This window comes from Pseudomonas sp. DF11, assembly GCF_058148565.1.
In genome coordinates, this window is sequence record NZ_JBYVYN010000008.1 from 168473 (window position 1) to 225042 (window position 56570).

At 60.3% G+C, this 56570-nt stretch carries 59 protein-coding genes and 1 tRNA gene (1 of these 60 cut by a window edge); 50 read left to right on the forward strand and 10 right to left on the reverse strand.

The genetic code is table 11. The features are described from left to right. Both AC30D9_RS22495 and AC30D9_RS22500 read left to right on the forward strand, forming a co-directional pair. Positions 1–343: the 3' portion of an HAD-IIIA family hydrolase gene (locus AC30D9_RS22495; RefSeq protein ID WP_307573946.1), read on the forward strand. Its footprint begins 320 nt before the window's first position; only the last 343 of its 663 coding nucleotides appear in the window; its start codon lies off the left edge, out of view; the stop codon is at positions 341–343. Between the two features lie 20 nt (positions 344–363). Continuing rightward, complete coding sequence (locus tag AC30D9_RS22500) at positions 364–1353, forward strand: S49 family peptidase (RefSeq protein ID WP_134925254.1); 990 nt, start codon at positions 364–366, stop codon at positions 1351–1353. A 182-nt stretch (positions 1354–1535) separates the two neighbouring features. Here AC30D9_RS22500 and AC30D9_RS22505 read toward each other — a convergent pair whose 3' ends face one another. After that, positions 1536–2114: a Maf family protein gene (locus AC30D9_RS22505; RefSeq protein WP_307573944.1), complete on the reverse strand. Its 579-nt coding sequence runs from the start codon at positions 2112–2114 to the stop codon at positions 1536–1538. Positions 2115–2219: 105 nt separating this feature from the next. Between AC30D9_RS22505 and AC30D9_RS22510 the strand changes: the two genes are divergently transcribed. The 23 genes from AC30D9_RS22510 (at position 2220) to araH (ending at position 22688) form a co-directional block, all read left to right on the forward strand. Further along, positions 2220–2747, forward strand: coding sequence for a YceD family protein (locus AC30D9_RS22510; RefSeq protein ID WP_003204262.1), 528 nt, complete (start codon positions 2220–2222; stop codon positions 2745–2747). A 13-nt stretch (positions 2748–2760) separates the two neighbouring features. Then, positions 2761–2943: a 50S ribosomal protein L32 gene (gene rpmF, locus AC30D9_RS22515; RefSeq protein ID WP_003179396.1), complete on the forward strand. Its 183-nt coding sequence runs from the start codon at positions 2761–2763 to the stop codon at positions 2941–2943. 4 nt (positions 2944–2947) lie between these two features. After that, a complete protein-coding gene (gene plsX / locus AC30D9_RS22520; protein ID WP_134925252.1) occupies positions 2948–3958 on the forward strand; it encodes a phosphate acyltransferase PlsX in 1011 nt (336 codons plus the stop codon). A 123-nt stretch (positions 3959–4081) separates the two neighbouring features. Then, complete coding sequence (fabD, locus tag AC30D9_RS22525) at positions 4082–5020, forward strand: ACP S-malonyltransferase (RefSeq protein ID WP_307573940.1); 939 nt, start codon at positions 4082–4084, stop codon at positions 5018–5020. Between the two features lie 15 nt (positions 5021–5035). Further along, positions 5036–5779 carry a 3-oxoacyl-ACP reductase FabG gene (gene fabG / locus AC30D9_RS22530; protein ID WP_025214858.1) on the forward strand — a complete coding sequence of 248 codons (744 nt, stop codon included), beginning with the start codon at positions 5036–5038 and terminating at the stop codon, positions 5777–5779. 191 nt (positions 5780–5970) lie between these two features. Beyond that, positions 5971–6207 carry an acyl carrier protein gene (gene acpP, locus AC30D9_RS22535; RefSeq protein ID WP_007987170.1) on the forward strand — a complete coding sequence of 79 codons (237 nt, stop codon included), beginning with the start codon at positions 5971–5973 and terminating at the stop codon, positions 6205–6207. 108 nt (positions 6208–6315) lie between these two features. Then, positions 6316–7560 carry a beta-ketoacyl-ACP synthase II gene (gene fabF / locus AC30D9_RS22540; protein WP_134925250.1) on the forward strand — a complete coding sequence of 415 codons (1245 nt, stop codon included), beginning with the start codon at positions 6316–6318 and terminating at the stop codon, positions 7558–7560. Continuing rightward, on the forward strand, positions 7560–8375 hold the full coding sequence (pabC, locus tag AC30D9_RS22545) for an aminodeoxychorismate lyase (protein ID WP_490144868.1): 816 nt from the start codon (positions 7560–7562) through the stop codon (positions 8373–8375). The genes fabF and pabC overlap by 1 nt, the downstream gene beginning before the upstream one ends. 3 nt (positions 8376–8378) lie before the next feature. Further along, a complete protein-coding gene (mltG, locus tag AC30D9_RS22550; protein WP_490144869.1) occupies positions 8379–9539 on the forward strand; it encodes an endolytic transglycosylase MltG in 1161 nt (386 codons plus the stop codon). A 20-nt stretch (positions 9540–9559) separates the two neighbouring features. Beyond that, positions 9560–10192: a dTMP kinase gene (gene tmk, locus AC30D9_RS22555; RefSeq protein ID WP_307573933.1), complete on the forward strand. Its 633-nt coding sequence runs from the start codon at positions 9560–9562 to the stop codon at positions 10190–10192. Further along, entirely contained in the window at positions 10185–11174 is a 990-nt protein-coding gene (locus AC30D9_RS22560) for a DNA polymerase III subunit delta' (protein WP_109754380.1), read from the forward strand. The genes tmk and AC30D9_RS22560 overlap by 8 nt, the downstream gene beginning before the upstream one ends. Positions 11175–11216: 42 nt before the next feature. Further along, on the forward strand, positions 11217–11573 hold the full coding sequence (locus tag AC30D9_RS22565; protein ID WP_109754379.1) for a PilZ domain-containing protein: 357 nt from the start codon (positions 11217–11219) through the stop codon (positions 11571–11573). Between the two features lie 10 nt (positions 11574–11583). Then, the gene (locus AC30D9_RS22570; RefSeq protein WP_307573930.1) at positions 11584–12378 is read left to right on the forward strand and encodes a TatD family hydrolase; all 795 of its coding nucleotides are present in this window, start codon (positions 11584–11586) and stop codon (positions 12376–12378) included. 384 nt (positions 12379–12762) lie between these two features. Then, positions 12763–13401, forward strand: coding sequence for a TetR/AcrR family transcriptional regulator (locus AC30D9_RS22575; protein ID WP_109754377.1), 639 nt, complete (start codon positions 12763–12765; stop codon positions 13399–13401). Between the two features lie 155 nt (positions 13402–13556). Next, positions 13557–14525, forward strand: a complete 969-nt coding sequence (locus AC30D9_RS22580; RefSeq protein WP_307573927.1) for a GTP 3',8-cyclase MoaA — start codon at positions 13557–13559, stop codon at positions 14523–14525. 221 nt (positions 14526–14746) lie between these two features. Next, positions 14747–15352: a DUF4823 domain-containing protein gene (locus AC30D9_RS22585; protein WP_134925245.1), complete on the forward strand. Its 606-nt coding sequence runs from the start codon at positions 14747–14749 to the stop codon at positions 15350–15352. Between the two features lie 13 nt (positions 15353–15365). Continuing rightward, on the forward strand, positions 15366–15926 hold the full coding sequence (locus AC30D9_RS22590; RefSeq protein WP_307573925.1) for a DUF1285 domain-containing protein: 561 nt from the start codon (positions 15366–15368) through the stop codon (positions 15924–15926). A gap of 310 nt (positions 15927–16236) precedes the next feature. Then, on the forward strand, positions 16237–16983 hold the full coding sequence (locus AC30D9_RS22595; protein ID WP_134925243.1) for a FadR/GntR family transcriptional regulator: 747 nt from the start codon (positions 16237–16239) through the stop codon (positions 16981–16983). Next, positions 16980–17855, forward strand: coding sequence for an SMP-30/gluconolactonase/LRE family protein (locus AC30D9_RS22600; protein WP_490144870.1), 876 nt, complete (start codon positions 16980–16982; stop codon positions 17853–17855). The genes AC30D9_RS22595 and AC30D9_RS22600 overlap by 4 nt, the downstream gene beginning before the upstream one ends. A gap of 236 nt (positions 17856–18091) precedes the next feature. Then, the gene (locus AC30D9_RS22605) at positions 18092–18910 is read left to right on the forward strand and encodes an SDR family oxidoreductase (RefSeq protein ID WP_307573921.1); all 819 of its coding nucleotides are present in this window, start codon (positions 18092–18094) and stop codon (positions 18908–18910) included. A 174-nt stretch (positions 18911–19084) separates the two neighbouring features. After that, on the forward strand, positions 19085–20089 hold the full coding sequence (locus AC30D9_RS22610) for a substrate-binding domain-containing protein (RefSeq protein ID WP_134925240.1): 1005 nt from the start codon (positions 19085–19087) through the stop codon (positions 20087–20089). Between the two features lie 75 nt (positions 20090–20164). Continuing rightward, a complete protein-coding gene (araG, locus tag AC30D9_RS22615) occupies positions 20165–21709 on the forward strand; it encodes an L-arabinose ABC transporter ATP-binding protein AraG (protein WP_490144871.1) in 1545 nt (514 codons plus the stop codon). 10 nt (positions 21710–21719) lie between these two features. Beyond that, positions 21720–22688: an L-arabinose ABC transporter permease AraH gene (gene araH / locus AC30D9_RS22620; RefSeq protein ID WP_003204223.1), complete on the forward strand. Its 969-nt coding sequence runs from the start codon at positions 21720–21722 to the stop codon at positions 22686–22688. Positions 22689–23229: 541 nt separating this feature from the next. Here araH and AC30D9_RS22625 read toward each other — a convergent pair. Together AC30D9_RS22625 and AC30D9_RS22630 are read right to left on the reverse strand one after the other, a co-directional pair. Next, the gene (locus tag AC30D9_RS22625) at positions 23230–23610 is read right to left on the reverse strand and encodes a Rho termination factor N-terminal domain-containing protein (protein WP_490144872.1); all 381 of its coding nucleotides are present in this window, start codon (positions 23608–23610) and stop codon (positions 23230–23232) included. A gap of 32 nt (positions 23611–23642) precedes the next feature. Then, a complete protein-coding gene (locus AC30D9_RS22630; RefSeq protein WP_134925238.1) occupies positions 23643–23990 on the reverse strand; it encodes a hypothetical protein in 348 nt (115 codons plus the stop codon). Positions 23991–24179: 189 nt separating this feature from the next. Here AC30D9_RS22630 and AC30D9_RS22635 point away from each other — a divergent pair, with 189 nt between their 5' ends. Then, positions 24180–24662, forward strand: coding sequence for a GNAT family N-acetyltransferase (locus AC30D9_RS22635; RefSeq protein ID WP_014339485.1), 483 nt, complete (start codon positions 24180–24182; stop codon positions 24660–24662). A 3-nt stretch (positions 24663–24665) separates the two neighbouring features. On the opposite strand, the gene AC30D9_RS22640 is transcribed toward AC30D9_RS22635, so the two are convergent. Continuing rightward, on the reverse strand, positions 24666–25298 hold the full coding sequence (locus tag AC30D9_RS22640) for a glutathione S-transferase family protein (protein ID WP_134925237.1): 633 nt from the start codon (positions 25296–25298) through the stop codon (positions 24666–24668). Between the two features lie 188 nt (positions 25299–25486). On the opposite strand from AC30D9_RS22640, the gene AC30D9_RS22645 reads away from it, so the two are divergent. The 5 genes from AC30D9_RS22645 to AC30D9_RS22665 all read left to right on the forward strand — a co-directional run bounded on the left by AC30D9_RS22645 (position 25487) and on the right by AC30D9_RS22665 (position 30669). Next, on the forward strand, positions 25487–26470 hold the full coding sequence (locus tag AC30D9_RS22645; RefSeq protein ID WP_490144873.1) for a 2-dehydro-3-deoxygalactonokinase: 984 nt from the start codon (positions 25487–25489) through the stop codon (positions 26468–26470). Positions 26471–26489: 19 nt separating this feature from the next. Next, positions 26490–27110, forward strand: a complete 621-nt coding sequence (locus AC30D9_RS22650; RefSeq protein ID WP_134925235.1) for a 2-dehydro-3-deoxy-6-phosphogalactonate aldolase — start codon at positions 26490–26492, stop codon at positions 27108–27110. A gap of 49 nt (positions 27111–27159) precedes the next feature. Further along, positions 27160–28308, forward strand: a complete 1149-nt coding sequence (dgoD, locus tag AC30D9_RS22655) for a galactonate dehydratase (protein WP_186707213.1) — start codon at positions 27160–27162, stop codon at positions 28306–28308. A gap of 187 nt (positions 28309–28495) precedes the next feature. Further along, the gene (locus AC30D9_RS22660; protein WP_134925234.1) at positions 28496–29806 is read left to right on the forward strand and encodes an MFS transporter; all 1311 of its coding nucleotides are present in this window, start codon (positions 28496–28498) and stop codon (positions 29804–29806) included. 59 nt (positions 29807–29865) lie between these two features. Then, on the forward strand, positions 29866–30669 hold the full coding sequence (locus AC30D9_RS22665) for an IclR family transcriptional regulator (RefSeq protein WP_058544290.1): 804 nt from the start codon (positions 29866–29868) through the stop codon (positions 30667–30669). Positions 30670–30675: 6 nt separating this feature from the next. Here the strand turns inward: AC30D9_RS22665 and AC30D9_RS22670 are convergent, their stop codons facing one another. Continuing rightward, on the reverse strand, positions 30676–31728 hold the full coding sequence (locus AC30D9_RS22670) for an NAD(P)-dependent alcohol dehydrogenase (RefSeq protein ID WP_134925233.1): 1053 nt from the start codon (positions 31726–31728) through the stop codon (positions 30676–30678). A gap of 179 nt (positions 31729–31907) precedes the next feature. Here AC30D9_RS22670 and AC30D9_RS22675 point away from each other — a divergent pair, with 179 nt between their 5' ends. Continuing rightward, the gene (locus AC30D9_RS22675) at positions 31908–32798 is read left to right on the forward strand and encodes an AraC family transcriptional regulator (protein ID WP_134926676.1); all 891 of its coding nucleotides are present in this window, start codon (positions 31908–31910) and stop codon (positions 32796–32798) included. A 185-nt stretch (positions 32799–32983) separates the two neighbouring features. Here the strand turns inward: AC30D9_RS22675 and AC30D9_RS22680 are convergent, their stop codons facing one another. Beyond that, a complete protein-coding gene (locus AC30D9_RS22680) occupies positions 32984–34648 on the reverse strand; it encodes an electron transfer flavoprotein-ubiquinone oxidoreductase (protein WP_134925232.1) in 1665 nt (554 codons plus the stop codon). Positions 34649–35194: 546 nt separating this feature from the next. Here AC30D9_RS22680 and AC30D9_RS22685 point away from each other — a divergent pair. From AC30D9_RS22685 to AC30D9_RS22750, 14 genes are all read left to right on the forward strand, one after another. Continuing rightward, positions 35195–35944, forward strand: a complete 750-nt coding sequence (locus AC30D9_RS22685; protein WP_003179445.1) for an electron transfer flavoprotein subunit beta/FixA family protein — start codon at positions 35195–35197, stop codon at positions 35942–35944. Between the two features lie 2 nt (positions 35945–35946). After that, a complete protein-coding gene (locus AC30D9_RS22690) occupies positions 35947–36876 on the forward strand; it encodes an electron transfer flavoprotein subunit alpha/FixB family protein (protein ID WP_490144874.1) in 930 nt (309 codons plus the stop codon). 76 nt (positions 36877–36952) lie between these two features. After that, positions 36953–37777 carry a substrate-binding periplasmic protein gene (locus AC30D9_RS22695; protein ID WP_490144875.1) on the forward strand — a complete coding sequence of 275 codons (825 nt, stop codon included), beginning with the start codon at positions 36953–36955 and terminating at the stop codon, positions 37775–37777. A gap of 9 nt (positions 37778–37786) precedes the next feature. Further along, positions 37787–38146 carry a DUF4398 domain-containing protein gene (locus AC30D9_RS22700; protein ID WP_042732091.1) on the forward strand — a complete coding sequence of 120 codons (360 nt, stop codon included), beginning with the start codon at positions 37787–37789 and terminating at the stop codon, positions 38144–38146. Beyond that, positions 38143–38952 (forward strand): OmpA family protein, encoded by an 810-nt coding sequence (locus AC30D9_RS22705; RefSeq protein WP_134925229.1) that lies wholly within the window; start codon positions 38143–38145, stop codon positions 38950–38952. Before AC30D9_RS22700 ends, AC30D9_RS22705 begins: the two co-directional genes overlap by 4 nt. 198 nt (positions 38953–39150) lie before the next feature. Further along, positions 39151–40593 carry an aminotransferase-like domain-containing protein gene (locus AC30D9_RS22710; RefSeq protein WP_307573906.1) on the forward strand — a complete coding sequence of 481 codons (1443 nt, stop codon included), beginning with the start codon at positions 39151–39153 and terminating at the stop codon, positions 40591–40593. Between the two features lie 85 nt (positions 40594–40678). Next, a complete protein-coding gene (locus AC30D9_RS22715) occupies positions 40679–41155 on the forward strand; it encodes a translation initiation factor 2 (RefSeq protein ID WP_490144876.1) in 477 nt (158 codons plus the stop codon). Positions 41156–41302: 147 nt separating this feature from the next. Then, positions 41303–41557, forward strand: a complete 255-nt coding sequence (locus AC30D9_RS22720; RefSeq protein WP_109754356.1) for a YkgJ family cysteine cluster protein — start codon at positions 41303–41305, stop codon at positions 41555–41557. A 53-nt stretch (positions 41558–41610) separates the two neighbouring features. Further along, a complete protein-coding gene (locus AC30D9_RS22725; RefSeq protein WP_490144877.1) occupies positions 41611–42219 on the forward strand; it encodes an START domain-containing protein in 609 nt (202 codons plus the stop codon). A 140-nt stretch (positions 42220–42359) separates the two neighbouring features. Beyond that, on the forward strand, positions 42360–42596 hold the full coding sequence (locus AC30D9_RS22730) for a hypothetical protein (protein WP_307573901.1): 237 nt from the start codon (positions 42360–42362) through the stop codon (positions 42594–42596). A gap of 201 nt (positions 42597–42797) precedes the next feature. After that, entirely contained in the window at positions 42798–43139 is a 342-nt protein-coding gene (locus AC30D9_RS22735; protein WP_003179463.1) for a ribonuclease E inhibitor RraB, read from the forward strand. Between the two features lie 333 nt (positions 43140–43472). Further along, positions 43473–44882 (forward strand): circularly permuted type 2 ATP-grasp protein, encoded by a 1410-nt coding sequence (locus AC30D9_RS22740; protein WP_134925225.1) that lies wholly within the window; start codon positions 43473–43475, stop codon positions 44880–44882. A 9-nt stretch (positions 44883–44891) separates the two neighbouring features. Further along, a complete protein-coding gene (locus tag AC30D9_RS22745) occupies positions 44892–45842 on the forward strand; it encodes an alpha-E domain-containing protein (protein ID WP_134925224.1) in 951 nt (316 codons plus the stop codon). Further along, positions 45839–46642 carry a transglutaminase family protein gene (locus AC30D9_RS22750; RefSeq protein ID WP_134925223.1) on the forward strand — a complete coding sequence of 268 codons (804 nt, stop codon included), beginning with the start codon at positions 45839–45841 and terminating at the stop codon, positions 46640–46642. Before AC30D9_RS22745 ends, AC30D9_RS22750 begins: the two co-directional genes overlap by 4 nt. A 162-nt stretch (positions 46643–46804) precedes the next feature. Here AC30D9_RS22750 and AC30D9_RS22755 read toward each other — a convergent pair whose 3' ends face one another. Beyond that, positions 46805–47617, reverse strand: coding sequence for a c-type cytochrome (locus tag AC30D9_RS22755; RefSeq protein WP_490144878.1), 813 nt, complete (start codon positions 47615–47617; stop codon positions 46805–46807). A gap of 610 nt (positions 47618–48227) precedes the next feature. Between AC30D9_RS22755 and AC30D9_RS22760 the strand changes: the two genes are divergently transcribed. The 3 genes from AC30D9_RS22760 (at position 48228) to AC30D9_RS22770 (ending at position 52428) form a co-directional block, all read left to right on the forward strand. Beyond that, a complete protein-coding gene (locus AC30D9_RS22760) occupies positions 48228–49433 on the forward strand; it encodes an acetyl-CoA C-acetyltransferase (RefSeq protein WP_134925221.1) in 1206 nt (401 codons plus the stop codon). 26 nt (positions 49434–49459) lie between these two features. Continuing rightward, positions 49460–51604, forward strand: a complete 2145-nt coding sequence (locus tag AC30D9_RS22765) for a 3-hydroxyacyl-CoA dehydrogenase NAD-binding domain-containing protein (RefSeq protein ID WP_490144879.1) — start codon at positions 49460–49462, stop codon at positions 51602–51604. An 89-nt stretch (positions 51605–51693) separates the two neighbouring features. Beyond that, on the forward strand, positions 51694–52428 hold the full coding sequence (locus tag AC30D9_RS22770) for an amidotransferase (protein WP_307573892.1): 735 nt from the start codon (positions 51694–51696) through the stop codon (positions 52426–52428). Positions 52429–52611: 183 nt separating this feature from the next. On the opposite strand, the gene AC30D9_RS22775 is transcribed toward AC30D9_RS22770, so the two are convergent. The 3 genes from AC30D9_RS22775 to AC30D9_RS22785 all read right to left on the reverse strand — a co-directional run bounded on the left by AC30D9_RS22775 (position 52612) and on the right by AC30D9_RS22785 (position 55713). Next, positions 52612–53583, reverse strand: coding sequence for a magnesium and cobalt transport protein CorA (locus AC30D9_RS22775; RefSeq protein WP_092204682.1), 972 nt, complete (start codon positions 53581–53583; stop codon positions 52612–52614). 342 nt (positions 53584–53925) lie between these two features. Then, on the reverse strand, positions 53926–54648 hold the full coding sequence (locus tag AC30D9_RS22780) for a 1-acylglycerol-3-phosphate O-acyltransferase (RefSeq protein ID WP_490144880.1): 723 nt from the start codon (positions 54646–54648) through the stop codon (positions 53926–53928). Between the two features lie 375 nt (positions 54649–55023). Then, on the reverse strand, positions 55024–55713 hold the full coding sequence (locus AC30D9_RS22785) for a crotonase/enoyl-CoA hydratase family protein (protein WP_109754346.1): 690 nt from the start codon (positions 55711–55713) through the stop codon (positions 55024–55026). A gap of 307 nt (positions 55714–56020) precedes the next feature. Here AC30D9_RS22785 and AC30D9_RS22790 point away from each other — a divergent pair. Beyond that, positions 56021–56110: transfer RNA gene (locus tag AC30D9_RS22790), tRNA-Ser, on the forward strand. Positions 56111–56570: the final 460 nt, after the last annotated feature.

Below are 56570 nucleotides of genomic sequence, written 5' to 3' on the forward strand. Positions count from 1 at the left end.
GGCGGTTGCGACCGGGAAAGCTCGTCGGGGCTTGGATCGGGTATTGAAGTCCCATGGCTGGGAGGAATATTTCGATATCACCCGGGCCGCGGATGAAACCGCCAGCAAGCCGCATCCGTTGATGCTCGAGCAGATCCTGGCGCATTGCAACATGCGGCCGGAGCAGGCGTTGATGGTGGGGGATTCGTCGTTCGACCTGCAGATGGCGCGCAATGCCGGCATGGACTCGGTGGCGGTCAGCTACGGGGCTCAGACCATCGAGGCGCTACGGGTATTCGAGCCGCGACTGGCCATTGATCATTTTTCTGAGTTGCACGCCTGGCTGAGCCGGCGGGCCCTTTAAGTTTTGCTGGGGATTCACCCATGACCGATGAATGGAAAGCACCCGTCAAGGCGAGCGCCGAGAATGGTGATGACAAAAGCTGGAAGCTGCTGGAGAAAACCTTGCTCGCTGGCGTGCAGGAACAGCGTCGCGCCCGTCGTTGGGGGATCTTCTTCAAGTCGCTGACCTTTATTTACCTCTTTCTTGCGCTGGCGTTGTTCACGCCGCTGATGGACATGGAAAAAAGCGCCGTCGCTGGCTCTGCGTACACCGCCTTGATCAATATCGAGGGCATGATCGCCGACAAGGAGCCTGCCAGCGCCGACAACATTGTCGGCAGCCTGCGGGCCGCCTTCGAGGATCCTAAGGTCAAGGGCGTGGTGCTGCGCATCAACAGTCCGGGTGGCAGTCCGGTGCAGTCGGGGTACGTCTATGACGAGATCGTTCGGTTGCGTGCATTGCACCCGGATATCAAGGTGTATGCGGTGATTTCCGATCTCGGTGCTTCCGGTGCCTATTACATTGCCAGTGCGGCGGACCAGATCTATGCCGACAAGGCCAGCCTGGTGGGCTCCATTGGCGTGACGGCGGCCGGCTATGGTTTTGTCGGGACCATGGAGAAACTGGGTGTGGAGCGTCGGGTGTATACCTCCGGCGAGCATAAATCCTTCCTTGATCCGTTCCAGCCGCAAAAGCCCGAAGAAACCGCTTTTTGGCAAGGTGTGCTCGACACGACCCACAAGCAATTCATTGCCAGCGTCAAGAAAGGCCGGGGCGAGCGCTTGAAGGATAAGGAACATCCGGAGCTGTTCTCCGGGCTGGTCTGGTCGGGGGAGCAGGCATTGCCGCTGGGCCTGATCGATGGCTTGGGCAGTGCCAGTTCGGTGGCGCGGGACGTGATCGGCCAGAAGGATCTGGTGGACTTCACCATCGAAGAATCGCCGTTCGACCGCTTCTCGAAAAAACTGGGGGCGAGCATTGCCGAGCATCTGGCGATGTGGATGGGCTTCCAGGGGCCCGCACTGCGCTAGCTCGGTGCCGCGCATGGTCTCTCTGTGGCGAGGGGATTTATCCCCGCTGGGCTGCAAAGCAGCCCCCTCAATCGGCCTGATACACCGAGGTGTCAGTCTTCAGGGTCGCTCCGCGCCCCAGCGGGGATAAAACCCCTCGCCATAAGTTGGTGCCTGGTCCAGTTGCGCCTGGGTGTGGGTTTTCAGGGGATCTGCACGCCCTCGACCAGCAACATATCCACAAGACGAATCAGCGGCAGGCCGATCAGGCTGGTGGCGTCCGGCCCTTCGGTGCTCTGGAACAGGCTCACGCCCAGCCCCTCGGCCTTGAAACTGCCGGCGCAGTCGTAGGGTTGCTCGGCCCGCAGGTAGCGTTCGACGCGCGCCGTGTCCAGCAAGCGCATGTTCACGGTAAACGGGACACAATCGACCTGGCAGGTGCCGGTCTGGCTGTTGAGCAGTGCCAGGCCGGTCAGGAACGTGACCTTGGCACCGCTGGCGGCCAGCAGTTGTTCGCGAGCATTCTCGAAGGTATGAGGCTTGCCCAGGATGCGTTCGCCGAGCACGGCGACCTGGTCTGAGCCGATGATCAGGTGCGCCGGATGGCTGCCAGCCAGTGCCAGGGCTTTTTCCCGGGCCAGACGCTTGACCAGTTCGGGGGCGCTCTCGCCGGGGCGATGGCTTTCGTCGATGTCGGGTGAGCTGCAGACGAACGGCAGTCCCAGGCGGGCAAGCAATTCCCGGCGATAGACCGAGCTTGAGGCAAGTAATAAAGGCAACATGGGCAGCTCCAAGAGGCAGGGGCGAATTCTAGCGAGGTGCGCAAGTGACGGACAGGGCTGAATTTCCTTTGACATGGCCGGGGGCATCCCTATAATGCTGCGCCTATGTTGAATGACCCGATTCCACCTCACGTTGACCCGCGCAAATTGGCTGACCGTGGCACCACCCTTCAAGGTGAACTGCTGCTGGCCGATTTGAAGAGACTCTGCGACCCGCTTTCCGACGATGTCGGTACGGTCCAGGCCAAATTCGTTTTTGAACGAGATGAACGTAAATCTGTGGTTATCCACAGCTTTATCGACACTGAAGTCAAAATGGTTTGCCAGCGTTGTCTTGAGCTGGTCACCCTGCCGATCCACAGCGAATGCAGTTACGCCGTGGTGAAGGAGGGTGCGAATACCCAGTCGTTGCCGAAAGGTTATGACGTGCTGGAACTGGGCGAAGATCCATTGGATCTGCAGTCACTGATCGAGGAGGAGCTTCTGCTCGCCTTGCCCATTGTGCCTGCTCATCATCCGGAAGAATGCCAGCAGCCGGCGGGAGCAGATGAGCCCGAACCGAGCGAGGACGAGGTAACGCGGTCCAACCCGTTCAGTGTATTGGCGCAGTTAAAGCGTGACCCAAACGTTTAGGAGTTAATCAATTATGGCTGTTCAGCAGAACAAAAAATCCCGCTCTGCCCGTGACATGCGCCGTTCGCACGACGCTCTCGAGGCTAGCACCCTGTCTGTAGAAAAAACCACTGGTGAAGTTCACCTGCGTCACCACGTATCGCCAGAAGGCGTATACCGTGGCCGTAAAGTGATCGACAAGGGCGCCGACGAGTAATCACTTGTCCGCTCAAGTCATCGCGATTGACGCAATGGGCGGGGACTTCGGTCCCCGCAGCATTGTTCAGGCCAGCCTTGCTTGCCTGAATGCTACACCCTCGTTGCACCTGACCCTCGTCGGTCAATCCTCCCTTCTAGAAGAAATGCTCAGCGGCCAATCGGCTGTGGATCGCGCGCGCCTGACCATTGTCCCGGCGTCCGAAATCATCACCATGGACGAAAAACCGGCCCAGGCCCTGCGCGGCAAGCCTGACGCCTCTATGCGGGTAGCGCTTGAGCTTCTGCGCGATGGCAAGGTCCAGGCATGTGTCAGTGCCGGCAATACCGGTGCGCTGATGGCGCTGTCGCGCTACGTCCTCAAGACCTTGCCGGGTATCGATCGGCCTGCGATGGTGGCGGCGATCCCGACCCAGCGTGGGATCTGCCAGTTGCTCGACCTGGGGGCCAACGTCGATTGCAGTGCCGAACATTTGCTGCAATTTGCGGTGATGGGCTCGGTAGCGGCTGAAACCCTGGGCGTCGTGCGTCCTCGTGTGGCATTGCTGAACATCGGCACCGAAGACATCAAGGGCAACCAGCAAGTCAAGCTGGCGGCCACGCTATTGCAGGGCGCGCGGGGAATCAACTACATCGGCTTCGTCGAAGGCGATGGCTTGTACCGTGGCGAGGCCGATGTGGTGGTATGCGATGGCTTCGTTGGCAATATCCTGCTCAAGTCCAGCGAGGGGCTGGCCACCATGATTGGCCAGCGTATCGAGACCTTGTTCAAGCAAAGTCTGGTCTCGCGGGCAGTCGGCGCCCTGGCGCTGCCGTTGATGCGTCGGTTGCAGGCGGACCTGGCGCCGGCGCGGCACAACGGTGCGAGTTTCCTCGGGTTGCAGGGTATCGTGATCAAGAGCCACGGTTCGGCGGGCGTGCAGGGTTTCCAGAGTGCGATCAACCGAGCGGTGATCGAAATCCAGGAGAACCTGCCGGAGCGCCTGCATGGTCGCCTCGAGGATTTGTTAACTTAGGCGTTTTCGTCCGACAATGCTTAAATGTGACCGGTCGGTTTGAGCCGCCATCCAACTCTCAGTTTCCTAGCGCCCCCAGGGGCGTCAATTTTTGACGACAAGATCATTAGGGGCTTTGTTTTCATGTCTGCTTCCCTCGCATTCGTCTTTCCAGGACAGGGCTCGCAGTCCCTCGGCATGCTGGCCGAGCTGGGCGCGCAATACCCGTTGATCCTCGAAACATTCAAAGAAGCTTCCGATGCGCTCGGCTATGACCTCTGGGCACTGACCCAGCAAGGGCCGGAAGAGCGCCTCAATCAAACCGACAAAACCCAGCCGGCCATCCTGACTGCCTCGATCGCTCTGTGGCGCCTGTGGCTGGCTGAGGGTGGTGCGCGCCCGGCGTTCGTCGCCGGTCACAGCCTGGGCGAATACAGCGCCCTCGTCGCCGCTGGCAGCCTGAGCCTGGGCGAGGCGGTGAAACTGGTGGAGCGTCGTGGCCAGTTGATGCAGGAAGCTGTTCCGGCCGGGCAGGGCGGCATGGCCGCGATCCTCGGCCTGGAAGACGCCGATGTGCTGGCCGCCTGTGCCGAAGCGGCGCAAGGCGATGTGGTCAGTGCGGTGAACTTCAACTCCCCGGGCCAGGTGGTGATAGCCGGTGCCAAGGCGGCTGTCGAGCGCGCCATCGAAGGTTGCAAGGCACGTGGTGCCAAGCGCGCCATGCCACTGCCGGTCAGCGTGCCGTCGCACTGCGAGCTGATGCGTCCGGCTGCCGAGCGCTTTGCCGAATCCATTGCCGCCATCGACTGGCAGGCCCCGCAGATTCCCGTGGTGCAGAACGTCAGCGCCAACGTGGCGGCGGATCTCGAGACCCTCAAGCGTGATCTGCTGGAGCAACTCTACAAGCCGGTTCGCTGGGTCGAATCGGTACAGACCCTGGCGGCCAAGGGCGCGACCGAACTGGTCGAATGCGGTCCTGGTAAAGTGCTGGCAGGCCTGAACAAACGCTGCGCCGAAGGCGTGTCGACTTCCAATCTCAACACCCCAGACGCCTTCGCTGCCGCTCGTGCAGCGCAGGCCTGAACAGGAGAAGCTTGCATGAGTCTGCAAGGTAAAGTTGCACTGGTGACCGGTGCAAGCCGTGGCATCGGCCAGGCCATTGCCCTGGAACTGGGTCGTCAAGGCGCCATCGTTGTTGGTACCGCGACTTCCGCTTCGGGCGCCGAGCGTATCGCTGCGACCCTGAAGGAAAATGACATCCAAGGCACCGGTCTTGAGCTGAATGTCACCAGCGACGAATCCGTTGCGGCGGTGCTGGCAAGCATTCAGGAGCAGTTCGGGGCGCCGGCGATCCTGGTCAATAATGCCGGTATCACCCGCGATAACCTGATGATGCGCATGAAAGATGACGAATGGTTCGATGTGATCGATACCAACCTGAACAGTCTGTACCGGCTGTCCAAGGGCGTTTTGCGTGGCATGACCAAGGCGCGCTGGGGACGAATTATCAGTATTGGCTCGGTTGTGGGTGCCATGGGCAACGCAGGCCAAGTAAACTATGCTGCGGCGAAGGCCGGTCTGGAAGGTTTCAGCCGTGCGTTGGCGCGTGAAGTGGGTTCGCGCTCGATTACGGTAAACTCGGTCGCACCGGGTTTCATCGATACCGACATGACCCGCGAACTGCCAGAAGCACAGCGTGAAGCCTTGTTGACGCAGATTCCGCTGGGTCGTCTGGGGCAAGCTCAAGAAATCGCGTCCGTGGTCGCTTTTCTTGCGTCGGACGGTGCGGCATACGTGACCGGGGCTACAATCCCGGTAAACGGCGGGATGTACATGAGTTAAATGTGACGGATTGCTTCAAAAAAATGTCATACGAGCTGTCTAAAATCCGTTATAAAGCTGCAATCAATTTATAGACGGCGGGCCGCGGGGTCTGAGGAGTGAAGCTTTCGGTTGAAAAACCGAAAAGTTCTTCTATACACTTACCCACCGGCCAGCTGCCTGAATTTGTCCATTAGGAGTGAAAACAAGGTATGAGCACCATCGAAGAGCGCGTCAAGAAAATCGTTGCCGAGCAACTGGGCGTTAAAGAAGAAGAAGTTGTGAACACCGCTTCCTTCGTTGAAGACCTGGGTGCCGACTCCCTTGACACCGTTGAGCTGGTGATGGCTCTGGAAGAGGAATTCGAGACCGAGATTCCTGACGAAGAAGCTGAGAAGATCACTACTGTACAAGCTGCTATCGACTACGTTACTGCCCACCAGGCGTAATCGTTTTTAGTCGTCGCTAGCTGTCATGGAAAAACCGCACTGCCATCACGGCGTGCGGTTTTTTCTTTAGGCCTGATGCAAAGTCGTCATTAGAAAAAGGAGAGTGCTGTGTCGCGTAGACGCGTCGTAGTCACCGGTATGGGTATGTTGTCGCCACTGGGCACGGATGTGCCGAGCAGTTGGCAGGGCATTCTGGCTGGCCGCAGTGGCATTGGTCTGATCGAACACACCGACCTTTCTGCCTATTCCACCCGTTTTGGCGGCTCGGTAAAGGGCTTCAATGTCGAGGAATACCTGTCGGTCAAGGAAGCCCGCAAACTTGACCTGTTCATTCAATACGGCCTGGCAGCCGGTTTCCAGGCAGTGCGTAATGCTGGCCTGGAGGTCACCGACGCCAACCGTGAACGCATCGGCGTGGCCATGGGCTCGGGTATTGGCGGCTTGACCAATATCGAAGAAACCAGCCGCACGCTGCACGATTCGGGACCGCGACGGATTTCTCCGTTTTTCGTGCCGGGCTCGATCATCAACATGATTTCCGGTTTCCTGTCCATCCACCTGGGTGCCCAGGGACCCAACTACGCCATTTCCACGGCGTGCACCACCGGTACCCACTGTATCGGCATGGCCGCGCGCAACATCATGTACGACGAAGCCGACGTGATGATTGCCGGTGGCGCCGAGATGGCGGCGTGTGGCTTGGGTATGGGGGGCTTCGGTGCCTCCCGTGCGTTGTCCACCCGCAACGACGAACCGGCCCGGGCGAGCCGCCCGTGGGACAAGGGGCGCGATGGTTTCGTGCTGTCCGACGGTGCCGGTGCGTTGGTGCTCGAAGAGCTGGAACACGCCAAGGCACGTGGCGCGACCATCTATGCCGAACTGATCGGCTTTGGTACCAGTGGCGACGCCTACCACATGACCTCGCCACCGGCCGATGGCGCCGGTGCCGCCCGTTGTATCGCCAACGCCTTGCGTGACGCGAAAATCAACGGCGAGCAGGTGCAATACATCAACGCCCACGGCACTTCGACCCCGGCCGGCGACTTGGCCGAAGCCCAGGCGATCAAGACCGTGTTCGGCGAGCACGCGTACAAGCTGGCGGTCAGTTCGACCAAGTCCATGACCGGTCACCTGCTGGGTGCGGCAGGGGCGGTGGAAGCGATCTTCAGCGTCCTGGCGATCAACAGCCAGACCGCGCCGCCGACCATCAACCTCGATGAGCCGGACGAAGGCTGCGACCTGGACTTCGTGCCGCACACCGCCCGCAGCATGGACATCGATGTGGTGCTGTCCAACTCCTTCGGCTTTGGCGGGACCAACGGTTCGCTGGTGTTTCGCCGGTTCGCCGGTTGATGGAGAGCTGGGTCGACGGTCAGCCGGCCGACCTCCTGTCGCTGAAAGATCGCGGCCTGGCTTACGGCGATGGGTTGTTCGAGACCATCGCCGTGCACGATGGCGGGCCCGTGCTGCTGGACCGTCACCTGCAACGCCTGGAGGCAGGTTGCCGGCGGTTGGCGCTCAATGTCGACATGAACGCGTTGAGCGCTGAACTGATTGCCTATGCCCGGGGCCTGGGTGACGGCGTGCTGAAGCTGATCGTGACCCGTGGCGACAGTCTGCGCGGTTATGCCGCTGATCCCTCGGCCATGGCCCGGCGCATCCTGCAAGGGAGCCCGCCGGCCACTTATCCCGCGGCCCATGCCGAACAAGGCATTCGCCTGTTTCCTTGTAGCGTGCGCTTGTCCGAGCAGCCCTTGCTCGCCGGCCTCAAGCATCTCAATCGCCTTGAACAAGTGCTGGCCCGTTCCGAATGGGCCGACTCGGAACATGCCGAAGGCTTGATGCTGGATACGTCCGCACGGGTGATCGAGGGTGTGTTCAGCAACCTGTTCCTGGTGCGCGATGGCGTATTGTTCACGGCGGACTTGAGCCGTTGCGGCGTGGCTGGTGTGATGCGCGCGGAATTATTGTTTCAAGCCAAGTCCCAAGGCATCGCCACGCAAATCACGGACATCAGCCTCGAACAGTTGCACCAGGCCGACGAAGTCTTCGTCTGCAACAGCGTATATGGCGTGTGGCCGGTACGTGGATGCGGTTCGGCGCGCTGGTCGGTTGGCCCGCTCACCCGTAAACTGCAGACCCTTGCCCGTGCGCTATTGGATGCTTGATTCGTGAGACGTAAATTCTTGCTGCTGCTGGAGACCGGGCTGGTCCTGGCAGGGCTGTTGTTGGGGGCTTCGGCCTGGAAGATCCATTCGGCGCTGCAACAGCCGCTGAACATCACCCAGGAAGAATTGCTGGACGTGCCCAACGGAACCACCCCGACCGGAACCCTCAAGCGCCTCGAAGCCGACGGCCTGATCAGGGACGCCTTCTGGCTGCGGATCTATTGGCGTTTCAATCTCGCTGACCAGCCGTTGCACTCCGGTGAATATCGGATGGTGCCAGGCATGACGATGGAAGGCCTGATCGGTGTCTGGAAGCGCGGTGAAGTGGTGCAGTACAGCGTGACGCTGGTGGAAGGCTGGAATTTCCGCCAGGTGCGCGCAGCGTTGGCCAAGGATGAAAAGCTCCAGCAGACCCTCACCGACCTGAGCGACAGCCAGGTCATGGAGCGTATCGGCCACCCCGGGATATTTCCCGAAGGCCGGTTCTTTCCGGACACCTATCGCTTCGTGCGTGGCACCTCGGATGTCGATTTGCTGAAAAAAGCCTACGACCGCCTGGAAGACGTGCTCGCCAAGGAATGGGCACAGCGTTCCGCCGATGTGCCTTACACCCAGCCGTATCAAGCGCTGATCATGGCGTCCCTGGTGGAGAAGGAAACCGGTGTGCCCCAGGAACGCGGGCAGATTGCCGGCGTCTTTGTACGGCGCATGCGCCTGGGTATGCTGCTGCAAACCGACCCCACGGTGATCTACGGCCTGGGCGAGCGCTACACTGGCAAGCTCACCCGTGCCCATCTCAAGGAAGAAAATCCGTACAACACCTACTTGGTTCCGGGCCTGCCACCAACGCCGATTGCGATGGTGGGACGCGAGGCGATTCATGCGGCATTGAACCCGACGTCGGGCAATAGCCTTTACTTCGTCGCGCGCGGTGATGGCAGCCATGTGTTTTCCGATGACCTGGAGTCGCACAACAACGCGGTGCGCGAATTCCAGCTCAAGCGCCGTGCCGACTACCGCTCCAGCCCGGCCCCGGCAACCCCGGACGAGCAGGCGCCGATCCCGGCGGCATCTCCCGACACGGCGCCTGAAGACGTGCCCCAGGTACCGCCCCAGCAACCTGCCCCCGAACCGGATGCCAGCGAGCCGCCGAGCTCGCAATGAATATTGATAAAGGATCGCCTGTGACTGGCTTGTTTATAACGCTGGAAGGCCCGGAAGGCGCCGGCAAGAGCACCAATCGCGAATACCTGGCCGAACGCCTGCGGGCCGCCGGCATCGAGGTGGTGTTGACCCGCGAGCCGGGCGGTACACCGTTGGCCGAGCGAATTCGCGAGGTGCTGCTGGCGCCCATTGAAGAAGTCATGAACCCCGACACCGAGCTGTTGCTGGTGTTCGCGGCCAGGGCACAGCATCTGGCCGAGGTGATTCGCCCGGCGCTGGCCCGTGGCGCCGTGGTGCTCTGCGATCGTTTTACCGATTCGACCTATGCCTACCAGGGCGGCGGTCGCGGTTTGTCGGTGGAGCGCATCGCCGCGTTGGAAGCCTTCGTCCAGGGTGACCTGCGGCCAGACCTGACCCTGGTGTTCGACTTGCCGGTGGAAATTGGCCTGGCCCGCGCCAGCGCCCGTGGCCGGCTGGATCGTTTCGAGCTTGAGGGCCAGGCTTTTTTCAACGCCGTGCGCAATGCCTTCCTGAGTCGCGCCAAGGCCGATCCGGCGCGTTACCTGTTGATCGATGCCGCGCAACCGCTGGCCCAGGTGCAACAGTCCCTGGACGGCTTGCTGCCGCGTTTGCTGGAGCGTGTCCGTGGCTGAAGCCTATCCGTGGCAAGACGGTCTCTGGCAACAACTGGCCGGTCGTGCCCAGCACGCCCATGCCTATCTGTTGCACGGCCCGGTCGGCATCGGCAAGCGGGCATTGGCCGAGCGCCTGATGGCCAGCCTGCTTTGCCTGCGCCCGGGTGTCTCGAACGACGCTTGTGGCGAGTGCAAGTCGTGCCTGCTGCTCAAGGCCGGCAGCCATCCCGACAATTACGTGCTGGAACCGGAAGAGGCAGACAAGGCGATCAAGGTCGACCAGGTCCGGGATCTGGTCAGCTTCGTGGTCCAGACCTCGCAGATGGGCGGGCGCAAGGTGGTACTGATCGAGCCGGTCGAGTCGATGAACATCAACGCCGCCAACGCCTTGCTCAAAAGTCTCGAAGAACCTTCCGGCGATACCGTGCTGTTGCTGGTCAGTCACCAGCCGAGCCGCTTGCTGCCGACCATCAAGAGTCGTTGCGTGCAGCAGGCCTGCCCGCTGCCGAGCGAGGCGATGAGTTTGCAGTGGCTGGCCCAGGCCTTGCCCGATAGCAGCGACGAAGAGCGTGTCGAGCTGCTGACCCTGGCGGCCGGCTCGCCCCTGGCGGCTGTCAGTCTTCAGGCCCAGGGTGTGCGTGAACAGCGGGCCCTGGTGGTGGATGGGGTCAAGAAACTGCTCAAGCAGCAGCAATCCCCCACGCAACTGGCCGAGGGTTGGAACGCCATCCCGTTGCTCCTGTTGTTTGACTGGTTCTGCGACTGGTCCAGCCTGATCCTGCGTTACCAACTGACCGAGGACGAAGCCGGCCTGGGGTTGGCGGACATGCGCAAGGTCATCCAGTACCTGGCGCAAAAAAGCAGCCAGGATAAAATCTTGAACATTCAAGACTGGATTCTTGCCCAACGTCAGAAGGTGCTAGGCAAGGCGAACCTCAATCGGGTGCTATTGCTCGAGGCGCTGTTGGTGCAGTGGGCGAGTTTGCCTGGTCGAAACTGACAGGTACTGCCTAAACTCAGCTCAATCGCAGCGGAGATCAGCATGAACGAACCTGTCAGTCCCGGGCCGCGCAACGGCATCCTGTCTTTGACCATCAAGGACAAGTCGGTGCTTTACGCCGCCTATATGCCCTTTATCAAGAACGGTGGGCTGTTCATTCCCACCAACAAGAATTATCGCTTGGGCGATGAAGTGTTCATGCTCTTGAGCCTGATGGATGAAGCGGAAAAGATCCCGGTCGCCGGCAAGGTGATCTGGATGACGCCCAAAGGCGCCCAGGGCAACCGGGCCGCTGGTGTTGGCGTGCAGTTCAACGATGGCGACAATTCGGCCCGCAATCAGATCGAAACCCACTTGGCCGGCTCCCTGAAGTCCGACCGTCCCACCCATACGATGTAGCCCAGCCCCTATGCTTGTAGATTCCCATTGCCACCTTGACCGTCTCGATCTCGCTGCCCACGGCGGTTCCCTGGATGCTGCGCTGGACGCGGCCCGCCAACGGGGTGTCGGTCACTTCCTGTGCATCGGCGTCAGCGCCGACAACGCCGCCGACGTCAAGGCACTGGCCGAACGTTATGCCGATGTCGATTGCTCGGTCGGTGTCCATCCGCTGGATGTCCAGCCCGACGCCGCGCCGGCGCTCGATTGGCTGTTGCGTGAACTCGACCATCCACGGGTCGTCGCCATTGGCGAAACCGGGCTTGACTATCACTACGAGCCGGAAGCCGCTGACGTGCAGCAAGCGTCGTTCCGGCTGCACCTGGAGGCCGCCCGGCAGACCGGTAAGCCGGTGATCATCCATACCCGTGGTGCCCGGGCCGACACCCTGGCCTTGCTGCGTGACGCCGCGCTGCCCCAGGCCGGTGTGCTGCATTGCTTCACTGAAGACTGGGACATGGCCAAGGCTGCCCTGGACATGGGCTATTACATTTCCTTGTCCGGGATTGTCACGTTCCGCAATGCCGATGCACTGCGCGACGTCGCCAGCAAGGTACCGGCTGACCGATTGTTGGTGGAAACCGATTCGCCTTACCTGGCGCCCATACCCTATCGCGGCAAGCCGAACCTTCCGCAATACGTACGGGAAGTGGCGGAGTTCCTGGCGATGTTGCGCGGCGAGGCCTACGAGCGGTTTGCCGAGCAGACGACAGAAAATTTTAAGAAATTGTTTCCGCTGGCTCACGTCCGGTCGGTGCAAGCCTGAATTCCATGCAAAAAAAACCCGGGTTCTGGGGGGTGAATCCGGGTTAAGACCATTAGGAGTAAAACAAAGGCACGCGGTCCGTTGGTACCTTTATCAGCGCGTCACTTGGGGGAGATGTCGCGCCGACAGTTGAAGTATTGATCAGTATGCCAACGCGTCCAGTCGGGCCGGGGTGGTTTTTAAACAAATTTGGAATACGCTCGCTTCGGATAAGTTCTCACTGTCGTCAAAGCTCGCAGGCGCGGTGCATTGGCGCGGGAAACGGCGGGCCGGGTGTGTACGGTTTTGTGAAGAACAGTGGCCGAGAACGGATGATCCGTGCATTTTTGCGTAAGTTAGGCATAATACCCGGCTTCGAATTTTGACCCTTCAGACCTTTTTCTTATGCACAAAGAACCCCGTAAGGTCCGTGAGTTTCGCCGCCGCGAGCAGGAAATTCTCGACACCGCGCTCAAGTTGTTCCTCGACCAGGGTGAAGACAGTGTCACCGTCGAGATGATTGCGGATGCCGTGGGTATCGGCAAAGGCACGATTTATAAACATTTCAAATCCAAGGCGGAGATCTACCTGCGCCTGATGCTCGATTACGAGCGCGATTTGAACGAGTTGCTGCATTCGGCGGATGTGGACAAGGACAAGGAAGCCCTGTCGCGGGCCTACTTCGAGTTCCGCATGCGTGACCCGCAGCGCTACCGCTTGTTCGACCGCCTGGAAGAAAAAGTGGTCAAGGGCAACCAGGTACCGGAGATGGTCGAGGAGTTGCACAAGATCCGCGCCTCGAACTTCGAACGCCTGACCCAGCTGATCAAAGGCCGGATCAGCGAAGGCAAGCTCGAAGACGTGCCGCCGTATTTCCATTACTGCGCAGCCTGGGCGTTGGTGCACGGCGCGGTGGCGCTGTATCACTCACCGTTCTGGAGCAATGTGCTGGAAGACCAGGAAGGCTTCTTCCAGTTCCTGATGGACATTGGCGTGCGCATGGGCAACAAGCGCAAGCGCGACACCGACGTCCCGAGCAGCTGATTGGCCGCACAGGCCAAGACATTCAGCTGTCTTATTGCGCCATGTCCGCTTACATGGCGCAGTGCCCCAGTAATATACTCAGGCTTGGGTCTTGCGAAATCTTGATTTAGAGGTCAAGTTTCACAGGTCCGATTCTTCTTTCGCCGGAGTGATCCATGATCGTTGACCGTCAAGGCAGGCGTTTCCGCAATTTGCGGATCAGCCTGACTTCTGCCTGCAATTACGCCTGTACCTACTGCGTGCCTGATGGCAAGCGGTTGGTGGCTGCGCAGGATGAACTGTCAGCCGAAGCCATGGCGCGCGGCGTGGCCTATTTGATCGAGGCCGCTGGTATCGAGCGGTTGCGCATCACTGGCGGCGAGCCGCTGGTCAGTCCCAAGCTCGAACGTTTCATGACGGCGGTGGGGCAGATGGGCCTGGAAGACATCAGCCTGACCACCAACGGTCAGTTGCTGGCGAAAAAACTGCCCTTGCTGGTAGACGCTGGCATTCGCCGGATCAACGTTTCCCTCGACACCCTGGACCCCGTTGCGTTTCGCAGTATCGCCCGTGGCGGCGACCTGGCGACCGTGCTCGACGGCATGGAACAGGCCCGGGCCACCGGGATGAAGATCAAGGTCAACATGGTGCCGTTGCGCGGGCAGAACCTGGATCAGGTGATGCCGTTGCTCGAATACTGCCTGGAACGTGGCTATGAGTTGCGTTTCATCGAGTTGATGCGCATGGGCCACCTGGCCAGCGACTCCAACGCATTCCTGCAGCAGTTCGTCAGCCTCCAGCAACTGCTCAGCCTGATCGGCGATCAGTACGAATACCTGCAAGCTGACGCACCGGTGGATGCCACGGCGGTGCGTTATGAGATACCGGGGCTGGGGCACTTTGGTGTGATCGCCAACGAAAGCGTGCCTTTTTGCCGTACCTGCTCACGGTTGCGGCTGTCCTCGACGGGGTGGCTGCATGGCTGCCTGTCGTCGAGTAATCGTCATTTCGTCGGCGACCTTTTGGATAAACCTCGCCATCAGGCATTGCCGGCGCTGCAGCGCTTGCTGGTCAAGGCGTTGGGGGATAAGCAGGAAGTGGCGTTCTCCGGTGGCGCGACCATCATGAAAATCATCGGCGGCTGAACAAGGCTTTTGTGGCGAGGGGATTTATCCCCGCTGGGTTTGCGCAGCAACCCCAAGAACTGTCGCCTCGGGGAATCAGGTCGAAATATTTCCATCCTTTGGGGCGCTTCGCACCCAGCGGGGATAAGTCCCCTCGCCACAGCCGTTCCCATCAAGCTGGCGCAAAAGCTGCATCCCACGACCATTCGCCGGTTTTCCGACACCGGTTTTTGGAGGGTAGGATGCGTAGCCTGGTTTTGCTGCTGGCCATTTTGGCGCTTGGTGGCTGCATGAATGTCAGCGACATGGGAGAGGGCGTTCGTTATCACATGAGCGACGCCGGCCTGCTGGACCACAGTGACAGCCGTCGTATAAACAACCTGCGTATCCAGCCAGACTCGTTCATCTACATCGCCCAGGGGGCTTTCGCGCCACCAGGCGGCGCCTATCCGCGTCCCAACGTTGTGGCCGAAGAGGCCTTTAACGGTTTCATCGAATATTTCCCCATGGTCCGCCGCGCCCGTGTTCCGGAGGGTCTTGACCAGGCCATGGGCGAGGCGCGCGCCGCCGGTGCCCATTATCTGCTGTACACCCGCTTCGCCAAGGCGGACAACCGCATTGGCAACACTGACGAATGGCAGGATGAAGAAGCCGTGGATCGCCTGGGTGTCGATACCAGTGTGATTCAAATCATGTTGATCGAGACCAGCACCCAGTATTTGATTGATACTGCACGTATCAAGAGTCGTGGCGGTTTACTGACGTTGCACGACAAGCAGCCACAAGACCTCATCGCCACGCCTTTGCGTGAATATGCCCGCAGCCTGCTGGGGATGAGCGACGAGTAAACAAGGAGTCACCATGAGCGGACCGCAAAAAGCCAATGACTTGCTGGGGCAGATCCCCAAGACCAAAGGCCTGCCGCCGGTCCACTTGTGGAATCCCGACTTCTGCGGCGACATCGACATGCGCATCGCCCGGGATGGTACCTGGTACTACCTGGGCACGCCCATTGGGCGAAAGCCGATGGTCAAGCTGTTCTCCACCATCATCCGCCGCGATGGCGATGATTACTTCCTGATTACCCCTGTGGAAAAAGTCGGCATCAAGGTCGATGACGCACCGTTCGTGGCCGTGACCCTTGAGGTCGAAGGCCAGGGAGAAGGGCAGTTGTTGCGCTTCACCACCAATGTCGAGGAAACCACCGAGGCCGGTGCCGAGCATCCGCTGCGGGTGATGATCGATCCCCAGACCCAGGAGCCTGCGCCCTATGTGCATGTGCGCAGCAACCTCGAAGCGCTGATTCATCGCAATGTGTTCTACCAACTGGTGGAACTGGCGGTCAGTCGCGATATCGATGGGCAGCGTTGGTTGGGGGTGTGGAGTGGTGGGGTGTTCTTCCCCATTGGCTTGGAACCCTGATCCCTTGTGGGAGCGGGCTTGCTCGCGAAGGCGCCAGTACATCCAACATTTTCTCAGCTGACCCACCGCTATCGCGAGCAGGCTCGCTCCCACATGAGATGTGTTGTGAACACAAATAGTGTGAACATCCCCAATCAACTGTGGGAGCGAGCCTGCTCGCGATGAGGGCAGAACAGTCAACTTTGCCTTAACTGACCCACCGCTATCGCGAGCAGGCTCGCTCCCACAGTGTTGTGCGTAAATTCAAATTGACACCCAATCATATGATGATTAGCGTGGACCTCCAATAAGAGTGGCCCGCGGGGTTTTCATGTCCAGCAGTTTTCATGCGTCGACCGTCGATTGGCTGGGCGGTTGGATAGCCGCCGGCCAGGTCAAGCCTGGGCAAACCATCAAGGTCGAGGCGGACTTGGGCGAGCAACTGGGCGTCAGTCGCACGGTGATTCGCGAGGCGATCAAGACCCTGGTCGCCAAGGGCATGCTGGAAGTCGGGCCGAAAGTCGGCACGCGGGTGTTGCCGGTGCGACGCTGGAACCTGTTCGACCCTCAAGTGGTGGGCTGGCTGTCACGTAGCGGCCTGCCGGAAAACTTTGTCGATGACTTGCTGGACCTGCGCCGTACCATCGAGCCGATGGCGGTGCGCTGGGCCTGCGAGCGGGCCACCGCCGACCAGGTGCAGGCGATCCGCCTGGCCTACCATGCGCTGGAGCGGGCGGTGGACAGCGGCGCCGATTACAACCGCGCCGACCAGTTTTTCCATGAGTGCATCCTCGCCGCCAGCCATAATCAATTCATCGAACAAATGGTCCCGGCCCTGGGTGCGCTGCTGGCGGTGTCATTCGAAGTGTCGGCGGCTGACCCGGATGAGCTGCGCCGCACCTTGCCGATCCACAAGGACATCGCCGATGCCATCGCCGCCCGCGACGCGGCGCGGGGTGTCTGGGCCTGCATGACTCTGATCGATAACGCCGACCTGGCGATCAAACGCTTTTACCCCGATGTCATGGCCGGTCGAACAGACGCTGCCGGGCAAGCCGGGAACAGGAGGTTTCAATGAAGTGGACGGCTGTGACGGAGCACCGAGCGAAATTGGGCGAGGGGCCCTTCTGGGACGAGCCGACCCAGGCATTGTACTGGGTTGATATCGCCGGCAAGCAGGCACTGCGGCTGATCGGCGCCAACGTCGATATCTGGCAGATGCCCGAACATGTGTCCGCCTTCATACCGACCCAAAGTGGCGACGCCTTGGTGACCCTGAGCAGCGGTGTCTACCGCCTCGATCTTGAATCGCCAGGCCTGGAACCGGGCTTGAAGCTGTTGTGCATGGCCGACCCCCAGCCAGGCAATCGCCCCAACGAGGCCCGTTGCGATGCCCTGGGCCAGCTCTGGCTCGGTACGATGCAGAACAACATCGGTGCCGAAGGCGAGGACTTGCCGATCGAGCAGCGGTCCGGTGGCCTGTTTCGCGTCGGGAGTGATGGCCGGGTCCTGCCCTTGTTGCGCGGGCTGGGCATTCCGAACACTTTGCTCTGGAGCCCGGATGGCACCACGGTGTATTTCGGCGACAGCCTGGATGGCACGGTGTATCGGCATTTCATCTACCCGGAAGGCAACCTGGCGCCGGCCGAGGTCTGGTTCGGCCCGCACCCGCGTGGCGGTCCGGATGGCTCGGCGATGGATGCCCGGGGATACATCTGGAACGCCCGCTGGGACGGCAGTTGCCTGTTGCGGCTGAACCCGGATGGCCAGGTCGATCGGGTGATCGAATTGCCCGTCAGCCGCCCGACCAGTTGTGTGTTCGGCGGTGAAGACCTGAAGACGTTGTACATCACCAGCGCCGCGAGCCCTTTGGGTCATCCGCTGGACGGTGCGGTGCTGTCGATGCGTGTCGATGTGCCCGGCATAGCGTGTACAAGGTTTGCAGGCTGAATCCCAAAATATGGGATGTAAATATATATATTGAGATTGTTTGGCGGCCGGGTTTATAGTCGGCTCCATCAGCAATACGCACTCACACTAAAAAAACAAAACAGGTGAAGTGATGCAACGATCTATCCCCGTACGCCCCGGCGGCGTACGCCGGCCACTGTTCTTTCAAGCGCCTTTGCGCCGGTCATCCGTGGATGCCCGGTTTTTGTCGTGCCCGCGTGCAGGAGTCTTGAACCATGGTTGAGCCCTTGGTCCTGCCACCCGTGCCGGAGCCGCCGAAGGGTGAGCGCCTGAAAGACAAGGTCGTACTGTTGACTGGCGCAGCCCAAGGCATCGGCGAGGCCATCGTCGCCGCGTTCGCTTCGCAACAGGCTCGACTGGTGATCAGTGATATCCAGGCGCAGAAGGTCGAGGCAGTGGCGGCCCATTGGCGGGAGCGCGGGGCCGATGTGCAAGCGCTGCAGGCCGATGTGTCGAAGCCGCAGGACTTGCAGGCCATGGCTCGTCGTGCCGTCGAGCTGCACGGGCGCATCGATGTGTTGGTCAACTGCGCTGGCGTCAATGTCTTCCGTGATCCGCTGGAAATGACCGAAGAAGACTGGCGCCGCTGCTTCGCCATCGACCTGGATGGCGCCTGGTACGGCTGCAAGGCGGTGTTGCCACAGATGATCGAGCAGGGCGTAGGTAGCATCATCAACATTGCCTCCGTCCATTCGTCCCACATCATTCCCGGCTGTTTCCCTTACCCGGTGGCCAAGCACGGCCTGCTGGGCCTGACCCGCGCCCTGGGCATCGAATACGCGCCCAAGGGGGTACGGGTCAACGCCATCGCCCCGGGGTATATCGAGACCCAATTGAACATCGACTACTGGAACGGCTTTGCCGATCCCCATGCCGAACGCCAGCGAGCACTGGACTTGCACCCGCCACGGCGCGTCGGGCAGCCGATCGAAGTGGCAATGACGGCCGTATTCCTGGCCAGCGACGAAGCACCGTTTATCAATGCCTCATGCATCACCATCGATGGGGGACGTTCGGTCATGTACCACGACTGAATATTTCCGGATTGCGGTCGGAAACTTCGCCTGTAATCCAATCATCATACGATATGACTATTTAGGCCTATGCTGTGTAGCAACCTGATTTGACCGTCCAACCTGCGCATTCCACCGACGGTGGAGCAGAACCCTGGGCGTTTGGCTTTCAATAAAAAAAACAAGGAGTCAGCTATGAATCATCGTCGTGGGATCCGTTCCCTGTGCCGTGCCGCCCTGGCGGTTACCGCGGTCAGCCTCAGCAGCAGTTTGCTGGCGGCCGATCCTGTAAAAATCGGTTTCCTGGTCAAGCAGGCCGAGGAGCCCTGGTTCCAGACCGAATGGGCGTTCGCCGAGAAGGCGAGCAAGGACAAGGGCTTCGAATTGATCAAGATCGCCGTGCCTGACGGCGAGAAAACCCTCTCGGCCATCGACAGCCTGGCCGCCAACGGGGCCAAGGGCTTCGTGATCTGCCCGCCGGACGTGTCCCTCGGCCCGGCCATCATGGCCAAGGCCAAGCTCAACGATCTCAAGGTGATTGCCGTGGACGACCGGTTCGTCGACGCCAGCGGCAAGTTCATGGAAGACGTGCCGTACCTGGGCATGGCCGCGTTCGAAGTGGGTCAGAAGCAAGGTCAGGCCATGGCCGCTGAAGCGGAAAAGCGCAACTGGGACTGGAAAAACACCTACGCCGTGATCAGCACCTTCAACGAGCTGGACACCGGCAAGAAACGCACCGACGGTTCGGTCGATGCCCTGAAGAAAGCCGGGATGCCGGCAGACCATATCCTTTATTCGCCGCTCAAGACCCTCGACGTACCCGGCAGCATGGACTCCGTCAACTCGGCGTTGGTGAAGCTGCCAGAAGGCGCAACCAACCTGATCATCGGCGGCATGAACGACAACACCGTGCTGGGCGGCGTACGCGCCACCGAAGCGGCCGGCTTCAAGGCCGACAACGTGATCGGCATTGGTATCAACGGTACCGACGCCATCGGTGAGCTGAAGAAACCGAAAAGCGGCTTCTTCGGTTCGATGCTGCCAAGCCCGCACATCGAAGGCTACAAGACCGCCGAAATGATGTACGAGTGGATCACCACCGGCAAGGAACCGCCGAAGTACACCGCCATGGACGAGGTGACGCTGATCACCCGGGAGAACTTCAAGCAGGAGCTGGAAAAGATCGGCCTGTGGAATTGACGGTCGGTTGATTCAAAAGCGGCCCGGTCACTTGAGTGACCGGGATCGCTTGATCTCTGTGAGTTCGAGGTGGTTATGCAAGTGCAAACAGCGACACGGCAACACAACATCGGCGGCAGCTTGCGATTCAACGGGATCGGCAAGTCCTTTCCCGGCGTGCAGGCGCTGGCCAATATCAGTTTCGTTGCCCATCCGGGGCAGGTCCATGCCTTGATGGGCGAAAACGGCGCCGGCAAGTCCACGCTGCTCAAGATCCTGGGTGGCGCCTACATCCCGAGCAGCGGCGACTTGCAGATCGGCGAGCAGACCATGGCGTTCAAAGGCACCGCCGACAGCATCGCCAGCGGTGTGGCGGTGATTCACCAGGAGCTGCACCTGGTGCCGGAAATGACCGTCGCGGAAAACCTGTTCCTTGGCCATTTGCCGGCGCGTTTCGGCCTGGTCAATCGTGGCGTGCTGCGCCAGCAGGCGCTGACACTGCTCAAAGGCCTGGCCGACGAAATCGACCCGCAGGAAAAAGTCGGTCGCCTGTCCCTCGGTCAGCGCCAATTGGTGGAAATCGCCAAGGCCTTGTCCCGCGGTGCCCACGTCATTGCTTTCGACGAACCCACCAGTAGCCTGTCGGCCCGGGAAATCGACCGTTTGATGGCGATCATCGCCCGCTTGCGAGACGAGGGCAAAGTGGTGCTGTACGTCAGCCACCGCATGGAAGAAGTGTTCCGTATCTGTGACGCGGTGACGGTATTCAAGGACGGTCGTTATGTCCGCACCTTCGAGAACATGAGCGAGCTGACCCATGATCAGCTCGTCACCTGCATGGTCGGTCGCGATATCCAGGACATCTATGATTACCGTCCTCGGGAGCGCGGCGATGTGGCGCTGCAAGTGAAGAACCTGTTGGGGCCGGGCTTGCGCGAACCGGTGAGTTTCCAGGTGCACAAGGGCGAGATCCTCGGCTTGTTCGGGCTGGTCGGCGCCGGTCGTACCGAGCTGTTTCGCTTGCTCAGTGGCCTGGAGCGCCAGAGCGAGGGAAGCCTCGTGCTGCACGGTAAGGAATTGAAACTGCGTTCGCCACGGGATGCCATCGCCGCTGGCGTGCTGCTCTGCCCGGAAGATCGCAAGAAGGAAGGCATCATCCCGTTGGGCAGCGTGGGCGAGAACATCAACATCAGTGCGCGCCCGGCTCATTCCGCCCTTGGCTGCCTGTTGCGTGGCGACTGGGAGCGGGGCAACGCCGACAAGCAGATCAAGTCGCTGAAAGTGAAGACCCCGGCGGCCAGCCAGAAAATCATGTTCCTGTCCGGCGGTAACCAGCAGAAGGCGATTCTCGGCCGCTGGCTGTCTATGCCGATGAAAGTCCTGCTGCTGGACGAGCCCACTCGCGGGATCGACATCGGCGCCAAGGCCGAGATCTACCAGATTATCCACAACCTGGCGGCCGAGGGCATCGCGGTGATTGTGGTGTCCAGCGACCTGATGGAAGTGATGGGCATTTCCGACCGAATCCTGGTGCTGTGCGAAGGGGCCATGCGCGGCGAGCTGCCGCGTGACCAGGCCAACGAATCCAACCTGCTGCAACTGGCGCTGCCGCGCCAACGCGTTGCCGACGCGGCGAACTGAGAGGTAAATCATGACCATTCAAAACAATGCACTGCCAACGGCACGCAAACCCCTGGACCTGCGCCGTTTCCTGGACGACTGGGTCATGCTGCTGGCGGCCATCGGCATCTTCGTGCTCTGCACCCTGATGATCGATAACTTTCTGTCGCCGCTGAACATGCGTGGCCTGGGCCTGGCGATTTCCACCACCGGCATCGCCGCCTGCACCATGTTGTATTGCCTGGCGTCCGGGCACTTCGACCTGTCGGTCGGTTCGGTAATTGCCTGTGCCGGCGTGGTCGCGGCGGTGGTGATGCGCGACACCAACAGCGTGTTCCTCGGTGTCAGCGCGGCGCTGGTGATGGGGCTGATCGTCGGCCTGATCAACGGCATCGTCATTGCCAAGCTGCGGGTCAACGCCTTGATTACCACCCTGGCGACCATGCAGATCGTCCGGGGCCTGGCCTACATCTTTGCCAACGGCAAAGCGGTGGGTGTGTCCCAGGAATCGTTCTTCGTGTTCGGCAACGGTCAATTGTTCGGCGTGCCGGTGCCGATCCTGATCACTATCGCCTGCTTCCTGTTTTTCGGCTGGCTGTTGAACTACACCACCTACGGGCGCAACACCATGGCCATCGGTGGCAATCAGGAAGCGGCGTTGTTGGCCGGGGTGAACGTTGATCGCACCAAGATCATCATCTTTGCCGTGCATGGCGTGATCGGCGCCTTGGCCGGGGTGATCCTGGCCTCACGCATGACCTCGGGCCAGCCGATGATTGGCCAGGGCTTTGAGCTGACCGTGATCTCGGCCTGTGTGCTGGGCGGGGTGTCGTTGAGCGGTGGCATCGGCATGATTCGCCATGTCATTGCGGGCGTGCTGATTCTGGCGATCATCGAAAACGCGATGAACCTGAAGAACATCGACACCTTCTACCAATACGTCATTCGCGGCTCGATCCTGTTGCTAGCGGTGGTGATTGACCGCTTGAAACAACGCTGAAAACAGAGATCGTTGGCGAGTCATCTACCGCTATCGCGAGCAGGCTCGCTCCCACAGGTTTTGGTGTCAGGGCTCAGAACCTCGGCACAGCACAGACCCAATGTGGGAGCGGGCTTGCTCGCGAAGACGTCGTCACATTCAACATTTTCCTACCTGCCCCACCGCTTTCGCGAGCAAGCCCGCTCCCACAGGTTTTGTGTCTGGCGCAGAACCTCGGCACACCGAAGATCCACTGTGGGAGCGAGCCTGCTCGCGAGGCGTCGGTACATTCAACACCTTCTACCTGACCCACCGCCATCGCGAGCAAGCTCGCTCCCACAGGTTTTGTGTCTGGCGCAGAACCTCGGCACACCGAAGATCCACTGTGGGAGCGAGCCTGCTCGCGAGGCGTCGGTACATTCAACACCTTCTAACCTGACCCACCGCCATCGCGAGCAAGCCCCCTCCCACAGGTTTTGTGTCTGGCGCAGAACCTTGGCACAGCGCAGAACCAGTGTGTGAGCGGGCTTGCTCGCGATAGCATCCTCCCTGACGCCAACGATCACCCCGCCTTGCGCAACGCTTCGACCAACTCCTGCTTGCGCATCTTCGAGCGCCCGGGAATATTTTTCGCCCGGGCCTCCTTCATCAGGCTGTCCACGGTCTGGGTCCCATGGGAGGCCTTGCTGGTGCGCGGATGACCTTCGCGGGTCCTGGCTGCGCGGCGGGCCGATTCCTTGCGGTCGGTCTTCTTCTCTGCGGCCGGTTTTGCCTTGCCCGAGCCGCCGGAGCGCTCACCACCGCCGGATTGCTTGTTCACCGTCGCCCACGCGCGAGCCTCGGCCTTGTCTTCGGACAGGCCCTTCTTCTCGTAACTCTCTTCGATGTGTTCGGCCTTGCGCTTTTGCTCGGCGGTGTATTTGTCTTTGCTTCCACGAGGCATGGGATGTTCCTCCTCAAATATCTAAGCAGAGGCTATTGGCTGGCGGCGCCACCTTCGGAACCCGAACCTCCGGTCGTGGTTTTCGAGCCCACGCCGGTCCCTGCGTTGTCGGGGGTGGTGGAGTCAGGCGTATTCATTCCACCCTGGCGTCCCATGTCATTGCCCTGTACGCGCGGATCAGTGCCAGCGCCAGTGGCAGGAGGCTGGCCATTGTTCAGGTCTCCAGTGCCGTCGGTATTCAACTTGGGCATGCCTTCGGTCGCGGGAGAGTTGGGTGGTTGCACCGGATCGGTCGGCCCGGTGCCAGCGGTGGACGCCGCGAAAGCCACCGAGGACAGCAGCGTGGCGAAGGTGAATGCAGTCAGCCTTGAAGTGATCATGGTGTCGCCTCCATTTTTCAGAATGCTTGCCTGATCTTGGGCCTCGCTGGATTTGGGTTGGTGCCTGGGGCGCGACGAATGGCGCTTTTGAAGGTGGGTTCGTGTCGCGATCAAATAGTTCGATCGATATGTGACGAGCGGCACGTGGCGGCTTAGTATGGCGCTTTCAATTGGCTACAAGGCCTGTTCATGTCCATCGAGATCCGTCCTGCGCAACCGAGCGATGCGCCTCAAATCCTTGCCTTCATCACCGAGTTGGCCGATTACGAAAAGGCCCGCCACGAAGTCATCGCCAGTGTGGCCGACATCGAGCGCAGCCTGTTCAGCGAGGGCGCGACCGCCCACGGGCTGATCTGCCTGCGTGATGGCGTGCCGATCGGTTTCGCGGTGTTTTTCTTCAGTTACTCCACCTGGCTGGGCAGCAACTGCCTGTACCTCGAAGACCTGTACATCACGCCTGAACAGCGCGGTGGCGGGGCGGGCAAGACGCTGCTGCGCCACCTGGCGAAGATCGCCTGCGACAACGACTGCGGTCGCTTCGAGTGGAGCGTGCTGGATTGGAACACGCCGGCGATCGAGTTCTACAAATCCCTCGGCGCGCAACCACAGGAAGAGTGGGTGCGCTACCGAATGGACGGCAAGGTGCTACGGGATTTCGCTAACGGCAATTGAAATTCATGAGTATGCGTTGGATGCGTACTCGATAAATCCGGGGCGCTGTTCGAGCCGCTTGCAGTAAGCGGCCACCGCTGGGTAGTCCGGACGCTCCATGGGTGTCTGGCGCCAGCGGTGTACGGATAGGCCGATGAGCACATCGGCGAGGGAAAACTCCGTACCGGCCACGTAGGCGCCGGTGCGATTCAGCTGCTGCTCCAGCAAACCCATTTTCTCGTTCCAGCCTTTGACACCGGCGGCGATGAGTTTTGGGTCTTGGAAATCCGGGTGTTTGCGCACCAGTCCGTAGAACGCATCACCCCATGATGGGTTGAGTTCCGTAGCTTGCCAGTCCATCCACTGCTCGATGCGCGCTCGGGCGGCGGGTTCGACGGGCAGCAGATCGCTGCGCCCATGCTTGCCCACCAGGTAACGACAGATGGTGTTCGACTCCCAGAGCACGCCATTCTCATCGATGATCACCGGCACTTGGGCGTTGGGGTTGAGAGCCAGGAACTTCGGGTCATGGGTCGACGCAAAACCGATGCCCCAGTCTTCGCGTTCGTAGGCGATCTCCAGTTCCTGGCAGGTCCACAGCACTTTTCTGACATTGATAGAGGAAGTGCGGCCGAGGATTTTCAACAGTTGTCCCATTACTTTTTCCTTGAGTGCTAAGGCGTCCGGATAGAAAACGTAGCAGGGTCGCGGGCGAATGGCGATGGGCTTTTGTGTTGATGGTTAAATCCCATTATATGGGAGTGATATTTATATATTGAGATTTTGTCACGCCCGGGTTTATAGTCCGTCCCACTCACTGCCAAAAAACAAAACAGGTGAAACGGATGCAGGCGCAATTGATTGCGCTCGATTGGGGGACCACCTCATTACGGGCTTACAAACTCGCCGCCGGGGGCGAGGTGCTCGAACAGCGCTCGCTGTCATCGGGGATCATGCAGTTGCCCTCCGGGCCACGAACCCTGGCTGGCCAGGTGTGCATCGACGGCTTCGAATTGGCCTTCGATGAGGCCTGTGGCGATTGGCTCGATGCTCAGCCGGGCCTGCCTGTCATAGCCTGTGGCATGGTTGGCAGCGCCCAGGGCTGGCGCGAAGCGCCTTATTGCGACACACCCGCCAACGTCGCCAATCTCGGCCATTCCCTACAAACCGTTCGCAGTCTTCGCGGTGTCGATGTGCACATCGTGCCCGGCGTGATCCAGCGTTCACGGCTGCCCAACGTCATGCGCGGCGAAGAGACCCAGGTGCTCGGCGCCTTGCATAACCTACCGGACGGAGCGGTGCTGATTGGCCTGCCCGGCAGCCACTCGAAATGGGTGGAAGTGACCGATGGCTGCATCGTGCATTTCGACACCTTCATGACCGGCGAAATCTTCGCCGTGCTCAGTGACCACAGCATTCTCGGCCGCACCCAGCAGCGCGGTGCGACGTTCGACGGCCAGGCCTTCGATCGCGGCGTGCAGGTGGCGTTGTCGATGGATGGCGAGATCGGTCCGTTGTCCACCGTGTTCAGCGCCCGCAGCCTGGGCTTGACCGGCGAACTGGCTGCCAGCGCCCAGGCGGACTACCTCTCAGGCCTGTTGATCGGCCATGAACTGACGGCGCTGGCTACCGTGCAGCGTCGGCGACGCGACAGCATCCACTTGCCCGCCGTGGTGTTGATCGGCAATTCCCAACTCTGCGCCCGTTATCAACGGGCTCTCGACGCCTGCGGTTTCGCCCGGGTGACCCTGGCCGAACAGGCCACCGAACGTGGTTTGTGGCAACTGGCCGTGGCGGCCGGGCTGCTCGATTCCACCGCATCGCGTTAAACCTGACTGGAGGTCTGACATGCTCACACAAGCACTGGCGCACAACGGGCTGATCGCGATCCTGCGTGGTCTGCGTCCGGAAGAGGCCGCCGCTATCGGTGAAGTCCTTTACAGCGCCGGATTTCGCGTCATCGAAGTACCGCTCAATTCCCCGGAACCGTACGAAAGTATCCGCATCCTGCGCAGCAGCTTGCCCGCTGATTGCCTGATCGGTGCCGGCACCGTGCTGACGCCGGAACAGGTCGAGCAGGTGAAAGCCGCTGGCGGCCAAGTCATCGTCATGCCCCACAGCGATCCAAAAGTACTGCGGGCGGCGAAAGCGGCGGGGCTGTATTTGTCGCCAGGCGTCGCCACGCCCACCGAGGCCTTTGCCGCGCTGGCCGAAGGCGCCCATGTACTGAAGATGTTCCCGGCTGAGCAAATGGGTCCGGCGGTGGTCAAGGCCTGGCTCGCGGTGCTGCCGGCCGGGACCGTGCTGGTGCCGGTGGGCGGGATTACGCCGGACAACATGGCGGTGTTCGTCGAAGCTGGGGTCAAGGGTTTTGGCCTCGGTTCCGGGCTGTTCAAGCCAGGAATGACGGCAGATGAGGTGGCGGTGCGCGCCAAGGCCTACGTGGCCGCGTGGAATGCCTTGAACTGAAGACTTTTCCAGCGCCCCGTGCGCTGCATCTGACAAGAGAGATAACAAGATGAAAATCACCAAACTGACCACGTTTATCGTTCCGCCGCGCTGGTGCTTCCTCAAGGTTGAAACCGACGAAGGTGTCACTGGCTGGGGCGAACCCGTGGTCGAAGGTCGGGCCCACACCGTGGCGGCGGCCGTCGAGGAACTGTCCGACTACTTGATCGGCAAAGACCCACGCAACATCGAAGACATCTGGACCGTGCTCTATCGCGGCGGCTTCTACCGCGGCGGGGCGATCCACATGAGTGCCCTGGCCGGTATCGACCAGGCGTTGTGGGACATCAAGGGCAAGGCCCTGGGGGTATCGGTCAGCGATTTGCTCGGTGGCCAGGTGCGCGACAAGATCCGTGTGTATTCGTGGATCGGCGGCGACCGGCCTGCGGACACCGCTCGCGCGGCGAAAGAGGCGGTGGGGCGGGGGTTCACGGCCGTGAAAATGAACGGCACCGAAGAGCTGCAATTTCTCGATACGTTTGAAAAGGTCGACCTGGCCCTGGCCAACGTCGCGGCGGTGCGGGACGCGGTGGGGCCGAACGTCGGCATTGGCGTGGACTTCCACGGTCGGGTGCACAAGCCGATGGCCAAGGTGCTGATGAAGGAACTCGACCCCTACAAACTGATGTTCATCGAAGAGCCCGTGCTCAGCGAAAACTACGAAGCCCTCAAGGAACTGGCGCCGCTGACCAGCACCCCGATTGCCCTGGGCGAGCGGTTGTTCTCGCGCTGGGACTTCAAGCGTGTCCTCAGCGAAGGTTACGTGGACATCATCCAACCGGATGCGTCCCACGCCGGCGGCATCACCGAAACCCGCAAGATCGCCAACATGGCCGAGGCCTACGACGTGGCGCTGGCCCTGCACTGCCCACTGGGCCCGATCGCCCTGGCGGCGTGCCTGCAACTGGATGCGGTCTGCTACAACGCGTTCATCCAGGAGCAGAGCCTGGGCATCCACTACAACGAGAGCAACGACCTGCTGGATTACATCAAGGATCCACAGGTGTTCGACTACGACAAAGGCTTCGTGAAGATCCCCAACGGCCCGGGCCTGGGCATCGAGATCAACGAGGAATACGTCATCGAACGCGCAGCCATCGGCCATCGCTGGCGCAACCCGATCTGGCGCCATGCCGATGGTAGTTTTGCCGAGTGGTGAGTGCTCTGACTCACTCGGTTTAAATGTGGGGGCGGGCTTGCTCGCGAAGACGGTGTGTCAGTAATACATCCGCTAACGGACACACCCCCTTCGCGAGCAAGCCCGCTCCCACACTCGATCTCCTTAAACAGGGAGATCTCCAGCAATGCGCCCGTTACCTCAATAAACATAAAAAGAGGCACCTCACATGCAAGCGCACACCCTGAGCGCGCAAGCGTCGTTGGTGACGCCCAGCCGCAAGCGTTTTTTCATCATGGTCCTGCTGTTCATCACCGTGGTGATCAATTACCTGGACCGCAGTAACCTCTCGATTGCCGCCCCCGCATTGACCAGCGACCTGGGCATCGATCCGATCCACGTCGGGCTGATTTTCTCGGCGTTCGGCTGGACCTACGCGGCCATGCAGATTCCTGGTGGCTGGCTGGTGGACCGGGTGCCGCCGCGCATTCTTTACAGCGTGGCGCTGCTGTTGTGGTCGGTGGCCACGGTGATGTTGGGTTTTGCGGCCAGTTTCATCGCGCTATTCGTGCTGCGCATGGCGGTCGGGGCCCTGGAAGCGCCGGCTTATCCGATCAACAGCCGCGTGGTCACCACCTGGTTCCCTGAACGTGAACGGGCCACGGCCATCGGTTTCTACACCTCCGGACAGTTCGTCGGGTTGGCCTTCCTGACGCCGGTATTGGCCTGGCTGCAACATGCGTTCGGCTGGCACATGGTGTTTGTCGCCACGGGCGCAGTGGGCATTATCTGGGCGTTGATCTGGTACGCGGTGTATCGCGAGCCACGGGATTTCAAAGGCGCCAACGCCGCTGAAATCGAACTGATCCGCGAAGGCGGTGGGTTGGTGGATATCCAGGCCGATACCGCTAAGGCCAAGGCGAAATTCAGCTGGGCCGACCTGGGCATCGTCCTGACCCAACGCAAGTTGTGGGGCATTTACCTGGGGCAGTTTTGCCTCAACTCCACGCTGTGGTTTTTCCTGACCTGGTTCCCGACCTACCTGGTGAAATATCGCGGCATGGACTTCATCAAGTCCGGCCTGCTGGCGTCGTTGCCGTTCCTTGCGGCGTTTGTCGGCGTGCTGTGTTCCGGGTTCTTTTCCGACTGGCTGATCCGTCGCGGCACCAGCGTGGGGTTCGCGCGCAAGCTGCCGATCATTGGTGGGTTGCTGATCTCTACGTCGATCATCGGCGCCAACTTTGTCGAATCGACGCCGCTGGTCATCGCCTTCCTGGCCCTGGCGTTCTTCGGCAACGGCCTGGCGTCGATCACCTGGTCACTGGTCTCGACACTGGCGCCGGCGCGATTGCTCGGGTTGACCGGCGGGGTGTTCAACTTCATCGGTAACCTGGCGGCCATCGCCACGCCTATCGTCATCGGCTTTCTCGCCAGCGGTGATTCGTTTGCCCCTGCCATCACCTACATCGCTGTACTGGCATTGATTGGCGCGCTGTCCTACATCCTGCTGGTGGGGAAGGTCGAGCGCATCGAGTTGTAGTCCGACGGGGCGGGCGACCATAATGCCGCCCGTTCCCCGCTCACTGTTGAAGGCCGGATATGCAGCAAGACGATCCAAAAATCACCAAGGACGCCGCGCCTACGGGCACGCAGACATTGCTGCGTGGCCTGGGCGTGGTCCAGGCGGTCGCCAGCGGCGCCCGTGACTTGAAGGAAATCGCCCGGCTGATCGGCACCACCCGCAGCACCACCCATCGCCTGGCCAGTTGCCTGGTGGACGAACGTTACCTGCGCGTGGTGCCGCAAGTGGGCTACCTGCTGGGGCCGAAATTGATCGAATTGGGTTTCCAGGCCCGGGAAGAACTGCCACTGGTGAGCCTGGCGGGGCCGTACCTGGACGAGTTGTCGGCGCTCACCGGCGACACGGTTCACCTGGCGATTCGCGAGGGCGACGAGGTCTTGTACCTGCTGAAGAATCCGGGGCGCAACGGCCCGGAGATGCGCTCGCGCGTAGGTCACCGCATGCCGTTGGCGCGCACCGGGATCGGCAAGGCGCTGATGCTCGATGACACGCAGGAACAATGGAAGCGGCTGTACGAAATCAGCCTGCCGGCCGGCGGGAAAAATCAGTTCTGGCCCCAGCATCAGGAGCAATCCTGGGAGCAGTTCCAGCAACGGATGGTGGAGTACGTGGCGGGGGGCTATGCCTTCGACCTGGAAGACAACGAACCGTCGATTCGTTGCGTGGCGGCGCCGATCCGTGACGCCGGCAAGCGCATTGTCGCCGGTATCAGTATCGCCAGCACCGTGCCGTACATGCCGCTGGAAAAAATGGCCGAGCTGATTCCCCTGGTCAAAGGGGTCACAGCCCGGCTGTCGGCGGAGCTGGGTGCCAAGGTCTGACGAAGGTCAGGCCTTGAGGGTCGCCATGTCGATGACGAAGCGGTACTTCACATCCCCGGCGATCATGCGGCTGTAGGCCTCGTTGATCTGGCGAATGTCGAGCATTTCAATGTCGCAGCTGATGTTGTGTTCGGCGCAGAAATCCAGCACTTCCTGGGTTTCGGCAATACCGCCGATCAACGAACCGGCCAGGACCCGACGGCCCATGATCAGTTTTGCGGCATGGACCGGCGGATCAATCGGTTCGACCAGACCTACCAGGATATGCACACCGTCGAAACGCAAGGTGTCGAGGTAGGGGTTGAGGTCGTGTTGCACCGGAATGGTGTCCAGCAGGAAGTTGAAGCGTCCGGCGGCAGCGGCCATCTGCTCGGCGTCGGTGGACACGATCACGTGGTCCGCACCTTGGCGACGGGCTTCTTCAGCCTTGCTCGCCGAGCGGGTGAACAACGTCACTTCCGCGCCCATGGCCTTGGCGAACTTGATGCCCATGTGCCCGAGGCCGCCCATACCCAGCACGCCAACCTTGTCGCCAGCCTTCACGCCATAGTGCTTGAGGGGCGAGTAAGTGGTAATGCCGGCGCAGAGAATCGGCGCGGCGCCGGCCGGGTCGAGGGTATCCGGGATGCGCAGCACGAAGTGCTCGCTGACCACGATGCTGTTGGAGTAACCGCCCATGGTGTGGCCGCCGCTGATACGGTCCGGGCTGGCGTAGGTCTGTGTCATGCCCTGGTAGCAGTATTGCTCCAGATCAGCGCGACAGGCTTCGCACTCGCGGCAGGAGTCGACCATGCAGCCAACGCCCACCAGGTCGCCGACCTTATAACGGGTGACATTCGCACCGACGGCGGTGACTTTGCCTACAATCTCATGGCCGGGCATCAGCGGATAAACGGCGATACCCCATTCATTGCGGGCCTGGTGGATGTCGGAATGACAGACGCCGCAGTAGAGAATATCGATCGCCACATCGTCCTCTCGTGGGCTACGGCGTTCGAACTTCATGGGGGCGAGGGGAGTGGTGGCCGACTGGGCGGCATATCCGATGGCTGTGTACATGATGGACCTCGCTAAGCAGTGAACGGTGAGGGGTTCATTCTGGGAGTCCTGGCGGCCGGCGGCGATGGCGATTCCTCCGCCTGTCATGCCTAATCCTCCGGTCTTGGCCAGGATCTGATCCTATGTGGCAACAGACCTGCGATGATGGTTTCATCCCTTTTTTCGTGAAGTTTTCGCCCATGTTGTTGACCCGCCATCTCGATGCCAACGCCACGCTGGTTTCATTGATAGAACCCTTGGCGACCCGCGACGGTTTCGTCCCGACGCCTCTGCCCGGCGTGCATACGCTTCGGGCCAGCCAGGACGTTGCGCGTGGCCCGCAGCTCTACGAACCGAGTCTGGTGATCATTGCCCAGGGTAGCAAACTGGCGTACCTGGGGCCTCGCACGCTGGAATATGGCGCCGGGCATTATCTGATCCAGGCCTTGCCGGTGCCGTTCGAATGCGAAACCTACGCCATGCCCAATGCTCCACTGCTTGGGGTTTCCGTTGCGATCGATCGGGCGATGCTGGGGGAACTGGTGCTGGCCATGGGGCTGGTACCGGGTCGGAACCTGGCGCCGCAGACGCCGGAATCGATGACCTGCGCCGTGCTCGATGACGCCATGCGCGGGTGTGTCGAACGTTTGTTGCGCTGTTTGCACGATCCGTTGGAGTGCCAGGTCATGGGCCAGGCGCGGCTGCGGGAGTTGCTGTTCGTCGCGTTGCGCGGGCCCCAGGCCGATGTGTTGCGGGCGCTGGTGGAGCAGCAAGGCCAGTTCGCCCGGATCGCGGCATCCTTGAGCCATTTGCACGCGCACTTCACCGAGCCGCTGAACGTCGAGACATTGGCCAGTTGCGCGAACATGAGCGCTTCGACCTTTCATGAGCATTTCAAGCGCAGCACCTTGCTCTCGCCGGTGCAGTACCTCAAGCGCTTGCGCCTGCTCAAGGCCCAGCGGCTGCTGCTCATCGAAGGCATGGGCGTGGCCCAGGTGGCGCACCAGGTGGGCTATCAGAGCCCGTCGCAGTTCAGTCGGGAGTACAAGCGCTACTTCGAACGCAACCCTGGGGAGGAGCGCGTGGCGTGATCCAGCGCAAATCCCTCTGTGGGAGCGGGCTTGCTCGCGAAAGCGGCGTATCTGCCAGTATTTTTGTCGACTGACACGCTGCTTTCGCGAGCAAGCCGGCTCCCACATTTGGACTGCAGTGTTTCTTGAATTGCAGGCAACAAAAAGGCCCCCATTGCGGGAGCCTTGTGGTTCAGCGAATCGGCTTACATGTTCGGGTAAGTCGGCCCACCGGCGCCTTCCGGGGAAACCCAGGTGATGTTCTGCGCAGGGTCCTTGATGTCGCAGGTCTTGCAGTGCACACAGTTCTGGGCGTTGATCTGGAAGCGCTTCTCGCCGTCTTCCTTGGTTACCACTTCATACACGCCGGCCGGGCAGTAGCGCTGTGCCGGTTCGTCGTACAGCGGCAGGTTCTTGCTGATCGGAATGCTCGGATCGGTCAGCTTCAGGTGGCAGGGCTGTTCTTCTTCATGGTTGGTACCGGAGATGAACACCGAGCTGAGTTTGTCGAAGCTGATCTTGCCGTCCGGTTTCGGGTAGTCGATCTTCTTGCAATCGGCCGCCAGCTTGAGGCAGGCATAGTCGGGCTTGGTATCGTGCAGGGTGAACGGCATTTTGCCGCCGAAGATGTTCTGGTCGAGCCAGTTGAAGCCACCGCCGATGATCGCGCCGTATTTGTGAATCGCCGGGCCGAAGTTGCGGCTGGCGAACAGTTCTTCATACAGCCAGCTGTTCTTGAAGCTGTCGACGTAGGCGGTCAGTTCGTCACCGCCTTCGGACTCGGCAAACAGGCGATCGGCCACGGCGTCGGCGGCGAGCATGCCGGACTTCATGGCGGTGTGGCTGCCCTTGATCTTGGCGAAGTTCAGCGTGCCGAGGTCGCAACCGATCAGCGCGCCGCCCTTGAAGACCATTTTCGGCAGCGAATTCAGGCCGCCCTTGCAAATGGCGCGAGCACCGTAGCTGACGCGCTTGCCACCTTCCAGGTACTGCTTGAGCACTGGGTGATGCTTGAGGCGCTGGAATTCGTCGAATGGCGACAGGAAGGTGTTGCTGTAGGACAGGTCAACGATCAGGCCGACCACCACCTGGTTGTTTTCCAGGTGATAGAGGAACGAACCGCCGGTGTTCTCGGTGCCCATGATGTCCAGCGGCCAACCGGCGGTGTGTACCACCAGGCCCGGTTGATGCTTGGCCGGGTCGATTTCCCAGATTTCCTTCAGGCCGATACCGTAGTGCTGGGCGTCGGCATCGCTGTCGAGGTTGAAGCGCTTGATCAGTTGCTTGCCGATGTGACCACGGCAGCCTTCGGCGAACAGCGTGTACTTGCCACGCAGTTCCATGCCCGGGGTGTAGAGACCTTCCTTCGGGTGGCCTTCACGGTCGACACCCAGGTCGCCGGTGATGATCCCACGGACCACGCCGTTCTCGTCGAACAGCGCTTCCTGGGCGGCGAAGCCCGGGTAGATCTCCACGCCCAGGTTCTCGGCCTGCTGGGCCAGCCAGCGGCACAGGTTGCCCAGGGAAATAATATAGTTGCCTTCGTTGTGCATGGTCTTGGGCACAAAGAAGTCAGGGATTTTCTGCGCGGACTCGGCGTTTTTCAGGACATAAATGTCATCGCGCTTGACCGGTGTGTTCAGCGGTGCGCCGAGTTCTTTCCAATCCGGGAACAGTTCGTTCAGGGCGCGGGGTTCGAACACCGCGCCGGAGAGGATGTGCGCACCGACTTCGGAGCCTTTTTCGACCACGCAGACGCTGATTTCCTTACCGGCTTCGGCGGCCTTCTGTTTCAGTCGGCAAGCGGCAGACAGGCCAGCGGGGCCGGCACCGACGATGACCACGTCGAATTCCATGTATTCGCGTTCCACAGGCTATCTCCTACTCAAGGCTCTACAGTTTTTTCTAATTGGAGGTTTGGCGTTGCGTCCGTTGTTTCCTTCGCGAAAAGCGACGAAAGCGACAATGGATGAGACGCGGGTCTCTCTTAAGCGGCGCATTATATCTACACCACTCTCAGGGTCCAATACAAACGTTTGTTTGAAATTGCCGCAGGCCAGATAAATCACTGACGTACGGCTTATGACTGACCATTTTGCCGTATTGACCGGAATAGGTGTTCCGGTCAAGATACGGGCGGTTTTGCGCTCGCCGTAGGCTGACTGTTGGTTTCAAGAGCACCTCTAAAGACAGGGCGAAGGCAGCACAAAGTGACGTATTGCGCGGTTCGGACGCGCAGTTTACACGCCGCGATAATGAATGACTCATCAGTCATCACTGACGAATGGTCTTCACTCCCGTGAGCAGGGTCATGTGTGGTTCATGCCGGCGTTTTTAGAGGTGCCCTTGCGCCCATGAGCATCAACCGCCAGGTTCGCCTAGGCGACTTTTTTTCACCGGAGAGTAACGAGGAATCCATGAAGGTTCTTGTAGCTGTCAAACGAGTGGTCGACTATAACGTCAAGGTTCGCGTCAAGGCGGACAACTCCGGCGTCGACCTCGCCAACGTCAAGATGTCGATGAACCCTTTCTGCGAAATCGCCGTGGAAGAAGCCGTACGCCTGAAAGAAAAAGGCGTGGCGACTGAGATCGTCGTCGTCTCCATCGGCCCGACCACTGCCCAGGAACAACTGCGCACCGCGCTGGCACTGGGTGCCGATCGCGCCATCCTCGTCGAATCCGCCGAAGACCTGACTTCCCTGGCCGTGGCCAAGCTGCTCAAGGCCGTTGTCGACAAGGAACAGCCATCGCTGGTGATCCTCGGCAAACAAGCCATCGACAGCGACAACAACCAGACCGGCCAGATGCTCGCGGCATTGAGCGGCTACGGTCAGGGTACCTTCGCTTCGAAAGTCGAAGTGTCCGGCGACAGCGTTGCCGTGACCCGCGAAATCGACGGCGGCGCGCAGACCGTTTCCCTGAAACTGCCTGCCATCGTCACCACCGACCTGCGTTTGAACGAGCCGCGCTATGCGTCGCTGCCAAACATCATGAAAGCCAAGAAGAAGCCGCTTGAAGTGCTGACTCCTGACGCTTTGGGCGTTTCCACCGCCTCCACCAACAAGACCGTAAAAGTCGAAGCGCCGGCTGCACGCAGCGCGGGTATCAAGGTCAAGTCGGTGGCTGAACTGGTCGAGAAACTGAAAAACGAAGCGAAGGTAATCTGATCATGACTATCTTGGTAATCGCCGAACACGATAACAAGGTGCTGGCTCCGGCCACGCTGAACACCGTTGCTGCCGCTGCCAAAATCGGTGGCGATATCCACGTCCTGGTAGCCGGGCAGGGCGCTGGCGCCGTTGCCGAAGCTGCCGCCAAAATCACTGGCGTGGCCAAAGTGCTGGCGGCCGACAACGCTGCCTACGCGCATCAACTGCCGGAAAACGTTGCTCCGCTGGTTGCCGAGCTGGGCAAGGGCTACAGCCACATCCTGGCGGCCGCCACTTCCAACGGCAAGAACATCCTGCCGCGCGTTGCCGCGGCCCTGGATGTCGACCAGATCTCCGAGATCATCTCGGTGGAAAGCGCCGACACCTTCAAGCGTCCGATCTACGCTGGTAACGCCATTGCCACCGTGCAATCGAACGCTGCGGTCAAGGTCATCACCGTGCGTGCCACCGGTTTCGACCCGGTTGCCGCCGAAGGTGGCTCGGCTGCCGTTGAAGCCGTAGGCGCCGCCCACGACGCCGGCATCTCCAGTTTCGTCAACGAAGAACTGGCCAAGTCCGATCGTCCTGAGCTGACCGCTGCCAAGATCGTCGTTTCCGGCGGGCGTGGCATGCAGAACGGTGACAACTTCAAGCACCTGTATGCCCTGGCCGACAAGCTGGGCGCTGCCGTTGGCGCTTCGCGCGCGGCGGTTGACGCCGGTTTCGTACCCAACGACATGCAGGTCGGCCAGACCGGCAAGATCGTTGCGCCACAGCTGTACATCGCCGTCGGTATCTCCGGCGCGATCCAGCACCTGGCCGGCATGAAAGACTCCAAGGTGATCGTTGCGATCAACAAGGATGAAGAAGCGCCGATCTTCCAGGTGGCCGACTATGGCCTGGTAGCGGACTTGTTCGAAGCCATCCCAGAGCTGGAGAAGCTGGTCTAATCCGGCGTCTTCACTTATAAAGAGCCCGGCCCTTTGGCCGGGTTTTTTTATTTCTGCATCAGAGGAGCGTATCGCCATGGATCTGCGCCGTTTGGCCGGCTGGTCGTTGCTGTGGACGTTGGCGCTGGTGCCAGGCCTGTCTGTTGCCGCGGGCAAATGTGAGCGACTGATCGCCACCGGCAGCCCGGATGCGCCGCCCTATCTGTGGCAAGACCCCCAGGACCCCAAGCACTTGATTGGCGCCGGCGCCGACCTGCTGGCACACGTGGCGCAAGAGTTGGGGATCAAGATCGAACTGTTGTATGCCGGCAAGCGCGCCCAGGCATTGGACGAAGTGCGCAGTGGACGCATGGACCTGCTCACCGACGCTCCGCTGACCGCTACCGGGCTTGAAGTGCTGGACTACGTTCATCCGCCCTTGCTCGAAAACGATTACCTGGTCTGGACCCGCAAGGACTCGACGCTGGTCATCAACCAGCCCGAGGATCTTCATGGTCATCCCGGAGCCTTGTCGGAAAAGGCGCGTATGACCCAGGGATTCGGCATCTTTGCCGAGCAGAAATTGTCCTTGGTGCGCACGCCAAACCTGACCCAGGCCTTTCAGAAACTTCTGCTGGGCGAGGTGGAATATGTCCTGGCGGGGCGCTACTCGGGCCTGGCAATGGCGCAGACACTGGGGATGGCCAACGACCTGCAAGCCGCACCGCAACCGGTGGATAAACCCGGGCTGTTCCTGGCGATTTCCCATAACTCCGCCTGCAATGACCCATGGTTACGCGGACAGCTGGCGCAAAAGATGACAGAATTGGCCGCGTCCGGCCTGACGGAGGCTGTGTTGCAGCGCAATCTCGAGCGTTGGAGAACACAGTTGCAGCCACCTGTCAGTGCCCCAAAACAGTAGGGAACATTAGTGACTATTCGACCTCTTTTCGCTGCCCTGGCCGTTCTGGCTCTGGCGGGCTGCGCAGCCGATCCGGCGCCGAATGAACAGATCCGCCTGACCGAACAGGCACTGGAGCAAGCCCGGGCCGTGGGCGCCAATGCCGACGAAGTGCCCGAGTTGAAACTGGCCGAGGAAAAATTCGCTCGGGCCAAATCCAACATGGCCGACGAATCCTACAAGAAGGCGCGCATGCGGGCCGAACAGGCCGAACTGGACGCCCGCCTGGCCGAAGCGAAGGTGCTGACCCTCAAGAGCCAGGAGCAACTGAACGTGCTCGACACCCGCATCAAGCGCTTGCGCAAACAGTTGAGGGAGGATGCCCAATGAAGCACTCCCACGTATTGGGCGGTCTGGTCCTCGCAGGCCTGGCCAGCTTGTATGGCTGCGCCGGCCAGCGCAGCGAAGCGGCACTCGAGCAGGCCAGCGCCGACTTCCAGAAGGTCAAGGAAGACGCCAACGTATTGCGCGCCGCGCCCCGGGACGTGATCCGCGCTGGCGAATCCCTTGCCCGTGCGGATCGTTTGTCCACCTACTGGGGCAGCGGTGAGGATGTGCAGCATTACGCTTACCTGAGCCAGCGCTACAGTGCGATCGCCCGGGAGCACAGCGACCAGGTGCTCAACGAAGAGCGCGCGGCGAAGCTCGAACTGGAGCGCCAGCGCCTGCAATTGGCCTTGCGTGAATCCAAGTTGCTGAGCGTGCAGCAGCAGGGCAAATGGCTTGAAGAGCAGATCATGGCGATGGCGACCACCCAGACCGATCGCGGCTTGGTGATGACCCTGGGTGACGTGCTGTTCGATACCGGCGAAGCGGAGCTGAAGAACTCGGCCAACCGCGTCGTGCTCAAGATCGTGCAGTTCTTGCAGCTCAATCCCAAACGTGTGGTGCGTATCGAGGGATACACCGACAGCACCGGCGGCAAGCAGGAAAACCTCAAGCTGTCTCGTGATCGCGCTCAGGCGGTGGCGGATGTGCTGGTGGACCTGGGGATAGATGAAAAGCGCATCCAGGTCGAAGGTTACGGTGATCAATACCCGGTGGACGTCAACGCTTCCGAGCGTGGCCGGGCACAGAACCGTCGCGTTGAAATTGTGTTCTCCGACGAAAAAGGCCAGCTCGGCGCCGCCCGCTGAGGGCTGCGTCACTGGAAAACCCGGCCCCTTCAATGGCGCCGGGTTTTTTTGCGCTCGCAGATTGTCTGTAGGGGTACAGTTAGAGCTGTCACTCCACTGTGCTGTCGAGTAATCTGGCAACTGTCCCAGTACACTTCTAAACTGTTCCGGTATCGTTTCCGACAAGAATAAAATGCCCGTGAAATCGAGTGCTGCGTCATGACCAACCTTCTGCTCTATCAACGTATTGCTCAACAGCTGGCTGAAGACATCCGGCGCGGTGTGTATCAACCCGGCGAACGTGTGCCGTCTGTGCGCAAGATGAGCTCGCAGCTCAACGTCAGCCATGCCACGGTGCTGCAAGCCTACGCGAACCTTGAAGACCAAGGGCTGATTCGCGCGCGGCCGCAGTCGGGCTACTACGTGCACCAGACACCGGCCCTGACGGCGTCGACGCCGGATATTGCCCGGGTAGAGCGTCCGGGGCTGGTGACGCGCAGCAGCATCATCCAGCAAGTGTTGGTCGAGTCACGCCGCGAAGGCGTGTTTCCCCTGGGCGCGGCGGTACCGAGCGTCGACTATCTGCCTGTGCGGGCCTTGCATCAGCAACTGGCCAAGGTCACGCGTTTCCACAGCCCGCGGGCGTTCAGCTACATGTTCAGCCCGGGCTTCGAGCCGTTGCGGCGTCAGGTGGCGATTCGCATGCGCGATGCGGGCGTGGTGGTGGACCCTTCCGAGGTGGTGATTACCCACGGTTGTGTCGATGCGCTGCAGATGTCCCTGCGGGTGCTGACGCGACCAGGGGACTTGATCGCCGCCGAGTCGCCGACTTACTACGGCTTGCTGCAACTGGCGGATCTGTTGGGCCTCAAGGTTATCGAGATCCCCAGCGACCCGGTCACCGGCATGAGCCTGGAAGCCTTGCAGTTGGCGGCTAACCAGTGGTCGATCAAGGCGCTGGTGCTGACCACGCGCCTGAGCAATCCCCTGGGCGGCACCATGCCGGAGGAGCGGCAAAAGCAGCTGCTGCGCCTGGCGTCGGACTTCGATATCCAGATCGTCGAGGACGATATCTACGGCGAGTTGATGTTCGAGCAGGGGCGCACCAAAGCCCTCAAGGCCTACGACCGACTGGACCGGGTCATCTACTGTTCGAGTTTCTCCAAGACGTTGTCGCCAGGTGTGCGCATCGGCTGGATGATTGGCGGGAAATTCCAGCAGGAAATCCAGCGGCTCCAGACCTTCAGCACTCACTCGGCGTGTAGCGTTACGCAGATGGGCATTGCCGCGTACCTGGAGAACGGCGGCTATGACCGGCACTTGCGCTATATCCGCCAGGAGTACCGCAAGAACCTCAGTGCCTTTCAACTGGCGGTGCAACAGTACTTCCCCGAAGGTACGCAGATGAGCCGTCCCGGGGGGGGCTTTATCCTGTGGGTCAGCCTGCCGGGGCGGGTCAATACCCAGGAGTTGCATGTGCGGGCGTTGCAACAGGGCATCAGTATCGCGCCAGGGCTGATTTTCAGTAACACCGAACAGTTCAATCACTGCATCCGCTTGAACTGCGGCACACCCTGGAACCGTGAGGCGGAGCGGGCCTTGATGACTCTCGGGCTGTTGGCCACTCAATTGTGCCAAGAGACGGCCAACGGATTTCTTTAGGTGTCAGCGACTTAGTTCGATGTGCTTGTCAGCGCCTCATTATCAGGCGAGCATGAGGGTCTCTGCCGTCAGTGCCGTTGTGTCTATGAAAACCATTGTTCCTGCTGCCTGGGTTTTGATTGGCCTGTTGAGTGCCTTCCAAATGGGAGGCGTCGTCGCGGCAGCGCCGGCGCAGGAAAAACCGGTCGCCAGTGCCACGAAGGATGCACCGAAAAAAACCGCGGTGGCCAAGAAGCCTTCCGCGAAGAAGGCGGCACCCGCGAAGAAAAAGCGCGCGCCCATCGCCTCCAAGAGCAAATCTGCCCATGAGGTCGCCAAGACCCCATTGCCGCCAGCCAAGCTGGATCTGAGCCTGCCCCATGACATGGTCGAGGCACTGCAGCCACCGGGTAAGGTGACGGTGCCCAAGCGTGAACCACTGTTGCCGTCCATGTTTGGCGACAAACCCGGACCGTTCCAGCTCAATGGCCGCCTGTTAAGCAATGAAATGCAGCTGCCACTGCGCAACCAGGAGCGCAATGAGGTGGAAGGCGCAGCACTGGATTTCGAATTCAAGCGATAGACCTTCGACAGCACGCAGCTCGACGCTGACCGTCCAGTCATATCGCCGATCGCAAAAAAACACCCGGACGGTAATTTAAAACGAGTGTTTTAGTCGTTACTCTGTGTTTCGTTACCAACCATTACCTGTCGTGAGGATGTTGTCGTCATGAAATGCCGTGAAGGCTGTGGCGCCTGTTGCATCGCCCCTTCCATCAGCTCACCTATTCCTGGCATGCCTCAAGGCAAACCGGCGGGAGAACGTTGCGTGCAATTGTCGGTCGATAACCTGTGCCGGATCTTCGGCCAGCCGGAGCGTCCGGCAGTGTGCTCGGCGTTCGAAGCCGACATCGAGGTTTGCGGCAGCAGCAATGAAGAGGCCATCCGGCTGATCGGTTGGTGGGAACAAGTCACGGCAGCGTAATGAGTCAATGAACAGATCCGAAATGAACGAACTTGGACAATAAGGAAAAAACTATGGGTTCGCTGCATCGTATGGCTGTGTTGTGTGGGTTGACCGTATTGCTGGCAACGGCCACGGCTCAGGCAGAGGACTGGCAGGTTGCCAAGGAGAAGGACGGTATCAAGGTTTCCCTCAGTGAGGTGGCCGGCTCCAAATATAAGGCTTACCGTGGTGTGACGGTCATGAAGACCAGCGTTGCAAAGCTGCGTGCCTTGCAGGAAGACGTCTCCGGCGCCTGCGCCTGGATTCACGAATGCAAGAGCCAGAAGCTGCTCAAGCACGAAGATAGCAAGAGCTGGACCTACACCCAGTTCAACACGCCATGGCCGGTAACGCCCCGTGACTCGGTGCTGGAAGTCACCACCGTGGATGGTGCCGATGGCAGCCTGACCCGCAAGCTCAAGGGCGTGCCCAAGTACCTGCCTGAGGAAAAGGGCTTCGTACGGGTGGCCCAGGTCGATGGTTTCTGGAAGTTCACGCCAAAGGGCGCGGGCCAGGTCGAAGTCGTTTATCAGGTCCACACCGAGCCGGGTGGTGACGTGCCGTCCTGGCTGGCGAACAAATTCGTGGTGGACGCGCCGTTCAACACCCTGGAAGCCCTGAAGAAACTTGCCGAAAACTGATCGGCCAATGCTGCACAAAAGAGACCGCCCCCGAGGCGGTCTTTTCATGTGTGCCGTCCAGAGGCCCAGCGGAACGATTGGCCGGCCCTCAAGGTCGAGATAAAGGTAAGCCAGGTCCTGAATTGATCAAGGAGACACTGATGCAAAAGTGGGAAATTACTTTCATTAACGATCACGGTGAAAAAACCATCGAGCAGTTCGACTATGACCAGAAGCCCACCATGGAGCAGGCCGCCCAACTGATTCGCGAAAGGTTGCTACCGGTGCTCGAGCGACTGGACCTCAACGACTTGGAGGACCGCACCGAAGACCCTACAGTCAAGAATCTCAAGTCCCAAAACAGCATCGAAATCCTCAGCATTACACCGATTTCATGAAACGTTGCCTGGTCTCGCTTGGCAGTGGCCATCACTTGCGGCTACTCTGCAATTGAGATCAGCGAAAGGATCGCCAAGGTCCGGTCTTGTCAGCTACATGCTTGTGTCCCGACGGCCGTTTGATGCCGTACCGCTTGCAGTCTTAAGGCTTCACGCACGGGAAGACGGAAAGTCTATCCATCGGTTTTAGGAGGACGTTTCATGAGCACAGCCTATCAAGAAGACATCAGCACCAGCGTATTGCGCCGCATGAAAGAAGGCGGTTTCGATTTTTCCCGATTCCATCCCATCGAGTTCTACGCCATTTTCCCGGACGAGGAGCGGGCGCGCAGGGCGGCAGGTCATTTTCGGGGAGAATCGCTGAACGCGCAGATCAGTGCACGGGACGACGGGGCTTGGTCGTTGGAACTGAGTCGGGTGATGTACGCCACTTACGATGACATTGGCGACTTCGAGCAAGACTTCGAGGCAGTCGTCGAACCCTTGGGTGGTGTTATCGAGGGCTGGGGTGTCAAGCAAGAGATCCGACGCTTGCAGGCCTGACAAATACACTCAATGCAACCACAGCAACGGCTGACCTTTGTGTCGGCCGTTTTCATGTGGAAACGATTTATATCTGACCCCACCTTCCATCACTTCTCCAGGTTTTGTACCTAACTGTATCCAGATCAAGCCGCTTCGTTTTTCCGTGACTATGCTCAGGGGAGCGACGCCCCCTGCGTCGCAATGAAGCGGGGGCAGCGGGGTGGGGGTATTTGCTGCACTAGAAAAGTGCGCGGTCTGTCAGTGGAGAATCCAACCCGTTGATCATAAAGCGTTTATGCCGATGGCACGGGGCTTGCGAAGCCTTGCTGCCAGGGTGACAAGGAGCACGGCATGATCCGCAGTGGTTTTGATGAAATGTACGATGCCAACGGCCAGGTCCGCCCGCACTACCAGGCTTTTGCCCGCTGGCTGGCTGAAACGCCTGACGAGCTGCTGGCACAACGCAGACGCGAAGCCGACCTGCTGTTTCATCGTGCCGGCATTACTTTCACGCTCTACGGGGACGAGCAGGGAACAGAGCGCCTGATCCCTTTCGACACGATCCCGCGCAGCATCCCGGCCAGCGAATGGCGGGTGGTCGAACGTGGCTGTATCCAGCGGGTCAAGGCGCTGAACATGTTCCTGGCCGACCTCTATCACGAACAACGGATCATCCGGGCCGGGATCATTCCCGCCGAACAGGTACTGGCCAACGAGCAGTACCAACTGGCGATGCAAGGGCTGGACCTGCACCGTGACATCTATGCCCACATTTGTGGTGTCGATCTGGTGCGCGATGGTGACGGCACGTACTACGTACTCGAGGACAACCTTCGTACGCCCAGCGGTGTCAGCTACATGCTCGAAGACCGCAAGATGATGATGCGCCTGTTCCCCGAGCTGTTCGCCGCCCAGCGCATCGCTCCCATCGACCATTATCCGAACCTGCTGCTCGACACCCTGAAAAGCTCCAGTCCGCTGGATGATCCCAGCGTCGTGGTGCTCACCCCGGGACGTTTCAACAGTGCGTTCTTCGAGCACGCCTTCCTGGCCCGGGAGATGGGCGTGGAACTGGTAGAAGGCGCCGATCTGTTCGTACGGGACGACAAAGTGTTCATGCGCACCACCGACGGCCCGAAAGCGGTGGATGTGATCTACCGTCGCCTCGACGACGCCTTCCTTGATCCACTGGCCTTCAACCCGGATTCGATGCTCGGCGTACCGGGCCTGTTGTCCTCCTACCGTTCCGGCAACGTCGTGCTGGCCAACGCCATTGGCACGGGTGTGGCGGACGACAAGTCGGTGTACCCGTTCGTCACCGACATGATCCGCTTTTACCTGGACGAGGAGCCGATCCTGAAGAACGTTCCTACATGGCAATGTCGTAATCCTGCCGAGCTTTCCCACGTGCTGGCGAATCTTCCCGATCTGGTGGTCAAGGAAACCCAGGGCTCTGGCGGTTACGGAATGCTGGTGGGACCGGCCTCGACGGCGGCGCAAATCGAAGCCTTTGGCGAGCGAATCAAGGCCAAGCCGCACGCCTACATCGCCCAGCCGACGCTGTCGCTTTCGACGTGCCCGACCTTTGTCGAAAACGGCATCGCCCCGCGTCACATCGACTTGCGTCCGTTTGTGCTGGCCGGCCGGGAGACCCGCGTGGTCCCTGGCGGGCTGACGCGAGTGGCGTTGCGCGAAGGCTCCCTGGTGGTGAACTCATCCCAGGGCGGGGGTACCAAGGACACCTGGGTGGTCGAGGATTGAGGAGCTGCCATGCTAAGTAGAACCGCCTCGGACCTGTACTGGATGTCGCGCTACCTGGAGCGTGCGGAAAACCTCGCGCGGATGCTCGACGTCAGCTATTCGTTGTCGCTGATGCCCCAGGACGGGCGTGGAGATGGCCTGCACGAGTTGGCCATGCCATTGCTGATCACCGGCACGCTGGATGATTATCGGGAGCGACACGGCGATCTGCACGCCGAGCGCCTGCTGCATTTCTTTGCCCTCGACGCGGCCAATCCAGCCAGCATCTACAGTTGCCTCGGCTCCGCGCGAGCCAGTGCCCATGCGGTACGTGGGCGAATCACTGCCGACATGTGGGAAAACATCAACGCCACCTGGCTGGAAATTCGTGGTATTGCCGAGCAAGGCTTGAATCGCTACGGCATGAGCCGTTTCTGCGAGTGGATCAAGGAGCGCTCCCACCTGTTTCGCGGCGCAACCTACGGCACCATCATGCGCAACGATGCATTCAGGTTCATTCGCCTGGGGACTTTCATCGAAAGGGCTGACAACACCTTGCGCTTGCTCGATGCCCGTTACGAAATGGCCGGTGACCAGGCCGACGCGGTCAGCGATGGCACGGCCCACGCGTATTACCAATGGAGCGCCTTGTTGCGGGCCTTGTCGTCCTTCGAGGCCTATACCGAGATCTACCGCGAGGCCCCGGGCGCTCGCCATGTGGCTGAGTTGCTGCTGTTGCGCGCCGACGTGCCGCGTTCGCTGCGCGCCTGTACCGAAGAAATCAACCAGATCCTCGCGAGCCTGCCGGGCACCAACGGCCGGCAGGCACAACGGCTGGCGGCGGAAATGGACGCACGCCTGCGCTACACCGGTATCAACGAAATCCTCGACGGGGGCCTGCATGCCTGGCTCACCGAATTCATCCCACTGGTCCGTGAACTGGGCAATGCCATCCACAGTTCCTACCTGGAGGTCATATGAGACTCTCGATCAGCCACGAAACGGCCTACCACTACGAAGATCAGGTTCGCGCCAGCATCCAGTACCTGCGCCTGACGCCCCACGACAGCGAACGCCAGCATGTGCTGAGCTGGCAGCTCGATTTACCACGGCCGGTGCGGGCGCAACTGGATCCGTTCGGCAACATCCTTCACGTGCTGACCCTGGACGAGCCCCACGAAACGGTCATCATTGGTGCCCGCGGACAGGTGGATATCGACCCGTCTCGCGAAGCCGAGCACGAGAGCCAGTCAGCGCTGCCGTTCCTGCGCTTCACTCGGCTGACCGAGGCGGACGAGGCCCTTCGCGCTTTCGCCGACCAGCACTGCCAGCAACGTCGCGATCGCACGGCGCTGATCGACCTGATGCACGGGCTGAACCAGCACATGATCTACACCCCGGGCACTACGGCAGTCGAAACCAGCGCGGCCCAGGCTTTTGCCGGGCGTAGCGGGGTGTGCCAGGATCACACCCACGCATTCCTGGCCTGCGCTCGTAGCCTGGGAGTGCCGGCGCGGTATGTGTCGGGGTATCTGTTCAGCGAAGAGAGCGAGCACCTGGCAAGCCATGCCTGGGCAGAAGCCTGGCTTGACGACGCCTGGTACAGTTTCGACGTGACCAACCAGCTGGCCCGTCCGGAGCGACACCTGAAGCTGGCCGTGGGCCTGGACTACCTGGACGCTTGCCCGGTGCGTGGCATGCGTCGCGGCGGCGGTTATGAGCAGATGCACGCCAAGCTGGTCGTGACACCGGCGCCGGTGATCACCGTGCAACAACAATAACCGCTTGGTGAGCGAGCTTTTGTGGCGAGGGGATTTATCCCCGCTGGGCTGCGTAGCAGCCCTAAAGCAGTGAACTCAATCTTGCTGGCACACCGAGTTGTCTGGTTTGGGGGCCGCTTCGCAGCCCAACGAGGTAATCCCCTCGCCACAAAAAAAGCAATCTTACGGGGCCAATGGCTGCTTGCGCCCCGCCATATGCTTCAAATAACCCACCAGCAAATCCAGCTCTGAATCCGGCAGCACCGCTGCCGAGAACCCGGGCATCTTGCCCTGAGGCCAGTGACGCAGGCCTTGCGGGTCGCGAATGTAGCGTTTGAGGAAATCCCCGGAGAAGTACTCGGTTGGATTGAAGGGGATGTTCAGGTCCGGGCCGAACTGTGCGTCGCCCGCGCCGTTGAGTCGATGGCACGCCAGGCAGTTTTTCTGGAACAGTTCGAAACCTTTGTTGATCGGGTCGTCCTTGGCCAGGTTGGGCGCCGGCAGCAGGGCCGGGAAGCGGTCGGCCACGGCCGATAGGCGTTTGATGGTCGCCACTGCGTAGGGCCATTGTTCCGGGCTGATATGGCCAGCCTGCGGATCGGTCCAGACCAGGTAGAAAGGCCCGGCGCTGTGCTTGCCTTCCGCCAACGGTAGCCAGGGCTTGGCCGGGTCCTCGATCGCCAGCCAGGCCCGAGCCCCGCTCTTGTTGAGTAACGGCGCCGCGGGCATTTCGGCAGCGAAGCCATCCAGGGCAACGGCTTGCAGATGATCGTCCGCTTGAACGCCCGTCAATAACGTCGTCAGCGGCACGGCTCGATAACTCATGGGTTTCTTGTAGGAAACGTCATCTGTGATCCGGACCGTTTGAGCGTCCGGGTGCTTGAGCAGTTCTTCGGTTTGCCAGGTGCGCGAGCCCGCGCCCAACTCCAGCACCAGTTGCGCGGCGTAAAGGGGCGTGCTGAACAGCAACGCCCCGAACACGATGAGAGCTTTCAAGTCGATCGCCTTCCATGTCGAGGGGGTGCCGCAAAGGTTGGCACAGCCATCGCAACTCGAACAGCGACCCCGTCACATTTTTTTGGCGATACAGCTAATGGATGATGCAGATGCCTGCGCTCAGGATTCAGCCAATCACCTTGGTGATATTCGGCAAAATCAACAGCAGCGTCGTGGCGAAGAGAATGAGTCCGGCTTGGCGAACTTTCGAATGTTTGAACATGGCTGACCCGCCTTTATTGTTATTTCCTAAAAGCCAGCCTGCATATCCGTGGCGACTGGCGTTGCACTTCCTGTCCGACAAGCGCCTCGGCAAAACCCGACGACTTTCTTGTACAAGGATTACATTAGGGGCCGCGGCGGCCTTGGCTTAGATCCAATTCGTATCAGTTTGGTGCGCATTGCTCTAAAAGAGCTATGAGGCCTATTGCCATCTTCCTGCCGGCCCTTTTGCTAGACAGCTTGCCTTCCTGAATCGGTTAACCCGATAGCTCGCTACCGTTCGTCTGAGCGTGGCCGTCAACGCCATTGAGCGCTGTGGTCATTGAATCCGGCGCCGCTGGGCTTATGGTTGAGGGCATCGCATTACGCCCGTGGTTTCGAGGATGTCATGACCCAAGCTTTGATTTTCGACGCATTACGCACGCCCCGCGGCAAGGGCAAGGCCGATGGCGCCTTGCACAGCGTCAAGCCGGTGAACCTGATGGGGGGCTTGCTTGGCGCCTTGCAGCAGCGCATGGACCTGGACACCAGCCAGGTCGACGACATCGTGCTTGGGTGCGTGACACCAGTGGGCGAGCAGGGGGCTGATATCGCCAAGACCGCTGCATTGGTGGCTAATTGGGATGTCAGTGTGGCGGGGGTGCAACTCAATCGGTTTTGCGCCTCGGGCCTGGAGGCGGTGAACCTGGCGGCCATGAAGGTGCGTTCCGGGTTCGAAGACCTGGTGGTGGCGGGCGGTGTCGAATCCATGTCCCGGGTGCCCATGGGCAGCGATGGCGGCGCATGGGCGTTGGACCCGCAGTCCAACCTGCACGGTCACTTCATTCCCCAGGGCATCGGCGCCGACCTGATCGCCACCCTGGAAGGCTTCAGCCGCGAGGATGTCGACCGCTACGCGCTGCACTCCCAGCAAAAAGCGGCGCGCGCCCGAGCCGACGGCTCGTTCGCTAAATCCCTGGTCGCCGTACGGGACCAGAATGGCATCGTGCTGCTGGACCACGACGAATTCATTCGCGCCGACTCCACCCTAGAAGGCTTGGGCAAGCTCAAGCCGAGTTTCGAAACCATGGGCCAAATGGGCTTCGATGGTACGGCGCTGCGGGTCTATAGCCATGTCGAACGGATCAATCATGTGCACACGCCAGGCAACAGTTCCGGCATCGTCGACGGTGCGGCGCTGATGCTGATCGGTTCCGAAGCCAAGGGGCGCGCCATGGGCCTGCAACCCCGGGCACGGATCGTCGCCACGGCCGTCACCAGCACCGACCCGACCATCATGCTCACCGGCCCGGCGCCGGCCACCCGCAAGGCCCTGGCCAAGGCCGGGCTGCGGGTCGAGGACATCGACCTGTTCGAAGTCAACGAAGCCTTCGCCTCGGTGGTGCTCAAGTTCATCAAGGACATGGCCATCGACCCCGCCAAGGTCAACGTCAACGGTGGCTCCATCGCCCTGGGACATCCCTTGGGTGCCACGGGCTGCGCGATCCTTGGCACGTTGCTCGACGAGTTGGAAGCGCGTCGCCTGCGCTATGGCCTGGCGACCCTCTGTGTCGGCGGCGGCATGGGCATTGCCACCGTCATCGAACGCCTCTGAGCCCCGACTTCAAGGAACACTTATTCATGACCGATGCCATCCGTTACGAAATCGGCCAGGACCGGATCGTCATCCTGACCCTGGACATGCCGGGCCAGAGCGCCAACACCATGAACGCGGTGTACCGTGAGGCCATGGCCGCCTGCGTCGCCCGTTTGCAGGCAGAAAAGGATTCGATTGCCGGTGTGATCATCACCTCGGCCAAGCACACTTTCTTCGCGGGCGGCGACCTCAACGAACTGGTCAAGGTCGACAAGTCCGAGGCCAAGGCTTTCTACGACATGGTCCTGTTGCTCAAGGCGCAATTGCGTGCCTTGGAAACCTTGGGCAAGCCCGTGGTGGCGGCCATCAATGGCGCTGCCCTCGGCGGTGGTTGGGAAATCTGCCTGGCCTGCCATCGTCGTGTGGCGCTGGACCTGCCATCGGTGCAGCTCGGTTTGCCGGAGGTCACTCTTGGCCTGTTGCCGGGCGGCGGTGGGGTGGTGCGGATGGTGCGCCTGCTCGGTTTGGAAAAGGCCTTGCCGTATCTGCTCGAGGGTAAAAAGGTCAATGCGCAACAAGCGCTGCAGGCCGGTTTGATCGATGAGCTGGCCAAGGATCGTGATGAACTGCTGGCCAAGTCCCGGGCCTGGATTCTTGCCAACCCCAGCGTCGTGCAGCCCTGGGATGCAAAGGGCTATCGACTGCCGGGCGGCACGCCATCCGACCCGAAAGTCGGGCAAATGTTGGCGATCGCCCCCTCGATCCTGCGCAACAAGACCCAGGGCTGTTTGCCGGCGCCGGAGAAAATCCTCTGCGCAGCGGTGGAGGGCGCCCAGGTTGATTTCGATACCGCGCAACTGATCGAAACCCGCTACTTCACCGAACTGACCACCGGCCAGGTGGCGAAGAACCTGATCGGCACCTTCTGGTTCCAGCTCAACGAGATCAAGGCCGGACGTTCTCGCCCACAGGGTTTTGCGCCTTATCTGACGAAAAAAGTCGGCGTGCTTGGCGCGGGCATGATGGGGGCGGGTATCGCCTATGTCAGCGCCGTGGCCGGCGTTGCCGTGGTACTCAAGGATGTCGACCTGGCAGCCGCCGAAAAGGGCAAGGCTCGCTCGGCGGCGTTGCTGGATAAACAAGTCGCCCGTGGCCGACTCACCGCCGAGCAGCGCGAAGCCACGCTGGCGCGGATTCACACCACCGACAGCGACATGGACCTGGCCGGTTGCGACCTGATCATCGAAGCGGTGTTTGAAGATCGCGCCCTGAAAGCCAGCGTGTCGGCCGCCGCCCAGGCAGTGGCAGGACAGGATGCGGTGATCGCCTCCAACACCTCGACCTTGCCGATCACCGGCCTGGCCATGGCCGTGCCTGACCCGACGAAGTTCATCGGCCTGCACTTTTTCAGCCCGGTGGAAAAAATGCCCCTGGTGGAGATCATCAAGGGCCCGCGCACCAGTGACGCGACCCTGGCCCGGGGTTTTGATTTTGTCCTGCAGATCAACAAGACGCCGATTGTGGTCAACGACAGTCGCGGTTTCTTTACGTCCCGGGTATTCGGCACCTTTACCAATGAAGGGATCGCCATGCTCGGCGAGGGCGTGAGCGCGCCGATGATCGAGACCGAAGCGCGCAAGGCCGGGATGCCGGTCGGGCCACTGGCGATCTCTGACGAAGTTTCCCTCAGCCTGATGAGCCATATCCGCGCGCAAACCGCCAAGGACCTGCGCGCAGAAGGGAAAACGCCGATAGAGCATCCGGCGTTCGCCGTGATTGACTTGCTGCTCAACGAATACAAACGCCCCGGCAAGGCCGCTGGCGCCGGTTTCTATGATTATCCGGCCAATGGGCAAAAGTACTTGTGGCCGCTGCTCAAGAGCCGCTTCGAGAAAGCCGGTGGGCAGATTTCCCCGCAGGATATCCGTGATCGCCTGCTGTTCATCCAGGCCCTGGAAACCGTGCGCTGCGTGGAGGAGGGCGTGCTGACGTCGACGGCCGATGCCAACGTCGGCTCGATCTTCGGCATCGGCTTCGCGGCCTGGACCGGCGGTGCGCTGCAATTCATCAATCAATACGGCTTGCAGGACTTTGTCGGCCGCGCCCAGTATCTGGCCGAGCAATACGGCGAGCGCTTCTCACCGCCGGCCCTATTGTTGGAGAAAGCCGCCAGGCATGAACTTTTCTAACAGACCCGGGCAGGGGCTTGCCTTGGAACCGTGTTTCAGGGCAGGCTCTGGGGTGTGCAATATTCCCGTCATCGTGTCAGGTATTTTTTATGTCGCTACGCATCTGCATTCTGGAAACCGATATCCTGCGTCCGGAACTGGTCGACCAATATCAGGGTTACGGGCAGATGTTCCAGCGCCTGTTTTCACAACAGCCCATTGCGGCCGAATTCGTCGTGTACAACGTGATGGAGGGGCACTACCCCAGCGATGACGAGCAGTTCGACGCTTATCTGGTGACCGGCAGCAAGGCGGACTCCTTCGGCACCGACCCTTGGATTCAAACCCTCAAGACCTACCTGCTGGAGCGCTACCGGCGTGGCGATAAGTTGCTGGGCGTGTGCTTTGGTCATCAATTGTTGGCGTTGTTGCTGGGCGGCAAGACTGAACGCGCCACTCAAGGCTGGGGTGTCGGCACCCATCGCTACAAACTCGCCGCCAAGGCGCCTTGGATGAACCCGGTGATGGAAGAACTGACCTTGTTGATCAGCCATCAGGACCAGGTCACCGAACTACCCGAAAGCGCGACCGTGATCGCCTCCAGCGATTTCTGCCCGTTCGCCGCCTACCACATCAACGACCAGGTGCTGTGCTTCCAGGGCCATCCGGAATTCATCCACGATTACTCCCGGGCCTTGCTGGAGATTCGCCAGCAACACCTCGGCGAGCAGATCTACAGCCAGGGCGTGGCGAGCCTCGCCCACGAGCATCATGGCACCACGGTGGCGGAGTGGATGATGCGTTTCGTTGCTCACAAACCACAGGCCGAGACCAGCCAAGGTTAATTCACTGAGATCTAAATGTGGGAGCGAGCCTGCTCGCGATAGCGGTGGATCAGTTGGCGTTGATGTTGGATGGGCCGCCGTCATCGCGAGCAGGCTCGCTCCCACAGTTGTTTCGGATTGGGAGTTACCTTTTGTGGGAGCGAGCCTGCTCGCGATGAATCCCACACAAATCCCATTGTTTGCCTACAACCACCCCGATCGCTTGAAGCTCCACCACAACGAGGAGCATCCCACCGCAATGACCCCCAGCACGGCAAAATAGCCGTATTGCCAACTCAACTCCGGCATGTCCTGGAAGTTCATCCCATAGATCCCGGCCACGGCCGTGGGAAACGCCAGGATCGCCGCCCAAGCCGCGAACTTGCGCTGCACTACGCTCTGGCGCGACGCTTCGAGCAGCACGCCGACTTCGATGGTCTGGCTGGCGATGTCGGCCAGGGTCGCCAGGTCTTCCATTTGCCGCGTGACATGAATCTGCACATCGCGGAAATACGGGCTCATGTTCTTGTCGATGAAGGGGAAGTCCAACCTCTGCAACTCTTCACTGATCTCCACCATCGGCGCCGCGTAGCGACGCAGGCGCAACACGTCGCGGCGCAAGCTGTGCAGGTTCTGGATATCCCGCTCGTTAAGGGAGCTGCACATGACGTTGCGCTCCAGCTCATCGATCTCGGCGTGAATGGCTTCTCCCATGGGCTGGTAGTTTTCAATCACGAAATCGAGGATGGCGTAGAGGACGAAATCTTCCCCGTGTTTCAGCAAGAGAGGACGTGCCTCACAGCGTTGCCGGACGTGGGCGTAGGACGCTGAGTGCCCGTTGCGAGCCGTGATGATGTAACCCTTGCCAGCAAAGATATGGGTTTCGATGAACTGCAGCTTGCCGTCCTTGCGTATCGGCGAATACGTGACAATAAACAGCGCATCGCCAAAGGTCTCCAGCTTGGGCCGGCTGTGTTTTTCCATGGCGTCTTCGATCGCCAATTCATGCAGGTTGAATTGACGCTGCAGGTTGGTCAGCTCCAGGGCGCTGGGTTCTTCGAGACCGATCCACACAAAATGACCAGGTTTGGCAGCCCAGGCACTGCCTTCGTCGAGGGTGATATTGGTGACTTTCTTTCCGGCGCTGTAGACCGCAGCAGCAACGACTCTACCCATAATGGTGGTTCACTTCTTATTGGAAAATGGCAGTGACAGGGAGCGTCCAGCTTAACGCGCCCTGTAGTTTGAGAGTCAGCAAAATCCGCGGAGTTCGGCGGTAAAAGAAAACCCGCCGAGGGGCGCAATGCTGTTCACTTAAGGCGTGCCTGATTCATTGTGGCGAGGGGATTTATCCCCGTTGGGCTGCGTAGCGGCCCCAAAAGCTTGAATGCAATTCACCTGGATCTGCGGCGACCGGGGTCAGGGCTGCTGCGCAGCCCAACGGGGATAAATCCCCTCGCCACAGGTTCATCTACCTTCTTAAGTAAACAGCATTACGCCGAGGGGCGGGTTTTCCATTCAAGCGACTTGCAACTGCCGGTCCATTGTCGCGATGCACTCGCGCATCTGCTCACGGCATTGGGCGATGAGCCGGGGCATGTCATCCATGCTCAACCCGGCTGTAGGAATTGCCGGCAATGAGCGTATGAGGATGTCACCGCTGCGCCAGCGATTGAGGCGCATATGCTTGATGTAGCTGCTGACGCACACCGGAATAATCGGCACCCCGGCGGCTATTGCCATCTGGAATGCGCCTTTCTTGAACGGCAGCAGGTCCTCGCCCAGGTTGCGCGTGCCTTCCGGGAAAACCCAGATCGAGGTGTCCTCATGCTGCAAGGTATGGGTGGTGGTCAACATCGACTTTCGTGCCTTGATCGCGTTGCCGCGGTCGATCAACACGTTGCCCGCCAGCCAGAACAATTGTCCGAACAGTGGCACCCATTTCAGGCTCTTCTTGCCGATGCACACGGTCCGGCGCGGCACCACGTTGCCGAACATGAACAGGTCATAGTTGGATTGGTGGTTGGCGATGATGACGCAGCCGTTGGGCTTGTCCACCAGCGTGTCGACCTGCGCCCGGACCCGCAAACGCAAAATGTACATCGCCGGCAATGCGTACAACCTTGCGCATAAACGGCTGTTGTCCGGATTGAACGGCCGGCACAGGCCCAGAATCACCCCGAGCACGCCAGCCAGGACAAAATGCAGGCCCATCAACGACATACGCAATACAAACAGCATCTACAGGCCCCATCGGGACAAAAGGTGGCGCAGTGTACGGATGTGCACTGTTTTCGGCAATTGCCCCTATAGAGGTAGGAAATGGACGATGTTTAAGCGCATGTTTCCACATGGCGCGACAGAAGCGGCCTAGAGCGGTTGCGGACTTCTAAACGGGGCGTGTAGGAAAAATGCCCAGTGCTGAGGGTTTAAGGAAGGTCACTACCCCGTGGCGAGGGAGCTTGCTCCCGCTGGGCTGCGCAGCAGCCCCAAAACCACACGCCGCAGTGCATCATGAAAAAGCGGCATGCAGTTTTTTACGACTACGGCGCAGCCGAGCGGGAGCAAGCTCCCTCGCCACGGTGATCCGTGTAAGCCTTGAGTGACCAGGGAGCGTCAGCCCATATGCTCCTGATCCAGCAAAATCGCGCTGTCCAGCGTTTCCAGCAGGGCCTTGCGAACCTTCAGCTTGGTGTTCTTGTGGGCGGTCATGTTGATTTTCTTCAACTGACGCGCCGCTTCCAGGGCTGCGCCCTGCAGTTCTTCGGCCGACACCACTTTGTCGAGGAAACCGGCATCCACCGCGCTCTGCGGGTTGAACATCTCGGCATTGATCACCGAGCGATGAAACGCCGACTTGCGCAGGCGATCACGGGCCAGCTCGATACCGGCGTGGTGCATGGTCATGCCGATCTGCACTTCGTTCAGGCCGATGCTGAACGGTCCTTCCACACCGATGCGGTAGTCCGCCGACAGCAGCAGGAACGCACCCTTGGCCACCGCATGCCCGGGGCACGCGACAACGACAGGGAAGGGGTGCGACAACAGGCGACGGGCCAGCGTCGAGCCAGCGGTGACCAGGCTCACCGCTTCCTTGGGACCGGCGGTCATCACTTTCAGATCGTAACCACCGGACAAAATCCCCGGCTGCCCGGTAATGATCACCACCGCCCGATCCGCCGTCGCCTGGTCCAGCGCAGCGTTGAACGCGGCAATCACATCCGGCGAGATGGCATTGACCTTGCCGTTGTTCAAGGTCAGGGTCGCGATACCGTCTTCGAGATGGTAGGCAATCAAGTCGCTCATGACGCTATTCCTTGTAAGAGAAGTGACGCCGACGTTACCCACCGTCGCAGGCCAGGTAAAGCGCCGTGACTGACTCACCGGTCAGCCCAAGGCCCCACAAACAACCTGGCCCGCCCAACCGGCCATGCCTTCATCTATAGTGCAGTGCAGACACAAACCCAGAGATTGGCCGATTTGCCATGCTCCGAGGCGTTTGAAATGCCCGACCACCTTAACCACATGAAAATTCTGAAAAAAACCTTTGCCATCGGAAAAGCTTTCGACTACATTAGCGCGCCTCGACAGACTGAACAGTTTGCCGAGATACGGTGAAGTGTCCGAGTGGCTTAAGGAGCACGCCTGGAAAGTGTGTATACAGGAAACTGTATCGAGAGTTCGAATCTCTCCTTCACCGCCACATTCTGCAAACACAAACCCCTGATTTTCCTAGAGAAAGTCGGGGGTTTGTGGTTTTTGGCGTCTGGAAAAAGGGTGATATGGGACAGTTATGGGACAGCTGATGGTTTTCAATCCAAAAGCAGCATCCCAATTCCTGTCTAGGTGTGCATACAATTGGCCATCACTTAGAGGGGGTTGCCATGACTGTATATGCCTGTCCGAGCTGTACTGAGCTGTTCAAAGTCGTTTACCTGAGTGGCACGTTTCCTGGAGGTAAGGAGCGTGAAAGCATTGACTGCCCTAATTGTGGTACGAAGGTGAGCAGTGAGGTGACTAGCGCTGTGTTGTCCACGAAGGCCCTCACTCCTGAAGAAAAGGTCGCCCATGAGCTTGAGCTGAGTATTCGGCCTCCGCGTCATCATAATTGCGCTTTCCCTAAACAAGCTAGCCGATCTCGGTGTCGGGACTACCGACAGGCC

Coding starts and splice junctions, on each gene's coding strand:
- AC30D9_RS22585 (WP_134925245.1), top strand. CDS start 14,747: ATGCGTAGCCTGGTTTTGCTGCTGGCCATTTTGGCGCTTGGTGGCTGC.
- dgoD (WP_186707213.1), top strand. CDS start 27,160: ATGAAAATCACCAAACTGACCACGTTTATCGTTCCGCCGCGCTGGTGC.
- AC30D9_RS22685 (WP_003179445.1), top strand. CDS start 35,195: ATGAAGGTTCTTGTAGCTGTCAAACGAGTGGTCGACTATAACGTCAAG.
- AC30D9_RS22765 (WP_490144879.1), top strand. CDS start 49,460: ATGACCGATGCCATCCGTTACGAAATCGGCCAGGACCGGATCGTCATC.
- AC30D9_RS22635 (WP_014339485.1), top strand. CDS start 24,180: ATGTCCATCGAGATCCGTCCTGCGCAACCGAGCGATGCGCCTCAAATC.
- AC30D9_RS22770 (WP_307573892.1), top strand. CDS start 51,694: ATGTCGCTACGCATCTGCATTCTGGAAACCGATATCCTGCGTCCGGAA.
- AC30D9_RS22630 (WP_134925238.1), bottom strand. CDS start 23,990: ATGATCACTTCAAGGCTGACTGCATTCACCTTCGCCACGCTGCTGTCC.
- AC30D9_RS22760 (WP_134925221.1), top strand. CDS start 48,228: ATGACCCAAGCTTTGATTTTCGACGCATTACGCACGCCCCGCGGCAAG.
- AC30D9_RS22775 (WP_092204682.1), bottom strand. CDS start 53,583: ATGGGTAGAGTCGTTGCTGCTGCGGTCTACAGCGCCGGAAAGAAAGTC.
- AC30D9_RS22675 (WP_134926676.1), top strand. CDS start 31,908: ATGTTGTTGACCCGCCATCTCGATGCCAACGCCACGCTGGTTTCATTG.
- AC30D9_RS22705 (WP_134925229.1), top strand. CDS start 38,143: ATGAAGCACTCCCACGTATTGGGCGGTCTGGTCCTCGCAGGCCTGGCC.
- AC30D9_RS22745 (WP_134925224.1), top strand. CDS start 44,892: ATGCTAAGTAGAACCGCCTCGGACCTGTACTGGATGTCGCGCTACCTG.
- AC30D9_RS22600 (WP_490144870.1), top strand. CDS start 16,980: ATGAAGTGGACGGCTGTGACGGAGCACCGAGCGAAATTGGGCGAGGGG.
- AC30D9_RS22720 (WP_109754356.1), top strand. CDS start 41,303: ATGAAATGCCGTGAAGGCTGTGGCGCCTGTTGCATCGCCCCTTCCATC.
- AC30D9_RS22505 (WP_307573944.1), bottom strand. CDS start 2,114: ATGTTGCCTTTATTACTTGCCTCAAGCTCGGTCTATCGCCGGGAATTG.
- AC30D9_RS22625 (WP_490144872.1), bottom strand. CDS start 23,610: ATGCCTCGTGGAAGCAAAGACAAATACACCGCCGAGCAAAAGCGCAAG.
- AC30D9_RS22650 (WP_134925235.1), top strand. CDS start 26,490: ATGCTCACACAAGCACTGGCGCACAACGGGCTGATCGCGATCCTGCGT.
- AC30D9_RS22590 (WP_307573925.1), top strand. CDS start 15,366: ATGAGCGGACCGCAAAAAGCCAATGACTTGCTGGGGCAGATCCCCAAG.
- AC30D9_RS22740 (WP_134925225.1), top strand. CDS start 43,473: ATGATCCGCAGTGGTTTTGATGAAATGTACGATGCCAACGGCCAGGTC.
- araG (WP_490144871.1), top strand. CDS start 20,165: ATGCAAGTGCAAACAGCGACACGGCAACACAACATCGGCGGCAGCTTG.
- AC30D9_RS22780 (WP_490144880.1), bottom strand. CDS start 54,648: ATGCTGTTTGTATTGCGTATGTCGTTGATGGGCCTGCATTTTGTCCTG.
- araH (WP_003204223.1), top strand. CDS start 21,720: ATGACCATTCAAAACAATGCACTGCCAACGGCACGCAAACCCCTGGAC.
- AC30D9_RS22785 (WP_109754346.1), bottom strand. CDS start 55,713: ATGAGCGACTTGATTGCCTACCATCTCGAAGACGGTATCGCGACCCTG.
- AC30D9_RS22690 (WP_490144874.1), top strand. CDS start 35,947: ATGACTATCTTGGTAATCGCCGAACACGATAACAAGGTGCTGGCTCCG.
- AC30D9_RS22730 (WP_307573901.1), top strand. CDS start 42,360: ATGCAAAAGTGGGAAATTACTTTCATTAACGATCACGGTGAAAAAACC.
- AC30D9_RS22580 (WP_307573927.1), top strand. CDS start 13,557: ATGATCGTTGACCGTCAAGGCAGGCGTTTCCGCAATTTGCGGATCAGC.
- AC30D9_RS22750 (WP_134925223.1), top strand. CDS start 45,839: ATGAGACTCTCGATCAGCCACGAAACGGCCTACCACTACGAAGATCAG.
- AC30D9_RS22725 (WP_490144877.1), top strand. CDS start 41,611: ATGGGTTCGCTGCATCGTATGGCTGTGTTGTGTGGGTTGACCGTATTG.
- AC30D9_RS22715 (WP_490144876.1), top strand. CDS start 40,679: ATGAAAACCATTGTTCCTGCTGCCTGGGTTTTGATTGGCCTGTTGAGT.
- AC30D9_RS22660 (WP_134925234.1), top strand. CDS start 28,496: ATGCAAGCGCACACCCTGAGCGCGCAAGCGTCGTTGGTGACGCCCAGC.
- AC30D9_RS22510 (WP_003204262.1), top strand. CDS start 2,220: ATGTTGAATGACCCGATTCCACCTCACGTTGACCCGCGCAAATTGGCT.
- AC30D9_RS22565 (WP_109754379.1), top strand. CDS start 11,217: ATGAACGAACCTGTCAGTCCCGGGCCGCGCAACGGCATCCTGTCTTTG.
- AC30D9_RS22640 (WP_134925237.1), bottom strand. CDS start 25,298: ATGGGACAACTGTTGAAAATCCTCGGCCGCACTTCCTCTATCAATGTC.
- pabC (WP_490144868.1), top strand. CDS start 7,560: ATGGAGAGCTGGGTCGACGGTCAGCCGGCCGACCTCCTGTCGCTGAAA.
- AC30D9_RS22710 (WP_307573906.1), top strand. CDS start 39,151: ATGACCAACCTTCTGCTCTATCAACGTATTGCTCAACAGCTGGCTGAA.
- AC30D9_RS22665 (WP_058544290.1), top strand. CDS start 29,866: ATGCAGCAAGACGATCCAAAAATCACCAAGGACGCCGCGCCTACGGGC.
- AC30D9_RS22735 (WP_003179463.1), top strand. CDS start 42,798: ATGAGCACAGCCTATCAAGAAGACATCAGCACCAGCGTATTGCGCCGC.
- AC30D9_RS22605 (WP_307573921.1), top strand. CDS start 18,092: ATGGTTGAGCCCTTGGTCCTGCCACCCGTGCCGGAGCCGCCGAAGGGT.
- AC30D9_RS22595 (WP_134925243.1), top strand. CDS start 16,237: ATGTCCAGCAGTTTTCATGCGTCGACCGTCGATTGGCTGGGCGGTTGG.
- AC30D9_RS22575 (WP_109754377.1), top strand. CDS start 12,763: ATGCACAAAGAACCCCGTAAGGTCCGTGAGTTTCGCCGCCGCGAGCAG.
- AC30D9_RS22610 (WP_134925240.1), top strand. CDS start 19,085: ATGAATCATCGTCGTGGGATCCGTTCCCTGTGCCGTGCCGCCCTGGCG.
- AC30D9_RS22645 (WP_490144873.1), top strand. CDS start 25,487: ATGCAGGCGCAATTGATTGCGCTCGATTGGGGGACCACCTCATTACGG.
- acpP (WP_007987170.1), top strand. CDS start 5,971: ATGAGCACCATCGAAGAGCGCGTCAAGAAAATCGTTGCCGAGCAACTG.
- fabD (WP_307573940.1), top strand. CDS start 4,082: ATGTCTGCTTCCCTCGCATTCGTCTTTCCAGGACAGGGCTCGCAGTCC.
- fabG (WP_025214858.1), top strand. CDS start 5,036: ATGAGTCTGCAAGGTAAAGTTGCACTGGTGACCGGTGCAAGCCGTGGC.
- AC30D9_RS22670 (WP_134925233.1), bottom strand. CDS start 31,728: ATGTACACAGCCATCGGATATGCCGCCCAGTCGGCCACCACTCCCCTC.
- AC30D9_RS22500 (WP_134925254.1), top strand. CDS start 364: ATGACCGATGAATGGAAAGCACCCGTCAAGGCGAGCGCCGAGAATGGT.
- AC30D9_RS22570 (WP_307573930.1), top strand. CDS start 11,584: ATGCTTGTAGATTCCCATTGCCACCTTGACCGTCTCGATCTCGCTGCC.
- AC30D9_RS22695 (WP_490144875.1), top strand. CDS start 36,953: ATGGATCTGCGCCGTTTGGCCGGCTGGTCGTTGCTGTGGACGTTGGCG.
- rpmF (WP_003179396.1), top strand. CDS start 2,761: ATGGCTGTTCAGCAGAACAAAAAATCCCGCTCTGCCCGTGACATGCGC.